At 72.6% G+C, this 53694-nt stretch carries 59 protein-coding genes and 1 tRNA gene (1 of these 60 cut by a window edge); 22 read left to right on the top strand and 38 right to left on the bottom strand.

The window, feature by feature from the left end:
* Positions 1-75 carry the end of an ArsA family ATPase gene (locus tag AB0469_RS04250; protein ID WP_366449774.1) on the top strand. The gene continues 1212 nt to the left of window position 1, outside the view, so only the last 75 of its 1287 coding nucleotides appear in the window; the start codon falls outside the window, past its left edge; its stop codon occupies positions 73-75.
* 38 nt (positions 76-113) lie between these two features.
* On the opposite strand, the gene AB0469_RS04255 is transcribed toward AB0469_RS04250, so the two are convergent.
* Positions 114-464 carry a WhiB family transcriptional regulator gene (locus AB0469_RS04255; RefSeq protein WP_052291094.1) on the bottom strand — a complete coding sequence of 117 codons (351 nt, stop codon included), beginning with the start codon at positions 462-464 and terminating at the stop codon, positions 114-116.
* Positions 465-861: 397 nt separating this feature from the next.
* Between AB0469_RS04255 and AB0469_RS04260 the strand changes: the two genes are divergently transcribed.
* Positions 862-3192, top strand: coding sequence for a transglycosylase domain-containing protein (locus tag AB0469_RS04260; protein WP_366449775.1), 2331 nt, complete (start codon positions 862-864; stop codon positions 3190-3192).
* A gap of 69 nt (positions 3193-3261) precedes the next feature.
* Here AB0469_RS04260 and AB0469_RS04265 read toward each other — a convergent pair whose 3' ends face one another.
* On the bottom strand, positions 3262-3723 hold the full coding sequence (locus AB0469_RS04265; RefSeq protein WP_366449776.1) for a GatB/YqeY domain-containing protein: 462 nt from the start codon (positions 3721-3723) through the stop codon (positions 3262-3264).
* Between the two features lie 68 nt (positions 3724-3791).
* Here AB0469_RS04265 and AB0469_RS04270 point away from each other — a divergent pair, with 68 nt between their 5' ends.
* Positions 3792-4730: a metallophosphoesterase gene (locus AB0469_RS04270; RefSeq protein ID WP_366449777.1), complete on the top strand. Its 939-nt coding sequence runs from the start codon at positions 3792-3794 to the stop codon at positions 4728-4730.
* A 97-nt stretch (positions 4731-4827) separates the two neighbouring features.
* A tRNA-Pro gene (locus AB0469_RS04275) sits at positions 4828-4901 on the top strand.
* A 77-nt stretch (positions 4902-4978) separates the two neighbouring features.
* Here the strand turns inward: AB0469_RS04275 and AB0469_RS04280 are convergent.
* The 17 genes from AB0469_RS04280 to AB0469_RS04360 form a co-directional block, all read right to left on the bottom strand.
* On the bottom strand, positions 4979-6145 hold the full coding sequence (locus AB0469_RS04280) for a site-specific integrase (protein ID WP_366449778.1): 1167 nt from the start codon (positions 6143-6145) through the stop codon (positions 4979-4981).
* Complete coding sequence (locus AB0469_RS04285) at positions 6142-6354, bottom strand: helix-turn-helix domain-containing protein (RefSeq protein ID WP_366449779.1); 213 nt, start codon at positions 6352-6354, stop codon at positions 6142-6144. Before AB0469_RS04285 ends, AB0469_RS04280 begins: the two co-directional genes overlap by 4 nt.
* Positions 6355-6861: 507 nt before the next feature.
* The gene (locus AB0469_RS04290) at positions 6862-8328 is read right to left on the bottom strand and encodes an ATP-binding protein (RefSeq protein ID WP_366449780.1); all 1467 of its coding nucleotides are present in this window, start codon (positions 8326-8328) and stop codon (positions 6862-6864) included.
* 2 nt (positions 8329-8330) lie between these two features.
* Positions 8331-9179, bottom strand: a complete 849-nt coding sequence (locus AB0469_RS04295) for a bifunctional DNA primase/polymerase (RefSeq protein WP_366449781.1) — start codon at positions 9177-9179, stop codon at positions 8331-8333.
* 83 nt (positions 9180-9262) lie between these two features.
* On the bottom strand, positions 9263-9607 hold the full coding sequence (locus AB0469_RS04300; protein WP_366449782.1) for a hypothetical protein: 345 nt from the start codon (positions 9605-9607) through the stop codon (positions 9263-9265).
* Positions 9607-9795 (bottom strand): hypothetical protein, encoded by a 189-nt coding sequence (locus AB0469_RS04305; protein WP_366449783.1) that lies wholly within the window; start codon positions 9793-9795, stop codon positions 9607-9609. The genes AB0469_RS04300 and AB0469_RS04305 overlap by 1 nt, the downstream gene beginning before the upstream one ends.
* A 160-nt stretch (positions 9796-9955) precedes the next feature.
* Positions 9956-10198, bottom strand: a complete 243-nt coding sequence (locus AB0469_RS04310) for a hypothetical protein (protein ID WP_366449784.1) — start codon at positions 10196-10198, stop codon at positions 9956-9958.
* A 151-nt stretch (positions 10199-10349) separates the two neighbouring features.
* Positions 10350-12416: a cell division protein FtsK gene (locus AB0469_RS04315; RefSeq protein ID WP_366449785.1), complete on the bottom strand. Its 2067-nt coding sequence runs from the start codon at positions 12414-12416 to the stop codon at positions 10350-10352.
* A 91-nt stretch (positions 12417-12507) separates the two neighbouring features.
* Positions 12508-12729: a DUF6257 family protein gene (locus AB0469_RS04320; protein ID WP_366449786.1), complete on the bottom strand. Its 222-nt coding sequence runs from the start codon at positions 12727-12729 to the stop codon at positions 12508-12510.
* An 80-nt stretch (positions 12730-12809) separates the two neighbouring features.
* Positions 12810-13193 carry a DUF6251 family protein gene (locus AB0469_RS04325; RefSeq protein WP_366449787.1) on the bottom strand — a complete coding sequence of 128 codons (384 nt, stop codon included), beginning with the start codon at positions 13191-13193 and terminating at the stop codon, positions 12810-12812.
* Between the two features lie 21 nt (positions 13194-13214).
* The gene (locus AB0469_RS04330) at positions 13215-13607 is read right to left on the bottom strand and encodes a DUF3307 domain-containing protein (protein WP_366449788.1); all 393 of its coding nucleotides are present in this window, start codon (positions 13605-13607) and stop codon (positions 13215-13217) included.
* Positions 13608-13627: 20 nt separating this feature from the next.
* Positions 13628-13969 carry an RRQRL motif-containing zinc-binding protein gene (locus tag AB0469_RS04335; RefSeq protein ID WP_366449789.1) on the bottom strand — a complete coding sequence of 114 codons (342 nt, stop codon included), beginning with the start codon at positions 13967-13969 and terminating at the stop codon, positions 13628-13630.
* Positions 13966-15033 carry a conjugal transfer protein gene (locus AB0469_RS04340; RefSeq protein ID WP_366449790.1) on the bottom strand — a complete coding sequence of 356 codons (1068 nt, stop codon included), beginning with the start codon at positions 15031-15033 and terminating at the stop codon, positions 13966-13968. The genes AB0469_RS04335 and AB0469_RS04340 overlap by 4 nt, the downstream gene beginning before the upstream one ends.
* A gap of 62 nt (positions 15034-15095) precedes the next feature.
* Positions 15096-15377, bottom strand: coding sequence for a DUF6303 family protein (locus AB0469_RS04345; protein ID WP_366449791.1), 282 nt, complete (start codon positions 15375-15377; stop codon positions 15096-15098).
* Entirely contained in the window at positions 15374-15643 is a 270-nt protein-coding gene (locus tag AB0469_RS04350; protein ID WP_366449792.1) for a DUF6284 family protein, read from the bottom strand. Before AB0469_RS04350 ends, AB0469_RS04345 begins: the two co-directional genes overlap by 4 nt.
* Before the next feature lie 107 nt (positions 15644-15750).
* The gene (locus AB0469_RS04355) at positions 15751-15999 is read right to left on the bottom strand and encodes a hypothetical protein (RefSeq protein ID WP_366449793.1); all 249 of its coding nucleotides are present in this window, start codon (positions 15997-15999) and stop codon (positions 15751-15753) included.
* A 419-nt stretch (positions 16000-16418) separates the two neighbouring features.
* Entirely contained in the window at positions 16419-17216 is a 798-nt protein-coding gene (locus tag AB0469_RS04360) for a GntR family transcriptional regulator (protein ID WP_366449794.1), read from the bottom strand.
* Between the two features lie 29 nt (positions 17217-17245).
* On the opposite strand from AB0469_RS04360, the gene AB0469_RS04365 reads away from it, so the two are divergent.
* Both AB0469_RS04365 and AB0469_RS04370 read left to right on the top strand, forming a co-directional pair.
* The gene (locus tag AB0469_RS04365; protein ID WP_366449795.1) at positions 17246-17689 is read left to right on the top strand and encodes an NUDIX domain-containing protein; all 444 of its coding nucleotides are present in this window, start codon (positions 17246-17248) and stop codon (positions 17687-17689) included.
* 718 nt (positions 17690-18407) lie between these two features.
* The gene (locus AB0469_RS04370; protein ID WP_366449796.1) at positions 18408-19730 is read left to right on the top strand and encodes a chloride channel protein; all 1323 of its coding nucleotides are present in this window, start codon (positions 18408-18410) and stop codon (positions 19728-19730) included.
* A 52-nt stretch (positions 19731-19782) separates the two neighbouring features.
* On the opposite strand, the gene AB0469_RS04375 is transcribed toward AB0469_RS04370, so the two are convergent.
* From AB0469_RS04375 to AB0469_RS04385, 3 genes are all read right to left on the bottom strand, one after another.
* The gene (locus tag AB0469_RS04375; protein WP_366449797.1) at positions 19783-20376 is read right to left on the bottom strand and encodes an HD domain-containing protein; all 594 of its coding nucleotides are present in this window, start codon (positions 20374-20376) and stop codon (positions 19783-19785) included.
* 10 nt (positions 20377-20386) lie between these two features.
* On the bottom strand, positions 20387-21688 hold the full coding sequence (codA, locus tag AB0469_RS04380) for a cytosine deaminase (protein ID WP_366449799.1): 1302 nt from the start codon (positions 21686-21688) through the stop codon (positions 20387-20389).
* Between the two features lie 67 nt (positions 21689-21755).
* On the bottom strand, positions 21756-21923 hold the full coding sequence (locus AB0469_RS04385) for a hypothetical protein (RefSeq protein ID WP_366449800.1): 168 nt from the start codon (positions 21921-21923) through the stop codon (positions 21756-21758).
* A 99-nt stretch (positions 21924-22022) separates the two neighbouring features.
* Between AB0469_RS04385 and AB0469_RS04390 the strand changes: the two genes are divergently transcribed.
* Together AB0469_RS04390 and AB0469_RS04395 are read left to right on the top strand one after the other, a co-directional pair.
* Positions 22023-23870 carry a prolyl oligopeptidase family serine peptidase gene (locus AB0469_RS04390; RefSeq protein ID WP_366449801.1) on the top strand — a complete coding sequence of 616 codons (1848 nt, stop codon included), beginning with the start codon at positions 22023-22025 and terminating at the stop codon, positions 23868-23870.
* Between the two features lie 43 nt (positions 23871-23913).
* Entirely contained in the window at positions 23914-24738 is an 825-nt protein-coding gene (locus tag AB0469_RS04395) for an SURF1 family protein (RefSeq protein WP_366449802.1), read from the top strand.
* Here the strand turns inward: AB0469_RS04395 and AB0469_RS04400 are convergent.
* From AB0469_RS04400 to AB0469_RS04430, 7 genes are all read right to left on the bottom strand, one after another.
* Positions 24716-25882, bottom strand: coding sequence for a hypothetical protein (locus AB0469_RS04400; protein WP_366449803.1), 1167 nt, complete (start codon positions 25880-25882; stop codon positions 24716-24718). The two genes, AB0469_RS04395 and AB0469_RS04400, sit on opposite strands and share 23 nt — an antisense overlap.
* Positions 25879-26622 (bottom strand): SigE family RNA polymerase sigma factor, encoded by a 744-nt coding sequence (locus AB0469_RS04405; protein WP_366449804.1) that lies wholly within the window; start codon positions 26620-26622, stop codon positions 25879-25881. Before AB0469_RS04405 ends, AB0469_RS04400 begins: the two co-directional genes overlap by 4 nt.
* Before the next feature lie 169 nt (positions 26623-26791).
* Positions 26792-27868, bottom strand: coding sequence for an aspartate-semialdehyde dehydrogenase (locus AB0469_RS04410; protein WP_366449805.1), 1077 nt, complete (start codon positions 27866-27868; stop codon positions 26792-26794).
* Positions 27865-29145, bottom strand: a complete 1281-nt coding sequence (locus AB0469_RS04415) for an aspartate kinase (RefSeq protein WP_007264986.1) — start codon at positions 29143-29145, stop codon at positions 27865-27867. Before AB0469_RS04415 ends, AB0469_RS04410 begins: the two co-directional genes overlap by 4 nt.
* A gap of 89 nt (positions 29146-29234) precedes the next feature.
* The gene (locus AB0469_RS04420) at positions 29235-29882 is read right to left on the bottom strand and encodes a DUF5063 domain-containing protein (protein WP_366449806.1); all 648 of its coding nucleotides are present in this window, start codon (positions 29880-29882) and stop codon (positions 29235-29237) included.
* Positions 29875-30474: a recombination mediator RecR gene (gene recR, locus AB0469_RS04425; protein WP_042816380.1), complete on the bottom strand. Its 600-nt coding sequence runs from the start codon at positions 30472-30474 to the stop codon at positions 29875-29877. Before recR ends, AB0469_RS04420 begins: the two co-directional genes overlap by 8 nt.
* Before the next feature lie 68 nt (positions 30475-30542).
* Entirely contained in the window at positions 30543-30887 is a 345-nt protein-coding gene (locus AB0469_RS04430; RefSeq protein WP_042816379.1) for a YbaB/EbfC family nucleoid-associated protein, read from the bottom strand.
* A gap of 277 nt (positions 30888-31164) precedes the next feature.
* Between AB0469_RS04430 and AB0469_RS04435 the strand changes: the two genes are divergently transcribed.
* Complete coding sequence (locus AB0469_RS04435) at positions 31165-31890, top strand: SLATT domain-containing protein (protein WP_366449807.1); 726 nt, start codon at positions 31165-31167, stop codon at positions 31888-31890.
* Positions 31891-31964: 74 nt separating this feature from the next.
* Here the strand turns inward: AB0469_RS04435 and AB0469_RS04440 are convergent, their stop codons facing one another.
* The 3 genes from AB0469_RS04440 to AB0469_RS04450 all read right to left on the bottom strand — a co-directional run bounded on the left by AB0469_RS04440 (position 31965) and on the right by AB0469_RS04450 (position 34856).
* Positions 31965-32615 carry a hypothetical protein gene (locus AB0469_RS04440; protein WP_366449808.1) on the bottom strand — a complete coding sequence of 217 codons (651 nt, stop codon included), beginning with the start codon at positions 32613-32615 and terminating at the stop codon, positions 31965-31967.
* Between the two features lie 110 nt (positions 32616-32725).
* A complete protein-coding gene (locus AB0469_RS04445; RefSeq protein ID WP_366449809.1) occupies positions 32726-33394 on the bottom strand; it encodes a GntR family transcriptional regulator in 669 nt (222 codons plus the stop codon).
* A gap of 109 nt (positions 33395-33503) precedes the next feature.
* Positions 33504-34856 (bottom strand): aspartate aminotransferase family protein, encoded by a 1353-nt coding sequence (locus AB0469_RS04450; protein WP_366449810.1) that lies wholly within the window; start codon positions 34854-34856, stop codon positions 33504-33506.
* Between the two features lie 191 nt (positions 34857-35047).
* On the opposite strand from AB0469_RS04450, the gene AB0469_RS04455 reads away from it, so the two are divergent.
* From AB0469_RS04455 to AB0469_RS04465, 3 genes are all read left to right on the top strand, one after another.
* Positions 35048-35686, top strand: coding sequence for a DJ-1/PfpI family protein (locus AB0469_RS04455; RefSeq protein WP_366449811.1), 639 nt, complete (start codon positions 35048-35050; stop codon positions 35684-35686).
* Entirely contained in the window at positions 35679-36170 is a 492-nt protein-coding gene (locus AB0469_RS04460; protein WP_366449812.1) for a MarR family transcriptional regulator, read from the top strand. Before AB0469_RS04455 ends, AB0469_RS04460 begins: the two co-directional genes overlap by 8 nt.
* 153 nt (positions 36171-36323) lie before the next feature.
* The gene (locus AB0469_RS04465) at positions 36324-36992 is read left to right on the top strand and encodes a LysE family translocator (protein WP_366449813.1); all 669 of its coding nucleotides are present in this window, start codon (positions 36324-36326) and stop codon (positions 36990-36992) included.
* A gap of 51 nt (positions 36993-37043) precedes the next feature.
* Here the strand turns inward: AB0469_RS04465 and AB0469_RS04470 are convergent, their stop codons facing one another.
* Positions 37044-37523 (bottom strand): diadenosine tetraphosphate hydrolase, encoded by a 480-nt coding sequence (locus tag AB0469_RS04470; RefSeq protein WP_366449814.1) that lies wholly within the window; start codon positions 37521-37523, stop codon positions 37044-37046.
* Between the two features lie 205 nt (positions 37524-37728).
* On the opposite strand from AB0469_RS04470, the gene AB0469_RS04475 reads away from it, so the two are divergent.
* The 7 genes from AB0469_RS04475 (at position 37729) to AB0469_RS04505 (ending at position 45216) form a co-directional block, all read left to right on the top strand.
* Complete coding sequence (locus AB0469_RS04475; RefSeq protein ID WP_366449815.1) at positions 37729-38721, top strand: alpha/beta hydrolase; 993 nt, start codon at positions 37729-37731, stop codon at positions 38719-38721.
* The gene (locus tag AB0469_RS04480) at positions 38714-39919 is read left to right on the top strand and encodes an acyltransferase (RefSeq protein ID WP_366449816.1); all 1206 of its coding nucleotides are present in this window, start codon (positions 38714-38716) and stop codon (positions 39917-39919) included. Before AB0469_RS04475 ends, AB0469_RS04480 begins: the two co-directional genes overlap by 8 nt.
* Positions 39920-39929: 10 nt before the next feature.
* Positions 39930-41252, top strand: a complete 1323-nt coding sequence (locus AB0469_RS04485; protein ID WP_366449817.1) for a sensor histidine kinase — start codon at positions 39930-39932, stop codon at positions 41250-41252.
* Positions 41249-41920: a response regulator transcription factor gene (locus AB0469_RS04490; RefSeq protein ID WP_366449818.1), complete on the top strand. Its 672-nt coding sequence runs from the start codon at positions 41249-41251 to the stop codon at positions 41918-41920. Before AB0469_RS04485 ends, AB0469_RS04490 begins: the two co-directional genes overlap by 4 nt.
* Before the next feature lie 87 nt (positions 41921-42007).
* Positions 42008-43333: a histidine kinase gene (locus AB0469_RS04495; RefSeq protein WP_366449819.1), complete on the top strand. Its 1326-nt coding sequence runs from the start codon at positions 42008-42010 to the stop codon at positions 43331-43333.
* A complete protein-coding gene (locus AB0469_RS04500; protein WP_366449820.1) occupies positions 43330-43989 on the top strand; it encodes a response regulator transcription factor in 660 nt (219 codons plus the stop codon). The genes AB0469_RS04495 and AB0469_RS04500 overlap by 4 nt, the downstream gene beginning before the upstream one ends.
* Before the next feature lie 9 nt (positions 43990-43998).
* Positions 43999-45216: a cytochrome P450 gene (locus tag AB0469_RS04505; RefSeq protein WP_366449821.1), complete on the top strand. Its 1218-nt coding sequence runs from the start codon at positions 43999-44001 to the stop codon at positions 45214-45216.
* A 4-nt stretch (positions 45217-45220) separates the two neighbouring features.
* Here AB0469_RS04505 and AB0469_RS04510 read toward each other — a convergent pair whose 3' ends face one another.
* Positions 45221-46804: an ABC transporter permease gene (locus tag AB0469_RS04510; RefSeq protein WP_366449822.1), complete on the bottom strand. Its 1584-nt coding sequence runs from the start codon at positions 46802-46804 to the stop codon at positions 45221-45223.
* Positions 46801-47700 (bottom strand): ABC transporter ATP-binding protein, encoded by a 900-nt coding sequence (locus AB0469_RS04515; RefSeq protein ID WP_366449823.1) that lies wholly within the window; start codon positions 47698-47700, stop codon positions 46801-46803. The genes AB0469_RS04510 and AB0469_RS04515 overlap by 4 nt, the downstream gene beginning before the upstream one ends.
* Positions 47701-47763: 63 nt before the next feature.
* Between AB0469_RS04515 and AB0469_RS04520 the strand changes: the two genes are divergently transcribed.
* On the top strand, positions 47764-48279 hold the full coding sequence (locus AB0469_RS04520) for a MarR family transcriptional regulator (protein ID WP_366449824.1): 516 nt from the start codon (positions 47764-47766) through the stop codon (positions 48277-48279).
* 118 nt (positions 48280-48397) lie between these two features.
* Here the strand turns inward: AB0469_RS04520 and AB0469_RS04525 are convergent, their stop codons facing one another.
* On the bottom strand, positions 48398-49252 hold the full coding sequence (locus AB0469_RS04525; protein WP_366449825.1) for a diacylglycerol kinase: 855 nt from the start codon (positions 49250-49252) through the stop codon (positions 48398-48400).
* Between the two features lie 163 nt (positions 49253-49415).
* Between AB0469_RS04525 and AB0469_RS04530 the strand changes: the two genes are divergently transcribed.
* Positions 49416-50699, top strand: a complete 1284-nt coding sequence (locus tag AB0469_RS04530; protein WP_045945791.1) for an adenylosuccinate synthase — start codon at positions 49416-49418, stop codon at positions 50697-50699.
* Between the two features lie 75 nt (positions 50700-50774).
* Here the strand turns inward: AB0469_RS04530 and AB0469_RS04535 are convergent, their stop codons facing one another.
* Both AB0469_RS04535 and AB0469_RS04540 read right to left on the bottom strand, forming a co-directional pair.
* Positions 50775-51851, bottom strand: coding sequence for a serine hydrolase domain-containing protein (locus tag AB0469_RS04535; RefSeq protein ID WP_366449827.1), 1077 nt, complete (start codon positions 51849-51851; stop codon positions 50775-50777).
* Positions 51852-51937: 86 nt separating this feature from the next.
* Positions 51938-52609: a DUF4097 family beta strand repeat-containing protein gene (locus AB0469_RS04540; RefSeq protein WP_366449828.1), complete on the bottom strand. Its 672-nt coding sequence runs from the start codon at positions 52607-52609 to the stop codon at positions 51938-51940.
* A gap of 248 nt (positions 52610-52857) precedes the next feature.
* On the opposite strand from AB0469_RS04540, the gene AB0469_RS04545 reads away from it, so the two are divergent.
* Positions 52858-53595 carry a helix-turn-helix domain-containing protein gene (locus AB0469_RS04545; protein WP_366449829.1) on the top strand — a complete coding sequence of 246 codons (738 nt, stop codon included), beginning with the start codon at positions 52858-52860 and terminating at the stop codon, positions 53593-53595.
* The last annotated feature ends 99 nt before the right edge of the window (positions 53596-53694 follow it).

The following is a 53694-nucleotide window of genomic DNA, read 5'->3' on the forward strand; positions in this document are numbered from 1 at the left end:
GGCGATGTGCACGACCTCGCCGGGCTGCGGGCCATCGGAGAGCGACTCGCGGCCGGGGCTCCGGCCGGAGCCTGACCGCGGGTGGGAGTGGTGCCGGCGCGGCGCCCGGGTGGTTACCCGGCTGCCGCGTAGGTCTCGTACTCCACGTCGATCTCCGCCGCGACATCCACGGTGAGGATGCCGGTACTGCGCTCGTACTCCGTGCGGGCGGTTTCGAGCAGCCGTCGCCACGAGGTGACGGTGGGACGCCTGCGCAACAGGGCGCGCCGTTCCCGCTCGGTCATTCCGCCCCACACTCCGAACTCGACACGATTGTCGAGCGCGTCGGCCAGGCACTCGGTCCGCACCGGACATCCGGTGCACACCGCCTTGGCCCTGTTCTGTGCCGCTCCTTGAACGAACAGTTCATCCGGATCGGTAGTGCGGCAGGCTGCCTGCGCACTCCAGTCGGTTACCCAGCCCATCCCGGTGCCGTCCTCTCCCGAATCGAGGCTCCCCCACGGCGGTAGCGGCATATTCACCGCTGCCAGTTGAGGACGTTACGGAAGGCGGGGACGGTGCAACACCCCCGACGGGCCCAATCTTGAATGGTCCGAACGGACTATGGGTAAGCGGCAGATCACCCGACGGAGTGATCCGGCGACATGCCCGGCCATTCCGGCGATTCGGGTGAAATCGGGGAAGCGCCGGTGAGCCGCCGTCAGAGCGAAGGGCGAGATTCGGACATGCGTCCACCCCATTCGGGAAGGGTGAAAATCAAGCCGAGGGGTTGATGTCGCACCACACTGCTGTGACAGTTGGGGACAGCTTAGGCCAAGGCATTCGCACGTGTCCGGCGAATGAGAACGTAGGCTTCCCTCCATGGGAAAGAAGCGCTCGGGCGCAGGGCTCACGGGGCCGCAGCAGGCCACCAGGTTCCTCGGTTTGTCGGTTCTCTCCGGAGTCGTTCTCGCCGGCATCGCGATCCCGGGCGCCGGTGCGCTGGGCCTCGCCGCCAAGGGCACCGTCGAGGGCTTCGATGAGATCCCGGCCAATCTCAAAACGCCTCCGCTGAGCCAGCGGACCACCATTCTGGACGCCGAGGGTGGCCTGATCGCCACGGTGTACTCGCGGGACCGGCAGGTGGTCCCGCTCACGGCCATCTCGCCGTACATGCAGAAGGCGATCGTCGCGATCGAGGACTCCCGGTTCTACGAGCACGGCGCCGTCGACCTCAAGGGCATCCTGCGCGCGGTCAACCGCAACGCGCAGGAGGGCGGCGCCGCGCAGGGCGCCTCCACGCTGACGCAGCAGTACGTGAAGAACGTCTTCGTCGAGGAGGCCGGCGACGACCCGACCAAGGTCGCCGAGGCACAGCAGAAGAGCCTGGGCCGCAAGATCCGCGAGCTGAAGTACTCGATCCAGGTCGAGGAGGAGCTCGGGAAGAAGAAGATCCTCGAGAACTACCTCAACATCACCTACTTCGGGCAGGCGGCGTACGGGATCGAGTCCGCGGCCCAGCGCTACTTCAGCAAGCCGGCCAAGGACCTGACCCTGGAGGAGTCGGCCCTGCTGGCCGGCGTCGTCCAGTCGCCGAGCCGGTTCGACCCGGTGAACGACGCGCAGGAGGCGATGAAGCGCCGCAACGTCGTCCTCCAGCGGATGGCCGACATGAAGGACATCTCGCAGGCGCAGGCGGACGAGGCGAAGAAGCTGCCGGTCACCCTGAAGGTGACCCGCCCGAAGAACGGCTGCATCACCGCGGTCAAGGGCGCCGGCTTCTTCTGCGACTACGTGCGCAACACCTTCCTGTCCGACACCGTCTTCGGCAAGACCCGCGAGGAGCGGGCGAAGATCTGGAACCAGGGCGGCCTGACCATCCGCACCACCCTGGACCCGCAGTCGCAGGACGCCGCGAACAACTCGATCCGGGACCACGTCAACCAGGACGACTCGATCGCCACGGCCGTGACCATGGTCCAGCCGGGCACGGGCCGGGTCCTGGCGATGGGCCAGTCCAAGCCCTACGGCTTCGGGAAGAACGAGACGCAGATCAACTACTCCGTCGACAAGCGGATGGGCGGCTCCAACTTCGGCTTCCAGGTGGGCTCGACGTTCAAGCCCTTCATCGCGGCCGCGGCCATAGAGAAGGGCATGGAGCCGACGAAGGTCTACTCGGCGCCGAACAAGATGGAGTACCCGAGCCCGGTGGCCCGCTGCGAGGGCTCGCCGCCCTGGCAGAACCTGCCGCTGGCCGGCGGGAAGATGCAGACCGCCGAGAACGAGACGGCGGACGAGGTCGGCCCGTACGCGCTGAAGACGGCGATGGAGAAGTCCATCAACACCTACTTCGTGCAGATGATCTCCGACATCGGCCTGTGCCCGGTGACGGAGATGACGCAGAAGCTCGGCGTGGTCCCGGCCAGCGGCGTGAAGCTGCCCGAGGAGCCGTCCATCGCGCTCGGCTCCGCCGAGATGTCCCCGCTGACGATGGCCAACGCCTACGCCACCTTCGCCAACCGGGGCGTGTACTGCACCCCGATCGCACTGGAGTCGATCACCGACGCCCACGGCAAGGCGCTCGCGGTGCCGAAGAGCAAGTGCGACCGGGCCATGTCCCAGGACACGGCCGACACGATCAACAACCTGCTGCGCGGTGTGGTCGACTCCGGTACCGGCGAGAAGGCCGGACTGAGCGACCGCGACAACGCGGGCAAGACCGGTACCACCGACGGCCGCTACAACGCCTGGTTCGTCGGCTACACCCCGAACATGTCCGGCGCGGTGTGGGTCGGCTCGGGCGGTGCGAAGAAGATCACGATGGAGGACATCACCATCGGCGGTCAGTACTACCCGAAGGTCTTCGGCGGCGGCCTGCCCGGCCCGATCTGGAAGGACGCGGTCTCGGGCGCGCTGGCCGGCCGCGAGGCACCGCCGTTCGCGAACGTCCACATCCCCGACCCCTCGGTCGCGGGCGGCGGCGGCAACGGGAACGGCAACGGCAACAACGGCGGCGGCCGGGGCACGACCCCGAACCCGCCGGCGACCCCGCGCAAGCCCGGGAAGCCCGGCAAGCCCGGCGGCGACAACAAGCCCGGTGACAACCGCGCCGGCGCCGGCGGCGCGGGCGACACCCCGGCCAACCCGCCGACCATCCCGATCCCCGGGCTCCCCGCGGACCCGGGCCTGCCCGGCGGCGACAAGACCCCGTAGCGGGGCGACGAGAACGGGGAGGGCCCCGGCCGGATCATCCGGCCGGGGCCCTCCCCGTTCTTCCCCTGCTTACGAGAGCTGCTTCTTGACGGCGGCGGCGACGCGGCCGCCGTCCGCCAGACCCGCCACCTTCGGGTTGACGATCTTCATGACGGCGCCCATGGCCCGCGGACCCTCGGCGCCCGCCGCCCGGGCCTCCTCGACCGCCTGCGCCACGATCGCGGCGAGCTCGTCGTCGCCGAGCTGCTTGGGCAGGTAGGCGTCGAGGAACTCGCCCTCCGCCGTCTCCCGCGCGGCCTGCTCGTCGCGGCCGCCCTGGGCGAAGGCCTCCGCGGCCTCGCGGCGCTTCTTCGCCTCCTTCGCGATCACCTTGAGGACCTCGTCGTCGGAGAGCACGCGCGCCTCCTTGCCCGCGACCTCCTCCTTGGTGATGGCGGCGAGGGTCAGGCGCAGGGTGGACGAACCGAGTTCGTCGCGCGCCTTGATGGCGGTGGTGAGGTCTTCCTGGAGCTTGGCCTTGAGCGTGGTCATGCCCTTGAGTCTGCCAGGTGCGGGGGCTGCGGCGCCCATCGGTTTTCCGCGTCTGCGACCATGGGGCCATGCGCGCGCGTTACGGAGTACCCCTGAAGGTCACCGCCGGAATCGCTGCGGTGGGGGCCGCGGGAGTGGCCTACGCCGCAGGATTCGAGGCCCGTTCCTTCCGGCTGCGCCGGGTCACCGTCCCCGTGCTCCCCGCCGGGGCGCGTCCGCTGCGCGTGCTCCAGGTGTCGGACATCCACATGGTCGGCGGGCAGCGCAAGAAGCGCGCCTGGCTCCAGTCCCTGGCGGGGCTGCGCCCCGACTTCGTCGTCAACACGGGTGACAACCTCTCGGACACCGAGGGCGTGCCGGAGCTCCTCGACGCGCTCGGCCCGCTGATGGAGTTCCCCGGCGTGTACGTCTTCGGCTCGAACGACTACTACGGGCCGCGGCTGCGCAACCCCGGGCGCTACCTGATCGAGAAGGCCCAGGGCCGGCACGGCCTGAACGGCAACAAGCCGGTCGTCGGAGCCGTCCACAACCCGTGGGAGGGCATGCGGGACGCCTTCGACGCGGCGGGCTGGCTCAACCTGGCCAACACCCGGGCGCGGCTGAAGCTGAACGGCATGGAGCTGGCGTTCACCGGCCTCGACGACCCGCACATCAAGCGCGACCGCTACGAGCGGGTCGCGGGCGGCCCGGAGGCGGACGCGGACTTCTCGATCGCCGTCGTGCACGCCCCGTACCTGCGGGTACTGGAGTCCTTCACCGCCGACCGCTACCCGCTGATCCTCGCCGGGCACACGCACGGCGGGCAGCTGTGCGTCCCCTTCTACGGGGCCCTGGTGACCAACTGCGACCTCGACACGAAGCGGGTGAAGGGCCTGTCCACGTACGAGACCGGCGGCGAGCGCTCCTACCTGCACGTCTCGGCGGGCTGCGGCACCAACCGCTTCACCCCGGTCCGCTTCGCCTGCCCCCCGGAGGCCACCCTCCTGACCCTGGCCCCCAAGGCCTAGGACCCCGGCGGGGCCTCCGCGAGAACCGGATTTCGTCTCCGGCGCCGGGTCCGCTAAAGTAATCGATGTCGCCAGGCAGAAACGCCAGGGCGGCGATCGGGGTGTAGCGCAGCTTGGCAGCGCGCTTCGTTCGGGACGAAGAGGTCGTGGGTTCAAATCCCGCCACCCCGACAGAGTAAGACCAGGTCAGCCACCTACCGAATTCGGTAGGTGGCTGACCTGCTTCTGTTGAGTGACTAACTGAGTGACTACGGGTTCTGAACGGCCTTGAAGATCTCATCCATGGCCGTCGCCCCGGTCTGGATCACGGGCCGGATCTGCTTCCGGTAGACCGCCTCCGTGACGGCCGTTCCGGAGTGCCCGACGAGTCGGGAGATCTCTTCGAGCGGGACCCCCTTGTCAGAGAGCAGCGACACAAAGCTGTGCCGCAGCTCCCGGGGCGTCCAATCCTTCGCGTCGATCCCCTCGGCCCCGGTGATCGCCTGCCGGAAGGCCCGACGGACGTTGGTCGAGTCCAGCTCCGTCCCCGTCGCGGAGGAGAAGACGAGCCCCTTCTCCGTCCACTGATCACCGGCGGCCAGCCGGTCCCAACCCTGCTCCTCGAACTGCCGCCACAGCGCGTCCACGCACCGCGCCGGCAGGGCGATCGTCCGGCGGGACTTCCTGGTCTTGGTGTCCCCCGTGGAGCGGACCGATCGCCACACCGCGATGTGCGGCGGGACGGGCGGCACCGCGTCAAGGTCCCCCTTCAGGAAGACGTGATCCCAGGTGAGGGCCCGCATCTCCTCCGTCCGGGCCCCCGTGAGCAGCGCCACCACGATGTACGCGTGCGCCGACGTTCCCTCGGCGGCCCGGAGCACCGCCTCAGCCTGGGCGAGCTTGAGTGCCTTCGACGGCCGTCCGGGCTGGCCGGTGGGGATCGCGCACAGCTCCACGATGTTCCGCTTCACCTTGTCCCGGACCATGGCCCTCTTCACGGCTCGGTTCAGGCACGAGTGCATCGCCTGAAGGGTGCGGGTGCTGTGGGTCTTGGCCTTCGCGGCGAGCCACTTGTCGACGTCCTCGCCGCTCAGCTCCCGGAGCTTCCGGGCGCCGAGCGCGGGGATGACGTGGGTCCTGCTGAGGGACGTGCACGTGGCCACAGTGTTGGCGTCGCGGCCGGCCAGCCCGTACATGAGCCAGTCGTTCACGGCGTTCTCCACCGTGTAGTTGGTCGGCGCGATGGCAAGACCGTCCTCGTGATCGCGCAAGACCTCCTTGAGCTTGGCCTTGGCCTCGGTCTTGGTCTTGCCACTCCCCTTCCGCACAACGCGCTTCCCGCTCGCGTCGAACCCGAGGGTCACGGTGGCGATCCACCGCTGCCGGGACTCGTCCCAGTGGAGACCGCCGTCTCCCCTGCTGCGGCGCTTGGTCACTTGTTCTCTCCTGCCTCGCGCTCCAGCAGCGCGACGTACTCATTGATGGCGGATCGGGTGATGAGCCGGGCCCGGCCCTCGTTGACGGTGCGGAGGCGCCCCGAGCGGATCAGCTCGTAGACGACGGAGCGGCTCAAGCTCAGAACGCGTGTGGCGTCGGCGACCTTGAACAGGACGGGTTCCAGGGGCGGCGTGGTCGTGGCGCTCACTGAGACTCCTCCGAGGCGTGAGGGCGGCGGGCGTTGATGGCGGGGGGCTACGAGCCGAGCCAGCAGCGCGCTGGGGCTCGCATGTGTCCGAGGCTGGGATTTCTGCGTCACCGCGTCATTCGCGTCATTCAGGTGCCTGACCTGCGGATTTCGGTGACGCTGTGTGTGGTCGTGTGTCACCGGTCTGCGTCACCGCGTCATCGGGTGACGCGCCCCGGTGACGCAGGTGACGCAAGATGACGCAGCCGTGGGCCATCTGCGTCACCCGTGTATGCGCAGGTCACGCGCCGTTTGTGGGGCCGTGGTGACGCGGGTGACGCAGCGTCTCTTCTCTTAGGAAAAAAAAGGGGGGTGTCTGTTGTTGTGCGCGGCTCAAAGCGCGAAAGGCGGAGCCGCTGCGCGGCACGTCCTTTGGGCCGGCGTTCCGCCGGAACTGCAAGAGGAGCACGCCTCGGCGGGGCCGCGTGCTCCTCTTGCTTGTGCCGTTCCCGCCGTGGCGCCGCAGGGTCAGAACATCGGGTCCGGCGGCCTGGCGGCGGGGCGGGTCAGTTCGATGTAGCGGGCGGTCTTGGTCCGGCCCCAGTCGATGAGCACCCCGCGTGCGGCGAGGGTGGGCTGAAGCCGCTTGAGGCGGTCGGAGAGGACCTTGCCGGTGGTGGGCCAGCCCTTGGGCAAGGGACGGCAGTCCTCGCCCGTGTAGAGCTGGGTGAGGGCGTGCAGCCACTCGGCGGACGTCATCCGAATCTCCGCGCCGGGGTCGATGCCGGCGGCGTGCTTGAGGACGGTCTGGGCCAGCAGGTCTCCTTCGATGACGTCATCGTTGAGGTCGTCGAGGCTGGCCCGGTAGGCGGTCAGCGAGGCGAGACCCGTGGCCGCGTCGAGCTGGGCACAGAGGTGAGCGAAGTCGGCCATGCGCAGGTCGGTGGGGATGTCGGCTCCGGTGGCCCGCACCTTGACGGCGAGGTCCAGCAGCGAGCCGAGGATGGCAGGCAGGGCCTGCGCGTACTCCGTCCACAGCTCCGCCTCGGTCCGCCGCACATTGGGGCGCTCCAGCCGCAGGGGCAGGAGGCGTTCGGCGAGGTCGGGGCGGATGACGCCCACGTCGATGCCGGTCAGCAGGAGGGGGCGGCGGTAGCGGGAGCGGTAGACGTCGCCGTCGCTGAACAGGGCGCGCTTGATGCTCTCGGCGCCGGTGACGATGCAGCACATCAGGTCGGACAGGTCAGGGGGCAGGTGGGAGAGGTTGTCCAGGGCGGTGACCCATCCGGCGGCCACGGCGGTGATCAGGTTCTCCTCGTCCTTCGGCGCCCGGCGCAGGTCACCGGTCATGCCCTCGATGATCCGCACCAGCATCCGGCCGCCGGTGGACTTGCCGGCGCCCTGGGGGCCGGTGAGGAACGGCGCCGGTACGGGGACGGAGGGCTCCAGGCAGCCGACGAGCCACGCGATGGCCAGGCACTCGCTCTCGGCGTTGGCGAAGTTGCACAGCCTCAGCAGAGAGTCGATGCCCTTGCCCTCGGTGTCCTTCTCGGGAAGCGGGAGTTCCCCGGTGAGCTGGGTACGCCGCCAGCACACCTCACGCGGGTCGGGGATGCGAATGTCCCAGCCAGTGGGGTGGATGCGGACCGATCGGCCGTCGTCGCGGCCCAGGTCCAGCCACGTCGCCCCGTCGAACCCCGGCGCCACCCGGATATTGGTGGGCTGCACTTCCTGGCTGAGCGCGAGTGCCTCGATCAAGTCAAGCGCTTCCTTCAGGGCGGTGCCGTTGAACACGCCGAGCCCGTCGTTGAACAGGCCCACCATGAGCTCCTGCCGGTGGCTGCCGGTGGTGCCCTGTGAGCGGATCGGCCGGGCCACGGGGTGACCGTTGCGCTGCGCGTACACGGTGCCCTCGGTGGTGCGGAAGTACCGGAAGTGCTGTTGGGCATAGTCGGTGATGATCTCGCGGGCCGGGGTCTTCTCATCCTCGGGCACGGCTACACCCCCAATGCGCTGCGTGCGTTCGTCCAGGCCGTGGTGCAGTGCCGCAGGGACTCCCCTTTGGTCTGCGCGGCGATGAACAGCCGCTCGACGTGCGCCTCGGTCAGGCAGCCGCACCGGCCGTGCGCGGAGAGGACCGCGAGGAACGTCCGGTAGACCGTGTGGTGGATGGCGCTGCTGGCGGTGGTGATGCGCTGCTCGGCCATGGTGATGCCGCGTTCCAGGTAGGCAGGCGAGCGGTGGCGGCATTCCCCGCCCCCGGCCGGCGCGGGCACGGCGGCGCACAGCGCGGGCCGGGCCGGAGCAGGGTCCTTGACGGCCAGCGCGCGCACGGTCTCCGGCAGGGGGCTCATGGGGCCGCTGCCGGGGCCGCGCCACCGGGCGTAGGACATCGCGGACTTCAGGTCGACGCCCTCGCGGACGCCGTTCACGGACCGCATGGTGCCCTGGTAGATCCAGTGCTCGCCCCGCGTGGTGGCCACGGTCGTGGTCGCGGGGAGGGCCTGACGGGCCCAGGCGACGGCGCCCGGGGTGTCGAGGTCCACGACGGTGAGCCCGGCACCGCCGGGGTGGTAGGCGACGCCACCGGCGCGCTGCCAGGCACGAGCCCAGGCCGGGGAGGTGAGGACGGCCGGATCGGTCGTGGCGGCGGCCCAGCCGTGGCAGGGCGCGGGGCACTGGCACGGACCGGCAGCCTTCATGTGGGGCCGGTCCCCGCACGCCGAGCCCGCACACGCCGGGCAGTTGCCAACGGGGGTCTTGTCCTGACGCAGGGGCAGGACGGGGAGCCCGAGCCCGGCCAGCCGCAGCGCGGTCTGTAGCGGGGCGGGGGTGGCTTGGGTCATGCTGGATGCCTCCAGTCGTTTGAGCGTGCTGGATGAGGGCGGCCCCGGACTTTGGCGAGACGGGGGCCGCCCTTTCGCGCTGATCAGGCGGCGAACAGGCCGTCCTGCTCTCCAGCCCTGACGGGTGCGGGGCGTCGGGGAGCATCGCGGGTGATGGCGGCCGGTCGCCGCAAGGTCTCGACGGTGGGACCGTCGTTGTGGAAGCGCCAGGTGCCGACGTCGTGCTGGGGTCGGCCGGGGGCGGGCGGGGTGTAGCGGCGGGGCTCGTCGGGGTGGGTGGCGTTCCACTCCTCCGCGCACACCTTGTGGATGGCCTCTCCGGCGTGGGAGCGCATCGGGGTCGGCTTGCCGCACAGGCAACAGGGCCGGGTGCTGCGGGCGTCGAAGTGGCTGCTCTCGCCCCAGTCCAGGAGCGGGACCGCGTCCATCAGAGTTTGGGGATGGCGTGGACGATGGCGGCGGCCATCTCGTTGATGGGGCCGGCGGCGCCGGTGGAGGCGAGGAAGAATCCGAATCCGGCGGCGACGAACGCGCTGCCGGGGCCGAGGCTGCGGGAGCGCAGGAGGAAGAACAGGACGAGTCCGAAGAGCGCGACGAGCGAGACCGTGATGACCATGCCGGGATCTCCTTTGACGGCGCGTGGGGTGGCGGGGAGACTGCTCGGGCCTGGGGTGCTGACAAGCTCGGGGTGTTGCCGGTGGCCGCGTCCGCCTAGCTCCTCCACTGGAGCGGGGTCCGTCTCATGGCGGGCGGCCACCGGCGTCGTGCTGCCGGGGTCAGCGGGTGCCGGCGCGGTGGATTTGGCGGCTGTGGTTGTGGAGGCGGCGCCCGACGCGCAGGCGCTTGCCGTGGCCCTTGCAGCGGCGGCAGGGCTTGACCTTCTTGAGCTTCCCGGCGTGGTTGAGGGTGAGCTTGGCGCCGGCGCCGTCGCACTTGCGGCAGGTCCCGAAGGGGCTGGCCATGCACAACAGCGTGTAGGCGGCGAGGGTGGCCAGGATGAGGGTGCTAGCGATGAGCATGCGGGTGTCCTCCCATGGCTGGGGCGGTTTCCGGGCCTTTTCGCGGGCAGGCCGCTAGACGCTAGTTCCCAGTTCAGAGGCCTGTTGGGATGCTAGCGGGGGTGCTAGACCTAGCAGGAGCGGCTGCTAGGTCTAGCAGGCGTTCTAGGGGTCAGGCGGCGGCCCGGTCGGCGTTACGGCGAGTGATGGCGGCGGTGACGTCGGCGCGCTTGACGCCGCGCCGGTTCTTGCCCTCCCCGTTCTCGTCCTGGCCCCAGACCTGTCCGGGCTTGATGCCCCAGGGCTTGAGGGCGGCGGTGACGTTCTCGCCCTTCCAGCCCGCGTACGCGTCGGGGCGCAGGGCGGTGAGGCGGGTGGCGATCCGCTCGCACCACAGGGCGTCCTCGTCGGCGCCCATGACCGCGAGGGCGTCGGCGAGGATGTCGAGGCCGGCCGTGGTCTCGGGGCCCTTGCCGATGGCGTGGCCGGTGACGTTGCCGTACTCGTCGCGCATCTTGCGGGCGCGGGCCACGACCTGTTCGGCGCCCACCGCGTCCACGAACGCCGAGGCGACGATCCGCGGCTCATCTCCTTCACCGGCCATCCAGCAGATGCCCCGGTCGGAGCGGGAGAACATCGTCGCCCGGTACCCGGCCCTGTACATCGAGGTGCCCAGGATCATGTCGTTGGCAGGCTGGGCCATGACCTTCAGCGCGAACCGCAGGACCGCGTTCGCGCTGATGCCGGTGGGCAGGGACTTGGCGTCGGGGCGCTGGGTGCCGAACATGCCGACCATGCCCAGGGCGGGTCCGCGCTTGGTGATGTCGGTGCAGATCTCTTCGATCTCCGCCCCGTACTTCTCGTGCTCGAACGCCACCTGGCACTCGTCCAGGGCGACGACGATCGGGTGCAGGCCCAGCGTGCTGTCGCTGGCCAGCTCCGGGGTGACCTTCGACTCCGGGCACCGCGAACGGGGCAGGGACTTGATGACCTTCGCCCGGCGCCGCAGTTCGTCTTTCAGCTCCCGGAGGGCCTGGACGACGTACTCGACGTCCTCGTCCTCCTCGCCGGCCCGGTAGCGGTGGGAGACCGGCTCCAGGGCGGAGAAGTCGCCGGTGCCCTTGAAGTCGAACGCGTGCAGTTCGGCACGCCGGTCAAGGGAGGCGATCAGCAGGAACAGCCGCATCAGGAACGTCTTGCCCATGCGGGGGATGGAGCCGACGACCACGGAGGCGAACATGAGCGTGACGGTCACGTCGCGCATGCGCTGGTCGTTGCCGAACACGACGGGCTTGAACAGGTCGACCTGCCCGGACTTCAGGAGCGGCCAGGCCGGTTTGGTGGTCTCGTTCATCGGCTTGTCCCCGACCCACAGGATCAGCCGTCCCTCGTGCTCGGAGGGGTCCGGGGACGGCCAGACGCAGCCGACCTTGCGGCGGAGGCCCGAGGCGAGGGGCTTGCGGGCCTCCATGATGTCCTCGGGGGTCACGCCGTACGGGAGGTCGAGGTCGGCGCGGTAGCCGGGCCCGTCCCTCACGATCTCCGAGGTGAACCGCAGGCCGTTCATGTCCCCGCCCTTCTTGATGGCGGCGGAGATCTTCGCGTTGCCGATGCTGTCCAGCCCCCGCAGGACGATCGAGCCGGTCATCTTCTGCAGCTCGGTTTTCAGCACGGCCGGGCCGATCACCGGGGCGTCGGGCTGCTGCCCGGCCAGCCCCAGCAGGAGGACCCCGCCGGCGGCGAACGCGTACAGGTAGGCGGGCGCCAGGACGTACAGCCACAGGGCGAACCCGAGCCCGAACACGGCGGTGACCAGGGTGACCATCCCGCGCAGCGCGACGCGGCTCTGGCGGAGCTTGGCCAGGCGCATGTACTCGTCGACGTCCTCGGTGCGGACGGCGAAGTCCCGCAGCGGGGCCGCTTCGCGGTCCCACACCCACCGGTTGGTGGAGGCAATGAACCGGCACGCTCCCCGCGGCGACATCAGCGCCAGACGGCCCGCGTAGACGGGCAGGCGCACCCCGTGGAAGAGGGCGGCGTAGCCGAGGTTCGCGGCGGCGTGCTTGGCGGTGGCGGCGAAGTCACGCCGGTTGGTCAGCCATCCGGCGAGGACGGGCTTGCGCTTCTCGTTGCGGACCTTGGGGTCGGGCAGGTTCGGGTTGTCGACCATCTTCGGGATCACCGGCTCGCCGTCGTCGTCCGGGACGGCCCGCAGGTGCGGGGTCGGGGAATCGGTCATGCTGGGGACTCCTGCTCTCGCTGAATGGCGGATGAGTGGGGCCCCGGAGCGGCGCGGTTTCCTTGGCCGGGACGGCCGCTCCGGGGCACCGCTACTTGCGGTACTTGGCCTTGCGGGCGGCCTTCTCGGCCTCCGCCGCTTCGGCGGCCTCGCGGGCCTCGCGCTCGCGGGCGCCGTCGATGATCCGGTCGACCTTGCGGGTCAGGTCGCCGATGTGGACGTTCTCTCCGGCGATACCGCGCTTGGCCATCCGGGCCGTGTACCAGCCGATCTGGGCGATCTCACGCGCGGTGAAGTTCGGGTCCTTCGCCATCGTGGGGCTCCGTTCTGGAGGCCGGGCTGTCCGGCTCCCCTCACCACCCGGCCGTCGGGGCCGGGTGGATCGGGCAGCCGTCAGCCGCGCCAGCGGCGGCCGACGGTCTTGCGGACGTTCTTCGCGGCCTGCGTGCCCTCCGGGCCGCCCACGGACTTCACGACCGTGTGGACGCCCCAGCCCAGGACCAGGGCGAGGAAGGCCAGGAACGCCAGATTGGCGGCGATGGCGGTCAGAGCGCCGATCAGGAGCGGGCCGAAGTAGACCCCGGCCGCGACCGCGCCGGCACCAACGCCGGAGCCAAGCGCGATCCGCTGCACGGTCCGGTCGGGCGGGGCCTGGTGGATGTGCTGATGCACGACCTGCGGCCCACTCAAGGCGGCAGGAAGCTGATCGGCGTAGACGGGGGTGCCGTCCGGGAGGCGGACAACACCGCCGGGCCGGTGTTCGGGCAGGTGGTTCACGGGTTCTCCCAGGTCGAAGCGTCAGGCGGCGAGGAAGAGGGCGGCGAGGGTCAGGGCGAGGACGTGGGCGGTCTGGTCGACGTGGGCGGCTCCGCCGTGTGCGGCCCAGCCCTGCTGGCGGGCGATCCGCATCCACGCGGCGATGGGCCAGCGGCGGTCGATGAACCCGTGGCTGGCGCCGATCCACAGCAGGGCGCCGACGGCGGGCAGGAGCGTGAGGTTCCAGCCCAGCAGCAGCGTGCCGAGGGCGAGCATGGCGCCGCAGGTCAGGAGGTGGGTGGCGGCGTGGGTGATGTTGGCGGTCCAGCCCTGCCGGCCGCACTGGGCCTTGTGGGCGGCCTGGTGGTCGGTCTGGAACGGGTAGTCGGCCAGCAGGTGCCCGACGTAGAGGAGGAACGCGATCTCGGCGAACACGGGAGCCCCTTTCGGGCAGGTCAGGCGGCGAGTTCGTTCGTGTCGGGGTAGGTGCAGGGCACGCACATGCCGAGCTGGACGGGGATGACGTATCCGGCATCCCGGTGGCAGGCGGGGCAGGTGCGGCGGGCGGTGTTCGCCCGGTCCAGGGCCCGGCGTTTCGCGGGCGTCATGGGGCGGACCGGTACGGCCAGGTCGACGCGGTAGAGGTAGGCGACCAGCGGCCCGTGCCGGAAGCGGGGCCGCTGGAGTTCACCAACGACGGGCTGGCCGCCCGGCCGCAGCCCCGCCGCGCGCAGCTGCCGGCGGGTGGCCAGCCCCTCAGGGGCCAGCCGCCAGAGGTAGACGGGTATGGCGCTCACGTGATGTCCACCGCAGCCGCCTCGGCGGCGGCGGACGCTTCCCGCTCACCGCGCAGGGTGTCGCGGAGCATCCGGCCGTTGGCCGGGGAGGTCCGCAGCGTCTTGCGGAGCCGATCGGCGGTCAGGTCCTTCATCGACCACGACTCGGTCAGCGACCTTGCCTCGGCGAGGAGTTCGTCACGCGATCGAGTCGGGGCGGTCGATCGGGCCGACTGCGGGACCCGACCGGTCGCCCGACGCGCACGCGGTCGATCGGCCGCCACCACCAGGGTGGGGCGGATTGAGTCGACCGCCGCATCGACGTCCGCCGGAACCGGATCGGGAGTTGCGCCCACGACCGGGGAGGGTTCCTCAGCGGCCGGCAGGGTGGGGACAGCGGGCTCGGGGTCGTCCGACTTCTCCCGGTCAGAGGTAGACCGGTATATGTCGGTCTGCCCCGATTCAATCGCGCCCGGAGGAGTCGATCCGGTGGTGAGGGCCGGTGTGGCCGGGGTGCCGAACATGGCGACCAGGGCCGAGTCGGCTCCGGCGGTGATCCGATCGCGCTGGACGTCCAGGAGTCGATCGCCCAGGGCGAGGTCGCCGGTGCCGACCTTGCGGGCCAGCTTCCACGCCTTCAGTTCCGACTTCCGCCGGACTTTCTCCTCCGGGTGGTGCGCGGATCGGGCGCGGTGGTAGGCCAGCGCCTGGACGATCTCGGCCGCCCGGCGCTCCGCCTCCCCATCGCGTCCGTCGCGGTGGACCACGATCCGCCGGGCCAGGAACGCGGCTCCCTCGGCGGACGCGGTCATGCCCATTGGGGTCAGTGTGTAGATGACGATCTCGCCCGGCGACTTCGCGGCCATGGAGGACATGGCCGACGCGGTGGCGGGAAGCGCCCACAGCCCGGAGCGGATCACCAGCGGCGAGGACTGCCCCAGCATGGTCAGGCCGAGGAGCACCAGGGCCAGGACCGCCGTGGCGCCCTCGCCTGCCGCGACCGCACCCACCGCCGTACCCGACCCGTAGGCGGTCGAGATGTTGGTGAAGGTGCCGTACCCCCCGGCCCCACCGGTGGCGACCATCGGCACGAACGCCGCCCCAAGAACCACCCTCTGGGCCGTCGTGAGCGGCTTGCCGGCCGCACTCACTGGGCGGCCCTGTCAGCGGCGAGGGTGCGGACCGTGAGGGAGGCGGTCAGCTCAACGCGGCCCGCGAAGCTGTTCTCACTCTCCGTCCACACCCACTCACCGCCCTCGGCCGGCTCGTAGCCCAGAGCGGTCAGGGCCGCCGTCCGTTCGGCGAGCGTGGGGACCGGGCCGGTCCGGCCGAACTCGTGGAACGGCCAGTCCCGGATGGGGGCGTCGGTGACGACGAACAGCTCCCACTCGCCCATGAACGAGTTGGTCAGGCGTGCGATGTGGGTCATGCCGCACCGCCCGGCATGTTCACCGCGAGGGCCTGGTTGGTCAGCGCCCGCCGGACGGCGAGCATCTTGCGGCGGGCCCGGCGGATCCGCCTCTCGTCCAGCTCGGACGGCGTCCGGTCCAGGACGCTGATCTCGACGTCGAGGAGGTCGCGCTCCGCCAGGATCAGCGGCAGCTCCCACTCGATGGCCTTCAGCTCCGAGTCCGTCGGCTCCAGGTCGACGGGAAGCGGGGTAACGGGGGTGTGACGTGCAACGATGGGCTTCATTGGGTCGTGCTCCTCTCAGACAGGAACGGGGCCCGAACCGAAGCCCCCGGTGTTCGAGCACCGGGGGCTTCACTTCTTCAGGGCAGAGACGCCGGCAGGCCGGGCTGTCAGTCGTCGTCGCCGAACTCGTCGGGGTTGACCTGGCGGTCCAGGTCGTAGTGCAGGCTGTCTGCCGCCTTGGTGATCCACTCACCGAGGTTGGCCACCCGCCGGTACTGCGCGAGCCGCAGCTCCTCGGTCAGCACCGGGGCGGCCAGTTCGTCCGCGATGGCGGCCAGGTCCCGCAGGATCCGGCCCAGCACGCCGGCGGACACGGTGCTCGGGTCGGGGAGGTCCTCCCCGTCACGGATGCTCATGGGTTCTCCCAGATCGGAAGGGGTGGAGCGGAAATCCGGCTCCCCTCAGCCCCGCCCGTACGACGCCAAAGGGTGCCGGACGGGCGGAGGAGGCAACCGGCCGCAGCAGAAAGCGCTGCGGATGGGTTGATCACTTGCATGGGATGTCTCGTTTACGGGAGCGCGCTCCCGTTGGTAGGCAGAGACCCGCCGTCCGGCTGCCAAGGGGCCGGCACCCTCCCCCCGTCCAGTGCGGGGCTCCTGTGCGACTGAGCGCCGTGTAAGGCGTTGGAGAGCAGCCCAAGTCAGGGCTTGTACAGCTCCTTCAGTCATGTACTCCTGTGCAGGAGTTACGAGTAAGAGAGTGCTGTACTCCTGTAGAGGAGTCAAGCGCCACGGAGGGAGGTCGCCTTGCCACATGGCTCAAATCTGGCGAGTTGTCAGTCTCCGGCGGGGATGCGGTACTCCAGAACGAACTGGTCAGCACTCATGAGCGTGTCGCAGACCTCAACGACTCGACCTGACTTGATTTGAGCGTCGCGCATCAGGTGAATGACGGGCGCGCCCGGGCTCAGGCTCAGCGAGCCCTGCTCTTCTTTGGTGGCGAGACGAACCCGCACCGTCTCCCGAAACTCCGCCAGCAGGTCTCCGCGCTCCTCGATGCGCGCGTAGATCCCACCCGGCCCAGGGTTCTCCTCCCTGAGCTGGGGGATGTCCTCGGCAAGGTCCCACGGGAGGTAGGACGTCGCCTCCTCCGTGGGAACGCCGTCGCTGTAGTACAGCCGACGCCGCGCGAGCACCTTCGCCCCCGGCTCCAGCCCAAGCCGTGCGGCCACCTCGGCCGGGGCCTCGGTTTGGCCCACGAAGAGGACACGGACGCTGGGCTTCGAACCCGACTGCTCGGCCTCGGCCAGATACGCGGCCTTGCCAGCCTGCCTGTGCGAGCGGCGAAACCGGTCGCTGGACTTCCTCTGAACCGGCGGAGCCTTCCGAACGAACGACCCGCGTCCGTGGTGCGTGTCGACCAGGCCGCGAACCCGCAGCTCGGTCATCGCCTTGCGGACGGTCCCCTGCGCGACCGAATACCGCTCCATGAGCTCGGACTCACTCGGCACCTTCTCCCCGGGGCGGAGCCTGGCCTGGGGGTCCCCAAGCGCTTCCTGAATCTGCTGGCTGAGGTCGTCCGCGATCTGGAGGTAGCGCGGGCGCCCTGCGTCACGTGCTGGCGAGAGAGGCATACTCTGCTGATTCTCCTAGACTCATGTATATGACTAACGCTACCGCCGAGAGGCCGCTGCACTCCGTCTCGGTCGCTGGAATCGTCATCCGGGATGACGGGCGCGTGCTCGTGATCCGGCGCGCTGATAACGGGGCTTGGGAGCCGCCGGGCGGCATCCTCGAACGGGATGAGCGACCTGAGGAGGGCGTACGGCGGGAGGTGGCCGAAGAGACTGGGATCGCCGTCGAGGTCGAGCGGCTCACCGGGGTCTACAAGAACCTCACGCTCGGCGTGATCGCTCTGGTCTTCAGGTGCCGGCCTGTCGGCGGGGTGGAGCAGCTGTCCGACGAATCGACGGCGGTCCGCTGGCTCACGCCCGACGAGGTGGAGCAATCCATGAAGGAAGTCTTCGCTGTACGTGTCGCTGACGCCCTGGACGGCACGGCCCCCCACGTCCGGTCGCACGATGGGGTTCGACTGCTTGCGGCCTGATGGCAGCATGTGAGGGCCCCCCGACATCGCAGGTCAGGGCGGGGAGAGCTCCTTAAAGCGGGTGTCGCAGGTTCGCGCCCCTGCTGTGCCCCCACAGCGACCCACCGTGCGCCTGCCACCACGCATGCCGTTGCAACACCCTGTGCTCAGGCCCCACCCGGGGCGGTGAGGAGGCAGGATGGCGAGGCGTCGACGACCGCAGCCCAGGGATAGCCGAGGTCGGTACACGAAAACCGGCATACCTCTCTGGTTCGGCGTTCTGGTGGTGGCGGTACTGATTGTCTCCTTCGTCCGGTAGTGGACGGCGTCGCAACCATGGAGGGACACGGCCAGGGTGGGTGTCTAACTGGGTGACAACCGGGGCGCACATCGGCGGACGATGACGGACTCCACCGGACTGTTGCCGCTGATCAACGGCACACCGACTCCTGCTCAGCCGCCTACCTGCACTGCTTCGGGACGAAGAGGTCGTGGGTTCAAATCCCGCCACCCCGACAGTGTTTGACAGCGAAGGGCCTGATCCACATCAGTGGATCAGGCCCTTCGCTGTTGTGCGTGCCCGTACGTGCCCGGGCGACCGGGGTGGCCGCGCATGAGGTGCGGGTGGGGTCCGGGGGTGCTGCAATGCCCGGAGGGGCCGACGGCCGGTGCAGAGGTGCGGGTGGGGCGCGGCGGCTCCGGCGGAGCGGGCCGTCCCGGCGGCCCGGAAGGAGTGGCCATGGCGACCCAGACGGGGGAGGCGGAGCTGCTGCGGGGGCTGCTGACGACGCCCGAGTACCGCAAGACGCTCGCGCTGTGCGCGCTGATCGGCATCCCGGTGTCGCTGGTGTGCTTCTGGTTCCTGGCGGGGTTGCACGAGCTGCAGCACCTGCTGTGGGACAGCCTGCCGCAGGGACTGGGGTGGGCCGGCGCTCCGTGGTGGTGGCCGCTGCCGCTGCTGCTGGTCGCGGGCGTCGTCGTGGGCTGGGTGGCCGGCCGGCTGCCCGGTGCGGGCGGGCACGTCCCGGCGGCCGGGCTGGCCATGGGCGGAACGTCGACCAAGGCACTGCCCGGGGTGGTGCTCGCCGCGGCAGCGAGCCTGCCGTTCGGTGCGGTACTGGGTCCCGAGGCGCCGCTGATCGCTCTGGGCGGCGGGCTCGCGCTGCTGCTGCGGGACCTGGCGCGCGGGCCGGGGACCCCGCAGGCCAGTGTGCTGATGGGGGTGGCGGGCGCGGCCGCGGCCATCTCCGCGATCTTCGGGAGCCCGCTGATCGCGGCCGTGCTGCTGATCGAGGTGGTGGGGGTGGGCGGCCCGCAGCTGGTCGCCGTCATGCTGCCCGCGCTGCTCTCCAGCGGGCTGGGGGCGCTGGTGTTCACCGGGTTCGGCCGGTGGACCGGGCTGAAGACCGGCGGCCTGACCGTCAGGTTCCCCGGGACGGTTCCCCGGCTGGACGCGGCGGACGTGGGCTGGGGGCTGCTGCTGGCGGTGGCCCTGGCGGTGGTGCTGCGCCTGACGGTGGGCGCGGGGAAGCGCGTCGCGGTCTACGTCACCCGGCGGACCGTCGCCCGTACGGCGCTGTGCGCGCTCGGCGCCGGGGCGTGCGCGGCCGTCTACGCCCTGGTCACCGGCCGGTCCCCGGCGGAGGTGGCCTCCTCCGGGCAGGCCATGATGGCCCCGCTGGTGGAGAGCCCGCAGTCCTGGGCGGTGGGGGTGCTCGTGGCCGTCCTGCTCTGCAAGACGGTCGCGTACGCCCTGTGTCTCGGCAGCCTGCGCGGCGGCCCGGTCTTCCCGGCCCTCTTCCTGGGCTGCGCGGCGGGGGTGCTGGCGGCTCCGCTGCCGGGCCTGGGGGTGCTGCCGGCCGTGACCGCGGGGCTGGCCGCGGGGGCGGCCAGCGTGCTGCGGCTGCCGGTCAGCAGTGCGGTGATGGCGCTGGTGCTGGTCGACAGCCCGGGGATGACGCCGGTGGCGATCCTGGCGACGGTCGCCGCGCTGATCACCGCCGAGCTGCCGGTGGGGCACCGGCGCCGGAAGCCGGCGCAGACCGCCGCCCGGCCGGCCTGATCCCGCGGCCCCGGACCGGGCCGCGGGCCCGGCCTGGTCCGAAGGACACGGCCTACGCGTCGAGCGGGTTCGCCGCGATCCGCTTCGCCGCGCCGCTCGCGACGTAGGCGGCCGCCGCGCAGGAGGGCTTGCGGGCCGCCTGGTCCTCGACCAGGGCCAGGAAGGAGGGGCCGAATCCGAGGCGGGGGTGGGCCGCCAGCAGGGCGGTGCGGAAGGCGGGGTCGAAGTCGGGGACGCGCAGGCCCGAGACGTCCGCGCTCGTGCCCACCTGGAGGAGGTGGCTCTCGACGTCCTCGGCGGCGGTGACGTCGTCGCGCATGTGCAGCACGATCACCTCCTCCGCCCGGGCCCGGCGGGCCGGGTCCCAGCCGAGGCCCGCCGTGAAGAGGCGGGCCACGTGGCCGCCGGCCTCCTCGAAGGGGAGGGTGTGGCTGTCGAACGGCGCGGTCAGGCCCAGGTCGTGGAGCAGGGCGCTGACGTAGAAGAGCTCGGCGTCGTACACGAGGCCGTGCTGCCGTGCGTACTCGGCGCCGAAGGCGTAGGAGCGGACGGAGTGGTTGAGCAGGGCGGGGTCCGCGTACTCCGAGGCGATCTCGAAGGCGCGGCGGGCCGTGCCGGAGTCAAGGTTGTGAAGGGTCCACGTCATGCACCGCACCTTAGAGGGGCAGGGTGAAGTCCACCTCCGACGGCCCGGCTTGCCCCGGCCACCACAGCCGGGTCGGTGCCGGCGGGGTTTCGGCGAGGACGGTGCCGCGCGCGACCACGTACCGCGGGCGGACCTGGCGGCGGACCGCCTCCGCGGGGGTCGGCGCGGGGAGGAGGACGAAGGAGGCGGGCGCGCCCTCGGTCACGCCGTACTCGTCCGGGCCCAGCCCGAGCACGCGGGCCGCGTGCTCCGTCACCATCGAGAAGGCGAGCGGGACTTCCTCGGCCCCGGTGAGCTGGGCGGCGTACAGGCCGACGAGGGCGGTCTGGAGGGGGTTGGCGGTGCCGAGCGCGTTCCAGGGGTCCATCACGTCGTCGTGCCCGAAGGCCACGTTGACCCCGGCGGCAAGCATCTCCTTGACCTGGGTGAGGCCGCGCCGCTTGGGGTAGGCGTCGAAGCGGCCCTGGAGGTTGAGGTTGGCGAAGGGGTTGGAGACCAGGTTGATGCCCGAACGCGCCAGGAGCCGCTGGAGTTTGAGGCTGTAGGCGCCGTTGTAGGAGCCCATGGCCGTCGTGTGGGAGGCGGTGGCCCGCTCGCGCAGGCCCGTGCGCAGGGCGAGGGTGGCGAGCACCTCCACGAAGCGGGACTGTTCGTCGTCGATCTCGTCGCAGTGGGCATCGACCCGCAGCCCGTGCTCCTCGGCCAGCGCGAAGGCGGTCCGCAGGGAGGCGATCCCGTCCTCGCGGGTGTCCTCGAAGTGGGGGATCGCGCCGACGACGTCCGCTCCGCGCACCACGGCCTCGCGCAGCAGTGCCGCGCCGTCGGGGAAGGAGACGATGCCCTCCTGCGGGAAGGCCGTGATCTGGAGGGTCATCACGTCCCGGACCCGGTCGCGGACCTCCAGCAGGGCGTCGAGGGCGGTCAGGGACGGGTCGGTGACGTCGCAGTGCGTGCGCACGTGCAGGACGCCCTGGGCCGCCTGCCAGCGCAGCACCTCGGTGGCCCGCGCGATCACGTCCTCGCGGGTCAGGGTCCGCTTGCGCTCGCTCCAGCGGGCGATGCCCTCCCAGAGGGTGCCGGAGGCGTTCGGGCGCGGCTGCCCGGCGGTCAGGGCGGTGTCGAGGTGGATGTGGGGCTCGACGAAGGGTGCGCTGAGCAGCCCGCCGTGGGCCTCGATGAGCACGCCCGTGGCGGGCGGCTCCTTCTGGTCGTCGTACGGCAGGACGCGCGCGATGCGTCCGTCCTCGGCGACCTCCACGTCGTGGAGGCCCTCCTCGTGCAGCAGCCGGGCGCCCCGGACGATCATCCGCATCCCGCCAGGCTAGGGCGGCGCGGTCCGTGTTTCACGTGAAACACGGACCGTGACCGGATGTCGGGGTTCAGCCGCGCTTGGCCTGCGCCTTCTGCTGCATGCCGCGCGTCTTCGCGGAGAGGGACTGGGCCTCGCGGCCCGCAGCCTTCGCCCGCGCCTCGGCCGCCGTGTTCTTGGCCATCGCGCGCTCGGAGTCCTGATGGCCGTGATGACCGGTACGGGCCTGCTTGGTCATGATCAACACCCTCTCGGGAAACGCTCGGCGTACGCCCTCCACCATGCGCTCGTTCGGAGCAGTCGGCATCCCGGCGGCCCGTCGGCCGGTCAGGCAAGAATGGAGGGCATGACCAGCAGCGACAGCGATCTGACCCCCGGCGGGACCCCCGCTTCCGAGATGCCCGACTGGGAGAAGCGGTTCCGGGCCCCGCGCGTGGGGCTGCCGGACTGGGCCGAGGACGCCCCGGACCGCTCGCTCTTCGTGTCGAACGCCACCGGCACCTACGAGCTCTACGCGTGGGACCGCGCCACCGGCGCGCAGCGCCAGGCCACCGACCGCCCCAACGGCACCACCGACGGCACCCTCTCCCCCGACGGGGAGTGGATCTGGTGGTTCTCCGACACCGACGGCGACGAGTTCGGCACCTGGGTCCGCCAGCCCTTCGCGGGCGGACCCGACGAGCCCGCCACGCCCGGCCTGGAACCCTCCTACCCCGCCGGGCTGGCCATCGGCCGCGACGGGACCGCGGTGGTCGGCCGGTCCACCGACGAGGACGGCTCCACGATCCACGTCGTCCGGCCCGACGGCAGCGCCCCGGCCGTGATCTACCGGCACCGCGAGTCGGCCGGGGTCGGCGACCTCTCCCGCGACGGGACCCTGATCGCGATCGAGCACACCGAGCACGGCGACGCGATGCACTCGGCGCTGCGCGTGGTCACCCTCGACGGGGCCACCGTCGCGGAGCTGGACGACTCGCGCGGCGGCACCGAAGAGCTGGGCCTGGAGGTGCTGGGCTTCGCTCCGGTCCCGGGGGACACCCGGCTGCTGGTCGGCCACCAGCGGCGCGGCCGCTGGGAGCCGATGGTGTGGGACGTGGCCACGGGCGCCCAGGAGGACCTCGCGATCGAACTCCCGGGCGATGTGAGCGCCGAGTGGTACCCGGACGGGGCCGCGCTGCTCATCGAGCACAGTTTCGAGGCGCGCGACGAGCTGTGGCGCTACGACCTGGCCGCGCGGGAGCTCGTCCGCGTGGACACTCCCCCGGGGTCGGTGTCGGGGGCCACCGCGCGCCCGGACGGGACCGTGGAGTACCAGTGGTCCTCGGCCGCCGAGCCGGCCTCCGTACGGTCCACCGCGGGCGGGGTGGTACTGGACCCGCCCGGGTTCCGGCCGCCCGGCTCGGTGCCGGTGGAGGACGTGTGGGTGGAGGGCCCGGGCGGGCGGATCCACGCGCTCGCGCAGCGCCCGGCCGGCCACGGCGAGGGCCCCTTCCCGACGGTCTTCGAGATCCACGGCGGGCCCACCTGGCACGACTCCGACTCCTTCGCGGCGGCCCCGGCGGCCTGGCTGGACCACGGCTTCGCGGTGGTCCGGGTCAACTACCGGGGCTCGACGGGATACGGCCGGGAGTGGACGGACGCCCTCAAGCACCGGGTCGGCCTGATCGAGCTGGAGGACATCTCGGCGGTCCGCGAGTGGGCCGTCTCCTCGGGCCTGGCGGACCCCGCGCGGCTGGTGCTGTCCGGCGGCTCCTGGGGCGGCTACCTGACCCTGCTGGGCATCGGGACGCGGCCCGACGACTGGGCGGTGGGGCTGGCCGCCGTACCGGTGGCGGACTACGTGACGGCGTACCACGACGAGATGGAGGCGCTGAAGTCCCTGGACCGCACCCTCTTCGGCGGCACGCCCGAGGAGGTCCCCGAGCGCTTCGAGGCCTCCTCGCCGCTGACGTACGTGGACGCGGTGAAGGCGCCCGTGTACATCGCGGCGGGCGTGAACGATCCGCGCTGCCCGATCCGGCAGATCGACCACTACGTCGACCGGCTCGTGGCCCGCGGCGCGGTCCACGAGGTGTACCGCTACGACGCGGGGCACGGCTCGCTGGTGGTGGAGGAGCGGATCAAGCAGGTCCGGATGGAGCTGGAATTCGCCCTGAAGCACCTGCCCCGGGGGCTGCCGCGCTGACCCGGCACCGGGACCCCGGTGCACCCCCCGTACCGTTGGTGGGGTGCACCGGTTTCTCCTGACCCCGCGCTGGTGGGGGATCAACGTCTTCGTCGCCCTCGCCATCCCCTTCTGCCTGTTCATGGGGACCTGGCAGCTGGGCCGGTTCGAGGACCGCGTCGGCAGCCACCGGGAGGCGGCCTCCGGGCGCCCCGACGCGGAGCCGGCCGCGCCGCTGGACTCGCTGCTGCCGGTGGACACCAGGACCTCCGGGCGGCTGGCCTCCGCGGCCGGCGAGTACGGGCGGCAGCTGCTGGTCCCCGAGCGGGACCTCGACGGCAGGCGGGGCTTCTACGTCCTGACCCTGCTGCGGACCGACTCCGGCAGGACCGTCCCCGTGGTCCGGGGCTGGATGCCGGGTACGGCGGACGCGGCGAAGGCCCCGGCCCCGCCGGCCGGCCGGGTCGAGGTGACGGGGGCCCTCCAGGCCTCGGAGAACTCCGGCACCAAGGGCGTGCACGCGCAGGGCGGGCTGCCGCCGGGCCAGCTCGGGGTGATCGGGGCGGCCACGCTGGTCAACCTGGTGCAGGACCCGCTCTACGACGCCTGGCTGACGGTGCAGACCGCGTCGGACGGGATGGTCCCCGTCCCGGCGGAGGCGCCGAGCAACACCGGGCTCGACCTGAAGGCCTTCCAGAACCTCGGCTACACCGGTGAGTGGTTCGTCTTCGTCGCCTTCGTGCTCTTCATGTGGTTCCGGTTCTACCGGCGCGAGGTGGAGACCCTGCGCGACGCCGAGGCGGGCCTGCTGCCGGCCGCGAGCCCGGCGGGTGCGCCCGGCACCGCCCCCGCGAAGGCGGCTCCCGCTACGGCGCCGGCTGCGGAATGAGTCCCGTCCGGTAGACCGTGCCCCCGCAGGCCTGCGGGATGGTGGTCTGGGTGACGGGGGCGCCCGTGGCGGTGGCCGGGGCGTGGGAGACCGCCACTCCGGCAGGGTCCGGGTCGACCGGTCCGCTCGGCCGCTGCGTCCCGCCCGCCGTGTCGCCGGCCCCCGCCGGGGTGTCCGCCGCCCCGCCGGCCGCGGTGTTCGCCGGAGCGCCGTCCGACCGGGCCGCCGGGCTCTGCGCCGTACCGTCCTGCTGCCGGGGCGTGGCCGAGGGGCCCGGGGCCGCCGGACAGGACTGCGGGGAGGGCACCCAGGCGAAGAGGACCTCGTACGCCTGCTTCGGCTGGAGCAGCAGCGCCGGGGCCTCCGCCGAGGGGTCGGGCAGCCCGCTCGCCGGGTCCCCGGCCTTGTGGCCCGTGACCGTCACCCCGGGAGGCTGTGCGGGCGGCGGGCCGTGGGCCACCGAGGCGGCCGTCACGGTGTCGGGGCCGGTGACCGTACAGCCCTTGGCGGAGACGTTGGTGACCTTGAAGCTGCCGTAGACCTTGCCGTCGGCCTCGGGGGCGCGTGCGCTGCCCGCCACCCCGAGCTGGTCGGCGGTGCACCCGGGGGCCGCGGCGGCCGCCCCGGCCGGGGGCTGCGGGCCGTTGCCGGCGGCGGCCGCGGGGGCTCCGCTGCCGGAGGGGCCCGCCGTCACGCCGCCGGACGGGGATCCGCCGGGCTGCGGGGAGGGCCGTTCGCCCGTGCCGCCGGCCGTCGGGTCCTGGCCCTTGCCGGCGGGCTGGGCGGGATGCGGCCGGGCCGCGCCGCCGGAGTCGTCGGCGTGCGCACCGCCGGGGCGGGGGCCCTGCGCCTCGCCGTGGCCCGCCATCGCCGAGTGCCCGGCGGCGCTGCCGCCCTCGTCCTCGTCGCCCAGGTGCAGCGCCGCCGGGACGGCGGTGCCGGCCAGGAGTACCGCCACGGCCGCCCCGAGCAGGGCCTGCCGTTTGCGGGCCCGGCGTGCGGGCACGGCGTGGCGCAGCCGCTCCAGGGCCCCTTCGGAGGGTTCGAGGCCCTGCACGGCCCCGGCGAAGAGGCTGCGGAGCACCTGCTCGTCGGCCGCGGCCGGACCGGCGGAGTGCGACGGGTTCCCGTGGTCGTCCCTCATGACTGCGCAGCCTCCATCGCCACCCTCAGCGCGGCAATGCCCCGCGATCCGTACGCCTTGACCGAGCCGAGCGATATCCCGAGCGTCTCGGCGACCTGGGCTTCCGTCATGTCCGCGAAATAGCGCAGCACCAGCACCTCGCGCTGGCGGCGCTGGAGTCCGCGCATGGCCCTGATCAGGTCGTCGCGCTCGAGCTGGTCGTACGCCCCCTCCTCCGCGCTGGCCATGTCCGGCATCGGCTTCGACAGCAGCTTGAGGCCGAGGATGCGGCGGCGCAGCGCCGAGCGCGAGAGGTTCACGACGGTCTGGCGGAGATAGGCCAGGGTCTTGTCGCGATCGCGCACCCGGTTGCGGGCGGAGTGGACGCGGATGAAGGCCTCCTGGACCACGTCCTCGCAGGAGGCGGTGTCGTCGAGGAGGAGGGCGGCCAGCCCGAGGAGCGAGCGGTAGTGGGCCCGGTAGGTCTCGGTGAGGTGGTCGACGGTGGTCCCGGCCACGACCGGCGGCGCGGCGGCCTCCCCCGCGGCGGGCGCCGGGGCCTCGTCGGCGGCGCCGGCGGGCGCCGCGCTATCGCGGGGCGAGGGCACGCGGCCGCCCGGGACCGCCCCGGCGGGCAGCGCGCCGGCCTGCGGGACGGGCACGATCACAGGAAAGCCGCCGTAAGCGCCGGTGCGCCGGCGCGGGGGAGCGATCCCCGAGCGCGCCGGTACGACGGCGAAGTCCAAGAGTGCCTCTGCCACGCCCGTTGGACACGCGTCCCCCCGTCAGGGTTGTACGCGTGAGGCAGAGTATTCAGCAATTTCCCCATTGCCTTCATGCGTACCCGCTCTTCCCGATTGCCCCATTTATCCAGGCGGCAGTCGGGCCATCACCTTGATCAAGGGATCGAAGCCGATCCTACAAAGCGGATTACGCGAATTCACCCGCGATCAGTTCCGAGATCTGAGCGGCATTCAGCGCGGCGCCCTTGCGGAGATTGTCGGCGCAGACGAAGAACTCCAGCGCCCGGGCGTCGTCGAGCGAGCCCCGCAGGCGGCCCACCCAGGCCGGGTCCGTGCCGGCCGCGTCCGCCGGCGTCGGCCACTCCCCCGCCGCGGGATCGTCCACGAGGACCACCCCGGGCGCCGCCTCCAGGATCTCCCGGGCGTGCGCCGCGGCCACCTCCCGCTCGAAGCGCGCCCGCACGGTCAGGGAATGCCCGGTCACCACGGGGACCTGGACGCAGGTCACGGAGACCGGCAGGGACTCCAGGCCGAGGATCCGCCGGGTCTCCGCCCGCACGGCCAGCTCGTGCGAGGACCAGCCGTCCGCGCGCAGCTCACCGGACCAGGGCACCACGTTCAGCGCGAGCGGAGCCGCGAACGGCCCGGTGTCCTCGCCCACGGCCCGGCGCACGTCCCCGGGCTGCTCCCCCAGCGGGCTCCCGGCGACCAGCGACAGCTGGCGCCGCAGCGCCTCGGAACCGGCCCGGCCCGCCCGGCTCGCGGCCTGGTACGAGGAGACGGCCAGCTCGGCCAGCCCGTACTCGGCGTGCAGCGCGCCCAGGGCGGCGATCATCGCGGCGGTCACGCAGTCCGGGCCCGCGACGATGCCGCGCGGGCGGCTCCGTACGGCGCGGGCGTTGACCTCGGGCACCACCAGCGGCACCTCGGGGTCCTCCCGGAAGGCGGCGGACTGGTCCACCACCACGGCCCCGCGCGCGGTGACCACGGGCGCCCAGCGCGCCGAGACCTCGGCCGGGGTCAGGAAGAGGACGACGTCGCCCGCGCCGAGGCCCTCGAAGGCGTCCTCGGTGAGGGCGAGCACCTCGGTCTCCTCGCCGCGGACGGCCAGCACGCGGCCGGCCGAGCGCGGTGAGGCGATCAGGCGTATGGCGCCCCAGACGTCCGCCCGCTGGGACAGGATCTGGAGCAGGATCGATCCGACCGCCCCGGTCGCCCCGACCACGGCGAGCGCCGGGGCCGGGGCCGACCGGTGCGGACTCATCGTCCGGTGCCTCCGTAGACGACCGCCTCGTCGCTGTCGGAGTCGAGGCCGAAGGCCGTGTGGACCGCGATGACGGCCGCGTTCACGTCGTCCTGGCGGGTCACCACCGAGATGCGGATCTCCGAGGTGGAGATCAGCTCGATGTTGACGCCCGCGTCGGACAGCGCCTGGAAGAAGGAGGCGGTGACGCCCGGGTTGGTCTTCATGCCCGCGCCGACCAGGGAGATCTTGCCGATCTGGTCGTCGTAGCGCAGGGAGTCGAAGCCGATCTGCGCCTTCGCCTTCTCCAGGGCGTCGATGGCCTTGTGGCCCTCGGTCTTGGGAAGGGTGAAGGAGATGTCCGTCAGGCCCGTGGAGGCCGCCGAGACGTTCTGGACGATCATGTCGATGTTGATCTCGGCGTCCGCGATGGCGCGGAAGATCGCCGCGGCCTCGCCCGGCTTGTCCGGAACGCCGACGACGGTGATCTTGGCTTCGGAGACGTCGTGGGCGACTCCGGAGATGATGGCGTGCTCCACCTGCTCGTCCCCTTGCGACTCGGGCTTCTCGTTGCTGACCCAGGTACCCGGCAGTCCGGAGAAGGACGAACGGACGTGGATCGGAATGTTGTAGCGGCGCGCGTACTCGACGCAGCGGTGCAGCAGCACCTTGGAGCCGGAGGCCGCGAGCTCCAGCATGTCCTCGGAGGAGATCCAGTCGATCTTCCGGGCCTTCTTCACGACGCGGGGGTCCGCGGTGAAGACGCCGTCGACGTCGGTGTAGATCTCGCAGACCTCGGCGTCCAGCGCCGCGGCCAGCGCCACGGCGGTGGTGTCCGAGCCGCCGCGGCCGAGGGTGGTGATGTCCTTGGAGTCCGCGGACACGCCCTGGAAGCCGGCGACGATGGCGATGTTGCCCTCGTCCAGCGCGGTGCGGATCCGGCCCGGCGTCACATCGATGATGCGCGCTTTGTTGTGGACCGAGTCGGTGATCACGCCTGCCTGGCTGCCGGTGAACGACTGGGCCTCGTGGCCCAGGTTTTTGATCGCCATGGCCAGCAGGGCCATGGAGATCCGCTCTCCGGCGGTCAGCAGCATGTCGAATTCGCGCCCGGCAGGCATCGGCGATACCTGCTCGGCGAGATCGATCAGCTCGTCCGTCGTGTCGCCCATCGCGGAAACCACGACGACCACCTGGTGGCCGTTCTTCTTGGCGTCCACGATCCGCTTGGCGACGCGCTTGATGCCCTCGGCATCGGCTACGGAGGAGCCTCCGTACTTCTGCACGACAAGGCCCACGTGCGCTCCTCGCTCGGTCCGTCTCATTGCGGGTGCAGTCTAACGAGCGGCCGCGATCCGACCGCCTCGTACCACATCATGAGATGGGATTATTTACGGCCGAGCCTACCGAGTTCCTGCTCCATGACCCGCCCCGCCTGCTCCACGAGGTCCTCCTCGGTGAGGTCCTCGTCGGTGTCCAGCCCGTCGAGGGCCGCGAGCGGCTGGTTGAGGCGGACGTGCGAGATCAGCGACTGGAGGGCGCGCAGGGTGGCCGAGGCCGTCGGCCCCCAGTTGGTGAAGTACGAGAACTGCCACCACCACAGCGCCTCGGTGACCCGGCCCGCCTGGTGGTGGATGAGCCCGTGCCGCAGGTCGGCGACCACGTCGGCCAGGTCGTCGGAGATCCGGTGCGCGACCGGGGCCTTGCGCGGCTCGTACGGGTCGAACACCTCGGAGTAGACGTCGACCGGCTCCAGCATCACGGCGAAGCGCTCGCGCAGGTCGTCCACGTCCGGCTCCGGGCCCAGGTCGGGCTCGTAGCGCTCGTCGGGCAGGACGTCCTGGTACGCGCCCAGCCGGCCGCCCGCCAGCAGCAGCTGGGACACCTCCAGGAGGAGGAAGGGAACGGCGCTGTCCGGGTCCTCGCCCTTGGCCACCTCGGTGACCGCGACGATGAAGGACTCGATCTGGTCCGCGATCGAGGCGGCGAAGTCGTCCGGATCCTGTCCCAGGGCGTGCAGCGTTGCGTCAGACATCAAGAAGTCGCCTTCCTTCAAAGGCCCGCCCGAGCGTGACCTCGTCCGCGTACTCAAGGTCTCCCCCGACGGGGAGCCCGCTGGCCAGGCGGGTGACCTTCAGGCCCATGGGCTTGATCATGCGGGCGAGATAGGTGGCGGTCGCCTCGCCCTCCAGGTTCGGGTCGGTCGCGAGGATCAGCTCGGTCACCGTCCCGTCCGCGAGCCGCGCCAGCAGCTCGCGGATGCGCAGGTCGTCGGGGCCGACGCCCTCGATCGGGCTGATCGCCCCGCCGAGGACGTGGTACTTGCCCCGGAACTCGCGGGTCCGCTCGATCGCGACGACGTCCTTCGGCTCCTCCACCACACAGATCACCGTCGCGTCGCGGCGCGGGTCGCGGCAGATGCCGCACCGCTCCTCCTGCGCCACGTTCCCGCAGACCGCGCAGAACCGGACCTTCTCCTTGACCTCCAGCAGCGCGTGCGCGAGGCGGCGGACGTCGGTGGGCTCGGCCTGCAGGATGTGGAAGGCGATCCGCTGCGCGCTCTTGGGCCCGACGCCGGGCAGCCTGCCCAGCTCGTCGATCAGGTCCTGGACCACGCCTTCGTACAACGGACTGCCTTCTTTCGGTTCTGGTGCTGTGTTCTACAGGGAACGGGGGCGGGACGGGAAGGGGAGGGCTAGAAGGGGAGGCCGGGGATGCCGCTGCCGCCGCCCAGGCCCTGGGCCAGCGGGCCCAGCTTCTGCTGCTGGAGCGCCTGGGCGTTCTCGTTGGCCGCCTGGACCGCCGCGACGACCAGGTCGGCGAGGGTCTCGGTGTCCTCCGGGTCCACGGCCTTCGGGTCGATGACCAGGGCCCGCAGGTCACCGGAACCGGTGACGGTCGCCTTCACCAGGCCGCCGCCGGCCTGGCCTTCGACCTCGGTCCGGGCCAGTTCCTCCTGGGCCGTGGCGAGGTCGCGCTGCATCTTCTGGGCCTGCTGGAGCAGCTGCTGCATGTTGGGCTGGCCACCACCGGGAATCACGGGTACTCACTCCATCTGCGCATCGGCCTGGCTGCGGCCGTCGGGAACGCTCGGTCAATCCGAGCCTACGTGCTCCCCGGGCGGCGCGCCCTACGCCGGGAGGACCAACTCTTTCGGGTGAGAGACGGGGCGTGCGCGTCCCTGATGGAGACCTCCTTGCGGGCGGAAAACCGGGGATTCGTTGTCCATCGCGTGTCATTCGAAGGTAGGAAGAGCATGCGCACCATTGCGCACACGCGCACCACGACACGTCAGTGCAGGCAGAGGGAGTGCCCGGGTGAGTCAGCCGGAGATGCAGCCCGAGGGGCCACCCCGGGATCCCGCAGAGGACGGCGACCTCACCGGGCGGCCGTTCCCCCTCGGCGACTGGGGCGAGCCCGCGGAACGGCTCGACGAGCTCTACCGGCGGGTGGAGGCCGACGCCCTGCGCACCGCCGAGTGGTACCTGTCGGACCGGGCCTGGAAGCGCCGGGGCGCGCGGACCCTGCGGGCCGGCGCGGCCCTGGGCGCCGTCACGGGCGCCGCGATGCCGCTGCTGGAGCTGACCGGGTCGACCCCGGGCGCGGCCCCGTACGGCTACCTCTCGCTGCTGCTGGCCGCCGCCTGCCTGGCCTGCGACCGGTTCTTCGGCCTGACGTCGGGGTGGATGCGGGACGTGGCCACGGCGCAGGCCGTGCAGCGCAGGCTCCAGACGCTCCAGTTCGACTGGGCCTCGGAGAACGTGCGCGAGGTGCTGGGGCCGACGGAGGGCACGGCGAGCGAGGCCGCCGAGCGCTGTCTGACGGTGCTGCGGAGGTTCTCCGAGGACGTGGCGGAGCTGGTGCGCTCCGAGACGGCGGACTGGATGGTGGAGTTCCGGGCGGGACCGACGCCGCTGGCCATGCAGTCCCTGGCCGCCGCCCCGGCCCGCCCGGACCCGGGTGTGCCGCCGGCCCGCTTCCCCCTCCCCCCGGGCACCCGCCCGAACATGCCCCGCCAGCGTCCTCCGGAGCAGCCCCGCTGAGGTTCCCGGGGCCGCGGGCGGGTGCCCGGGCGGGTCCGGGCGGGTCCGGGCGGGTCCGGGCGGGTCCGGGCGGGTCAGCTGAAGATGATCATGGAGCCTTGGCCCAGGCTCCGGGTGGCCGCCGCGTGCAGGCCCAGCCAGACGTGCCGCTCCCGCGCGAAGGGGCTCGCGTCGTACGGGATCGGCCCCGCGGGCTCCTCCAGCGCCGTCGGGCCGCCCGGCGGCGCCGGCGCCGCGGGAGGGTTGGCCGGGTCTATCCCGATCGCCGGGGCGACGAAGGCCAGCTCCCGCAGCAGCCCCTGCGCCGACCCCAGCGGACCGCCGCCGGCCAGCAGCTCCTCGTTGGCCAGCGGCGCCGGGAAGTCCACCGGGACGTACGCCCCGGCGTGGTCGTAGTGCCACACCAGGTGCGACTGCTGCGCGGTGGACTCGAACATCTCCAGCAGCTGCTCGTAGTCCCCGCCCAGCTCGTCCACCGGGGTCACCGGCAGCCCGCAGATCTGGAGCAGGTACGCCCGCCGCAGGAAGTGCAGGGCGTCGTAGTCGAAACCGGCCACCGGGGCCACGTCCCCGCTCAGGCCCGGCATGTAGGCGAACACGGGCACCGACGGCAGACCCGCCTCGCCCAGCGCCTTGTCGTACGCGGCGATCTCCTCCGCGAAGGGGTTGTCGGGGCTGTGGCACAGCACGTCGACAAGGGGGACCAGCCACAGGTCACAGGCCACGCGGGCTCCGATCAGTCGTTGCCGCCGCTCCGGCCAGCGTAGTGCGCCGGACACGCTCCGCGAAGGGGTGCGCAGAACCCGGCGCGACGGTACGGCGGCGGACGGGCCCCTCAGAGGGTCGCGGCCCAGTCCAGCCCGTGCTGGTTGTACCCGCGCACGATGCGGCGCACGGCCTCGGCATCGGCCAGCGTCACCGCGTCGACCAGCTCCCCGTGCTTGTCCCAGAGCGCGTTCCCGAGCTCGGGGGCCTCCTGGAGGTGGGGCACGGAGAAGACCCAGCACTGCACGCGGATCCGGTGCAGGAACTCGGTGATGTAGGTGTTGCCGACCAGCCCGCTGAGCTCCCGCCAGAACCGCAGGTCGTAGCCGATCAGCACTTCGAGCGAACCGCTGCGCGCCGCCCGCCGCGCCTCCTCCGCGCGGCGGCGCACCGACACCAGCCGTTCGGCGGAGCCGGGCGCCGTCCCGCACTCGACGAGCCGCCGGAAGACCCCGTCGAGTATCAGCATCCGGGCCTCGATCATGCCGCGGAAGTCGTCGACCGTGTAGATCCGGACCCGGAAGCCCCGGTGCTGCACCGACTCCAGCAGGCCCTGCGCGGCGAGGTCGACCAGCGCCTCGCGCACGGGGGTCGCGGAGACCTCGTACTGCTCGGCGATCTGCTTGACCGTGAACTCGGTGCCCGGGGGCAGACGGCCCGCGAGCACCTCGTCGCGCAGCGCGTCCGCGATCTGCTGTCGCAGGGTGCTGCGGGTGACACCTCCGCCGCTGCCTGACATAGGGGGTCCGTCTCCTCGGTAGAACTTCGGACACCTTAGGCCAGGCAGCGCGGCCGAAACCGATCGGTTCCCCGCCGTTGTCCGGAGGAACCGAGCGCCATGCGGACGATCAGGCCCCCGCGGTGTGCCGGTCGGCGACCGTCAGTGCCTCGTCGAGGAGGGCCAGGCCTTCCTTGGCCTCGGCTTCGGTGACGGTGCACGGCGGGACGACATGCGTCCGGTTCATGTTGACGAACGGCCACAGCCCGGACGCCTTGCAGGCCGCCGCGAACTCGGCCATGGGCGCGTTGTCGGCGCCGGAGGCGTTGTACGGGACGAGCGGCTCGCGCGTCTCCTCGTCCCGTACGAGCTCCACCGCCCAGAAGGTGCCGAGCCCGCGGACCTCCCCGACCGACGGGTGCCGCTCGGCGATCTCGGCCAGCCCGGGGCCGATCACCTCGGCGCCGATGCGGGCGGCGTTCTCGACGATGCCCTCCTCGGCCATCACGTTGATCGTGGCGACGGCGGCGGCGCAGGCCAGGGGGTGGCCGGAGTAGGTCAGTCCGCCCGGGTAGGGGCGGGTGGCGAAGGTCTCGGCGATGGCGCCGGAGATGGCGACGCCGCCGAGGGGCACGTAACCGCTGTTCACGCCCTTGGCGAAGGTGATCAGGTCCGGGGTGACGTCCCAGTGCTCGGCGGCGAACCAGGCGCCGGTGCGGCCGAAGCCGGACATGACCTCGTCGAGGACGAAGACGATGCCGTGGCGGTCGCAGAGCTCGCGCACGCCGGCCAGGTAGCCGGGCGGCGGGGTCATGATCCCGGCGGTGCCGGGCACCGACTCCAGGATGATCGCCGCGACGGACTGCGGGCCCTCGAAGGCGAGGGTGTCGGCGAGGTGCGCGAGGGCGCGCTCGCACTCCTCGGCCTCGGTGGTGGCGTGGAAGGGCGAGCGGTAGAGGAACGGGCTCCAGAAGTGCACGACGCCGGCGGAGGCGGTGTCCGACGGCCAGCGGCGCGGGTCGCCGGTCAGGTTGATCGCGGCGGCGGTGGCGCCGTGGTACGAGCGGTAGGCGGACAGCACCTTGTGGCGGCCGGTGTGCAGCCGGGCCATGCGGACGGCGTTCTCCACGGCCTCGGCGCCGCCGTTGGTGAAGAAGATCTTGTCGAGGTCCCCGGGGGTGCGCTCGGCGATGAGGCGTGCGGCCTCGGAGCGGACGTCCACGGCGAACCCGGGCGCCAGGGTGCAGAGCCGGCCGGCCTGCTCCTGGATGGCCGCGACCACCTTGGGGTGCTGGTGGCCGATGTTGGTGTTGACCAGCTGGGAGGAGAAGTCGAGGAAGCGGTTGCCGTCGTAGTCCCAGAAGTACGAGCCCTCGGCCCCGGCGACGGCCAGCGGGTCGATCAGGGCCTGGGCGGACCACGAGTGGAAGACGTGAGCGCGGTCGGCGGCCTTGACGGCCGCGCCGGTGACATGAGGGGTCATGGCGCCACGCTAGAAGTGCGCAGGTGGGAAGGGATATCGGCGGACTGTATGGGGGTGGGGGGCCGCCCTCGGCAGTCTGTCTGCCCGAAGCTCCGTTGACAGCATGCTGTCAACGTGGGAGCGTGGTGTCGTCCCCTCCACCCCGTTGCATCGCCTTTCGTCCCCAGACCTCTTGCCCCCGGAGGCGTCCCATGAGCGGTACTGCCGGCAACACGGCCGCCAAGCCCGTCCACCTCGCGGTCTACGACACGTACGCGGACTGGGAGACCGGCCACACCACCGCGCACCTCACCCAGCGCGGCTTCCGGATCCGCACGGTGGGCCCGGTGGCCGGGGTGCCGGTCACCACCATGGGCGGCGTCCGCATCCAGCCCGACCTGTCCCTCGCCGACCTGCGCCCCGAGGACTCCTCGCTGCTGATCCTGACCGGTGCGCAGCTGTGGGACACCGGTGACGAGCTGGCCCCCTTCGCCGCCACGGCCCGCGCGTTCCTCGCGGCCGGGGTGCCCGTCGCGGCCATCTGCGGGGCCACGGCGGGCCTCGCCCGCGAAGGCCTGCTGGACGACCGCCCGCACACCAGCGCGGCCGCCGCCTACCTCGGCGCGCAACCGGGGTACGGGGGAGCCGACCGGTACCTGGAGGCCGACGCGGTCACCGCGGGGGACCTGATCACGGCGGGCCCGACCGAGCCGGTGGCCTTCGCCCGGGAGGTCTTCGCCCGGCTGGGGGTGTACGAGCCGGAGGTGCTGGACGCGTGGTACCGGCTGTTCCACCACTCCGACGCGAGCGCCTTCCCGGTCCTGATGGCGGCGGAGGCCGGCGGTGCCTGACCCGCTGCCGGCGCAGCCCCTGTCCGGTCGGGAGCGGCAGGACCTGCTCAGCCGGACCGCGCTCGGTGTCTTCCGGCTGAACGGGCAGTTCCTGACCGTCTCCGAGGAGCTGGCCCGCCCGGCGGGGCTGACGGCCGCGTGGTGGCAGGTGCTGGGCGCGGTGCTGACGGAGCCGCTGCCCGTCGCGGGGATCGCCCGGCGGATGGGGATCACCCGGCAGAGCGTGCAGCGCGTGGCGGACCTGCTGGCCGCCGAGGGGCTCGCCGAGTACGTCCCGAACCCCGCGCACCGCCGCGCGAAACTGCTCCGCCCGACGCAGGAGGGCCGGGCCGCGATCGCCCGCATCGACCCGGGCCACGCGGAGCTGGCGGCCCGTCTGGCCTCCCTGTTGGGCGAGACGGCCTTCGCGGAGACGGCCGCGGTGCTGGAACGCCTGTCGGAGGCCCTGGCGTCGCTCTCCGCGCCCGGCCCCGGCGACGACTGAGGGCCCGACGCCGGCGCGCGGTCCCTCGGTGCGCGACGGGGGGGCCGTCGCCGCCCGGGAGTACTGGACCAGCCCTGGACAGGACCCCGCGCCCCGCTGGAGGGCGGGCTGCGTCGGGCCCCTGGCGGCGGGCCGGGTGGCACACTGAGCCGCGTGCTCACGCAACTCGCGGCGGCGACCGGCGTCCTGGCCCTGCTGACCCTCGTACCCGGGCCCGACATGGCCCTCGTCACCCGTCGGGCCGTCACCCGGGGGCGGGCCGACGGGCTGCGCACCGTCGGCGGGGTCGCCGCCGGGCTGCTGCTCTGGGGCGCCCTCACCGTGGCCGGGCTCGCTGCACTGCTCGCCGCCTCGGCGGAGGTGTACCTGGTGGTCAAGCTGGCGGGTGCGGCGTACCTGTGCTTCCTCGGCATCCAGTCGCTGCGCCGGCCCGGGGCGGGCGCGCAGGCCCCGGAGGAGGGGGGCGCGGGCGGTGCGGGCCGCTCCGACCGGGGTGGCGCTGACGGGCAGGGCGGCCGGCGCGACCGGGGCGGCGCGTGGCGGACCGGGCTGGTCGGCAACGCCCTCAACCCGAAGATCGCCGTGTTCTACACGGGACTGCTGCCCACCCTGGCGCCGCCGGGCGTGGGCCCGGCGGCGGGGATGGCGCTGCTGGTGCTGGTCCACGTGCTGCTGACCCTGGCCTGGCTGGGCACGTACGTCTACGTGCTCTCGCGCGCCCGGCGCTTCTTCGCCCGGCCGCGGGTCCGCCGGACGATGGACCGGGTGACGGGCGTGGTCCTGATCGGCTTCGGGGTGCGGGTGGCGGCCTCGGCGCCGTAGCCGCGGCGGAGGGCCTGCCGGCGGCAGGAGCCGCTGTGCGCGGCCCCGTTGTCAGGCGATGAGGCGGTCCAGTTCCTCCGTGATGGCGGCCCGCATCGCGTCGTGGCGGGGCGCCAGGGCGTGGCGCTCGCCGCGCCAGTACTCCTCGTCCGTGTAGCGCCAGACCGGCATCCGGACGAGGTCGGCGGGCTCCCAGTCGTAGCGGGGCCAGATGTGCGCGTGCAGGTACGGGTCGGTGTTGCCGAGGATCTCGATGTTCACGCGGCGGAAGGCCGGGTCGAGGCGGGCGCAGGCGCGTTCGACGGCCTCGGCGAAGCGCTCGAGGTCGGTGAGGTACGCGGTCCGGCGGGCCGACGGGAGGTCGGAGAGCCGCGTCACCGCCGGGTCGTCGGCCAGCAGGACCGAGTAGCCGGGGAGGAACTGCCGGTCCCCGATCGCGGCGAATCCTGCGTCGAGGCGGCGCAGGACGGTGGGGTTCTGCCCCCGGTGCGCGCTGCCGATGCGGTCGTGCCGCCAGTCGTCGTTGCTCATTCCCGGACCCTAGCCGAGCGGCCGTCCCTGCCGGCCTGTCCCTGTTTGCCAGGAGGCAACTGGCTCTGAGGTAGGGCATGTCATACCTGAGAGCCATCCCCGAAGCCCGCTCCGCAGCGGGACGCCGACCAGGGGTGCCGGTTCCTAACTTCGATACCGGAACGGGCGAGTGCCCGATCGGGAGCGAAGCACGGGGGGCACCGCCATGAACAGCAGTCTCGGCAGGGAGAGCGGCAACGGCGTTCGCGGGGGCGCGCGTCGGGGACGCGGCGGCCGGATCGGGCGCACGCTGCTGGCCGCGCTGGTCGCGGCGGCCGTGGTCGTCCCCGTGTCCGCCGCGGCCTCCCCCCGGGTGCCGGCGCCCGCGCCGGCGGTGCTCGCCGCGTCCGCCTCCCTGCAGGAGCGCTACGCCGCCCACCTCGCCGACCTCGCCGCGGCGGCCCGGATGGCCGAGGAGGCGGGTCGCGGCGGGCGGGCGGCGAAGCTGCGGGAGATGGCGTCGGCGGGGGCGGAAGAAGCCCGGTTCCTCGACTTCGACGGGCGGGGCAGGGGCCGGGCCGTGGAGGTGTTCGGCGATCTGGGCACCGCCGACCGCATAGCGGTGCTGGTGCCCGGCTCCGACACGACCCTGGACACCTACCGGCGCTTCCGGGACGGCGCGCTCGGCCTCCAACGGCGGCTGGCGCAGGAGCATCCGCGCTCCGCGGTGGTCGCCTGGCTCGGGTACGACACCCCGGGCACGGTCAGCACCACGGTGCTGACCGTCGACCGCGCCGACCGGGCCGCTGCCGAACTGGGGCCGTTCCTCGGCCGGTTGCGTGGACTCGCCCCGGCCGGCGCCCGGATGTCACTGCTGTGCCACTCCTACGGCTCGGTGGTCTGCGCCCGTACGGCGACCGGATCCGACGTGGCGGACATGGCCCTGTTCGGCAGCCCGGGCACAGGGGCGTCCTCCGCCGCCGAACTGCCGACCCGCGCCCGGGTCTGGGCCGGCCGGGGCAGCGGTGACTGGATCGGGAACGTTCCCCATGCCCGGCTCGGCGGAGTCGGGTTCGGCACCGACCCGGTGGACCCCGCCTTCGGCGCCCGGATCTTCGCCGCGGGCGCCGCCGGGCACAGTGACTACCTCAAGCCCGGTACCGCCTCCCTCGACAGCCTGGCCCGTATCGTCCTCGGTTCGCAGGCCCCTCATGCGTGAGGTGCGCGACCGCTGGGCGGCGCTCGCGGAGCGCGTCGACCGTGCGACCCCGGCCGGGCGGGACCGGTCCGTGGACGCCCTGCGGGCCCTCGCGATCCTCGGTGTGGTGCTCGGGCACTGGCTGGTCACGGCCCTGACGGCCGACGACGGCACCCTGCGCGGCGCGAGCCCGCTGGCGTACATGCCCTGGCTGGCCCCGGTGTCCTGGGTGTTCCAGACCCTGGCCGTGTTCTTCCTGGTCGGCGGCCATGTCGCCGTCCGGGGGTACGCCTCGGCGCGGACGCGCGGGGTCGCGTACGGGGCGTGGGTCGGGCAGCGCCTGGGCCGGCTGTTCCGTCCCGTGGCGGCGGTGATCGCCCTGTGGGCGGTGGTGGCGGCCGGACTGCTGCTGGGCGGGGCCGAGTGGGACACCGTGCGGACCCTGCTCACGCTCGTGTGGTCGCCGCTGTGGTTCCTGCTGGTGTTCGCGGCGCTCACCGCCGCGACTCCGCTGGTGGCCCGGCTCAGCCCGGTGTGGCCGCTGGCCGTGGTGGCGGGGGTCGACGCCTGGCGGTTCGGCTTCGGCGGGCCGCAGTGGATCGGCTGGGTCAATGTCGCCGCCGGATGGCTCGTCCCCTACACCCTGGGGGCCGCCTGGGCGCGGGGCGCTTTTGCCCGGCGGCGTCCGGCCCTGCTCCTGCTGGGCGGTGGTGCCGCCGTCACCGCCGCCCTGGTCCTGTGGGGCGGGTACCCGGCGTCCATGGTGGGGGTGCCCGGGGCGGCGATATCGAACCTCAACCCGCCGACGCTGGCCGCCGCCTCCTTCGGTCTGGCCCAGTGCGGACTGGCCCTGCTGGTGCGCGGGCCGCTGGCCCGGGCGATGCGCCGGCCCCGGACCTGGGCGAAGGTGGCCCTGCTGAACCTGTCGGCGATGACCGTGTTCCTCTGGCACCAGACCTCGATGATGGCCGTCACCGCCCTCGGGCTGCTGGTCTCCACGGACCTGCCCGGGCTGCACACGGTGCCCGGCTCGGCGGGCTGGATCGCCGCCCGGCTGCTGTGGCTGCCGGTGTTCGCGGCCGCCCTGGCCGTCTGCTGGGCCGCGTTCCGGGTCCACGAGCGGCCCCGGCCCCGGGCCGCCGGCCGCGCCCCCGCGGCGGAAGCCCCCCGCCCCTCCGGCCACCGCCCGGCACCGGACCCGGTGATCACCCGTGCCTAGGCTGGACTCCGTGAAGGAGCAGAGCGGTCCCCCGGCCCCGGTCCCCTCCCCCGTCCGGGACGGAAGCACCCCGCGCGGGGTGGGCCGGCAGTTGTTCACCCTCGGGCGGGACCCGCTGCCCCCGATGAAGCGGCCCCGCTGGCTGGCCCGGCTGCCGCACGCCCTGGTCTGCTACGTGGCGGTGTTCTTCGGGTCCATGACGTCCGTGCAGATCCAGGACGACTACGACGTGCACGATCCGAGTGTCGTGGTGCTGTCGCTCTTCACCGGCTTCTCCATCGTCGCCGCGATGTTCCGGCCGGTCGCCGCCTGGTGGCTCGGTCTGGTGACCGCCGGGTTCATCGCCTGGACCGTCCACGGCAGCACCGGGCCGGAGCAGACCTGGCCCTGGACCCCGATCGGGCCCTTCGCCTTCGCGCCGCTGGTGCTGCTGGTGGCCCTGCGGGTGCCGCCGAGGGTGACGGCCGCGGTGATCGGCGTCTCCGTCGCGTACACCGGCGCGGCCGAGGCGCTCTTCAAGCCGCAGCACAGCCAGACCACCGTGATCAGCACGCTCCTCGTCCTCGGCTTCGCCGGGCTCCTCGGGTACGCCCTGCGGGCCACCCGGCTGGCCCGCAGCCAGCTCGTCGCACAGGAGACCCTGACCGAGGAGGAGCGGGCCCGGCGGACCCTCCTGGAGGAGCGCAGCCGCATCGCCCGCGAACTGCACGACGTGGTCGCCCACCACATGTCGGTGATCTCCATCCAGGCGCAGGTCGCCCCGTACCTGGTGGAGAACCCGTCCGAGGAGCTGAAGGAGAACCTGGCGGGCATCCGGGAGAACGCCCTGGAGGCCCTGACGGAGCTGCGCCGGGTGCTGGGCGTGCTGCGGTCCGAGCAGCCGGACGAGCCGGCCGGCCCGCACCACCCCCAGCCCACCCTCGCCGAGCTGGACGGGCTCGTGGACAACGTCCGCGGTGCCGGGCTGGAGGTCACCACCGCGGTCGCCGGCGTACGGCGGGCGCTGACCCCGGGCGTCGAGCTGACGGCGTACCGCATCGTGCAGGAGGCGCTGAGCAACTGCCTGCGGCACGCACCCGGTTCCCGGGTGGAGGTCGGGATCGCGTACGGGCCGCGCGAACTGCACCTGTGCGTCGCGAACTCGGCCCCGACGCGGCAGGCCCCGCCCTCGCCGGGAGCAGGGCACGGGCTGCTCGGGATGCGGGAGCGGGCGGGCATGCTGGGGGGCGAACTGGCCGCCGGGCCGCGCCCCGACGGCGGGTACGAGGTGAGCGCCGTCCTTCCCATGGACCCGCCCGGCGGGTCCTCCTACGAGACGAAGAAGGACGTATGAGCACTCCGATCAGGGTGATGATCGCCGACGACCAGATGATGGTCCGGCAGGGCTTCACCGTGCTCCTGAACGCCCAGCCGGACATCGAGGTGGTGGGCCAGGCCGTCGACGGCGCGGACGCCGTGGCGAAGGCCGCCGAACTCGGGCCGGACGTGGTCCTGATGGACATCCGCATGCCGGGGATGGGCGGCATCGAGGCCACCTCGATCATCACGGGCGCGCCGGACTGCGCCGTGAAGGTGCTCGTGCTGACCACCTTCGACCTGGACGAGTACGTGTACGAGGCGCTGCGTGCGGGTGCCTCCGGGTTCCTCCTCAAGGACGCGTCGGCCGAGCAGCTCGCCGAGGCGGTACGGGTGGTCGCGGCCGGCGAGGCCCTGCTGTCGCCGAACATCACGAAGCGGCTGATCACCGAGTTCTCGCGGCTGGGCGCCCCGCGGGCGCCGTCCAGGGCGCGGATCCAGGACCTGACGGAGCGGGAGACGGAGGTGCTGTCGCTGATCGCCCAGGGGCTGTCCAACGCGGAGATCGCGGGGCACCTGGTGCTCGCCGAGCAGACGGTGAAGACGCATGTGGGCCGGATCCTGGTGAAGCTGGGGCTGAGGGACCGCACGCAGGCGGCGGTGTTCGCGTACGAGACGGGTCTGGTCCGTCCGGCGGGCTACTGACGGGCCCGCGTAGTACTTGAGGGGGACCCCGGGAAATCCCCTTCGGCGGCGACGCGGACGAGCCGGGCCCCGGCCTACGGTGAGGACATGACCCAGACGACCACCGGGGCGACCCCCCGGCCTCCCGAACTGCGGCTGGCTTCGGGTTTGATCCGGAGCCTGCGGGAAGACCTCCTCACGGACCCCTTCGCCTACCGGCCCCTCGCCCCGATGCGGACGGACGGCCGGCTGCCCCGGCTGCTGCCGCGGCGGATACGTCCGAGGGCGGCCCACCTGCCGCATGCGGCGGTGGGGGCGGCGGCGTTCTTCGTGTTCCTGCTGGGGAACACCGACAACTTCGGGATGCCTCCGGTCCAGGCCCTGGTGATCGGGGTGCTGGCGGCGGCGCCGGTGCTGATGACCCTGGTGCGGCCCGTGGGGGCGTTCTGGGCGGCCCTGGCCGTGGCCGCGGTGCTCTCCGTCCTCCAGGACCGGATCATGGTCTGGCCGTGGTCGCCGGCCACGTTCACCGGCCATCTCGCCGTGATGACCTTCGTGGCGCTGCGGTCCCGGCCCCGGGTCGCCGGGTGGATGTGGGTCGTCACGCTGCTGTTCGGGACGGCCCTGCCGGTCCTCGTCGGCTCGGCGGACTCGGTGCAGCCGGCGCCCATGGCGGTCATCTCGGCGGTGGCGCTCCTGGCGGTCACGGTCCGCAACACCCGGCGGGAGGCGAGGCAGGAGGTCACCGCGCAGCAGGAGGTGACGGCCGTCGAGCGGGACCGGCGGACCCTGCTGGAGGAGCGGACGACCATCGCCCGCGAGCTGCACGACGTGGTCGCCCACCACATGTCGGTGGTGGCGATCCAGGCGGAGGCGGCCCCGTACCGGGTGAAGAACCCGCCGCCGGAGCTGGAGGCGGCCTTCGCGACCATCCGGGAGAACGCGGTGGCGGCGCTGACGGAGCTGCGCCGGGTGCTGGGTGTGGTCCGGTCCGCGGACTACGAGGCCCCCGAGGCGCCGCAGCCGACGCTGGCCTCCCTGGACGGGCTGCTGGCCAATGTGCGGGAGGCCGGGCTGAGCGTGGAGAAGACGGTGACGGGTGCGGTGCGGGAGCTGCCGCAGGGGGTGGAGCTGTCGGCGTACCGGATCGTCCAGGAGGCCCTGAGCAACAGCCTGCGGCACGCCCCGGGTGCGGTGGCCGGCGTGGAGATCTCGTACGTGCTGGGCGGGTTGGGCATACGGGTCGTCAACGGTCCGGGGGTCGGGGACGTCCGCCCCTCGCCGGGCGCCGGGCACGGGATCACGGGGATGCGGGAGCGGGTGGCGATGCTGGAGGGGGAGATGACGGCCGGGGAGAGCTCCGGCGGCGGGTACGAGGTGGCGGTGTTCCTGCCGGTGCGCAGCCGACCGCGGCCCGAGGAGGCTCCGGTATGACGATCCGGGTGCTGATCGTCGACGACCAGATGATGGTCCGCGAGGGATTCTCCGTCCTGCTGAACGCGATGGAGGGCATCGAGGTCGTCGGCGAGGCGGTCGACGGCCGGCAGGCCATCGCCCAGGTGGCGGCGCTGCGGCCGGACGTGGTGCTGATGGACATCCGGATGCCGGAGATGAACGGGCTGGAGGCGACACGGCACATCGTGGCGGCCGACACGGACGCGAAGGTGCTGGTCCTGACGACCTTCGACCTCGACGAGTACGTGTACCAGGCGCTGCGGGCGGGGGCGTCGGGGTTCCTGCTGAAGGACGCGTCCGCCCGGCAGCTGGCGGAGGGGGTGCGGGTTGTGGCGGCCGGGGAGGCGCTGCTGGCCCCTTCGGTGACGAAGCGGCTGATCGTGGAGTTCTCGAAGCTCTCGGACGTGCAGCGGGCCCCGGATCCCGCGGGCGTGGGGGAGTTGACGGAGCGGGAGACGGAGGTGCTGGTGCTGATCGCGCAGGGGCTGTCCAACGCGGAGATCGCCGACCGGCTGCTGGTCGCGGAGTCCACGATCAAGACGCATGTGAGCCGGATCCTGGTGAAGCTGGGGCTGCGGGACCGCACGCAGGCGGCGGTGTTCGCCTACGAGACACGGCTGGTGACACCGGCTTAGGCTGCGGGGATGGGTTTTGATCCGTGGGACGCCGCCTTCGTCGCCGATCCGTACCCCGCCTACCGGGAGTTGCGCGAGCGGGGGCGGGCCGAGTGGTCGGAGGCTACCGGGCAGTGGCTGGTGTCGCACCACGCCGATGTGAGCGCGCTGCTGCGGGACCGGCGGCTGGGGCGGACGTACCTGCACCGGTTCGGTCACGAGGAGTTCGGGCGCGAGGCGCCGCCGCCGGAGCACGAGCCCTTCCACGTGCTCAACGGCAACGGCCTGCTGGACCTGGAGGATCCCGCGCACGGGCGGGTGCGGCGGCTGGTGTCGAAGGCGTTCACCCCGCGCACCGTCGAGCGGCTCGCGCCCGCCGTGGACCGGATGGCGCGGGAGCTGGCGGCCGGGCTGCTGGCCGAGGGGGGCGGGGACCTGCTCACGGCCGTCGCCGAGCCGCTGCCGGTGGCGGTGATCGCGGAGCTGCTCGGGATCCCCGGGTCGGACCGGGGGCTGCTGCGGCCCTGGTCGTCGGCCATCTGCGGGATGTTCGAGCTCCGGCCGGACGCGGAGACCGCCCGGCGGGCGGTGGCGGCCAGCGTGGAGTTCAGCGCCTATCTGCGGGAGCTGATCGCCGAGCGCCGCCGGAGCCCCGGCACGGATTTGATCTCCGCGCTGATCGCCGCCCACGATGAGGGGGGCCGGCTCAGCGAGCAGGAGATGATCTCCACCTGCGTCCTCCTGCTGAACGCCGGGCACGAGGCGACGGTCAACACCACCGTCAACGGCTGGTGGGCCCTCTTCCGCAACCCCGAGCAGCTCGCCGGGCTCCGCGCGCTCCCCGGGTCCCCCGCTCCGGAAAAGTTGTCCACAGCTGTGGATGAACTCCTCCGCTACGACACGCCCCTCCAGATGTTCGAGCGCTGGGTGCTCGACGACATCGAGGTCGGGGACACCGTCATCCCGCGCGGAGCCGAGGTCGCCCTGCTCTTCGGGTCCGCCAACCGGGACCCCTCGCGCTTCGAGGACCCGGACGTGCTGGACCTCGGGCGGGCCGACAACCCGCACCTGGCCTTCGGGGCCGGGATCCACTACTGCCTGGGCGCCCCGCTGGCCCGCCTGGAGCTGACCTCCTCCTTCGGGGCCCTGCTGGACGAGAAGGTCCCGCCGATGCGGCTCGTCCGGGAGCCGCAGTGGCAGGACGGCTACGTCATCCGGGGGCTGCGGGAGCTGCTGGTCGAGTTCTGAGCGGCTACGCCGCCAGGTCCCGGCGGCGCAGGGCCGCGAGACCGGCCGCCGTCAGGGCCGCCGCCAGGGCGGTGAGCACCAGCGACGGAACCGGGTCCCAGGCACCGGGGCCGGGCAGCTTCGGCAGGTGGGCGAAGGGCGAGAGGTCCATGACCGCCTGTGGCAGCCCGAGGGCCGGCCCGAGCCAGCCGAGGGCCAGCGCGGCCCCGGCCACCGCCCAGGCGGCGACGGCGTACCGGGGGGCCGCCCCGTACAGCAGGACCGCGAGCGCACCGACCGCCCACACCGCCGGCAGCTGCGCCAGACAGGCGCCGACGCTCGCGGCCAGGCCCCCGCCGCCCCCGTCGTGCCCGAGCCCCAGGCCGAGCCCCGCCAGCAGCAGGATCAGCGCCGAGCCCCCGAAGGCGACGGTGAGGTGCCCGCCGGCCCAGCGGAGCCGGCCGACGGCGTTCGCGAGCAGCGGCTCGGCGCGCTGCGAGGTCTCCTCGCCGTGCAGCCGCAGCACGCAGGAGACGGCGAACAGCGCGGCGGCCATGCCCAGCAGCCCGGCCATCGCCGCCAGGAAGGCGTCGGTCAGCCCGCTCTGCCCGCCCATCCGCTCGATGATCCGGCGGGTCCGTTCGTTGTCGCCGACCACCTCGGCGGCGCCGTCCGCCATCCCGCCGAAGACCAGACCGGCGGTCAGGAACCCCGCGCTCCAGCCGAGTACGGTGCCCCGCTGGAGCCGCCGGGCCAGCGCCCCCACCGATCCGAGCCGGCCCTCGGCCGGGCCCGGCCGGTCGGGCAGGAGGCCCGCGCCCAGGTCGCGGCGGGCCGCCAGCGCGTAGGCCCCGACCGTCAGCGCCGCCGCACCGGCGGCGAACAGGCCGAGCACCCACCAGCGTTCGCCCGCGAAGGCCCGTACGTTCTCCAGCCAGCCCAGCGGCGATGCCCAGGTCAGGGCCGATCCTCCGCCCGGGGTCCCGGCGTCGCCCGCCGCCCTCGACACGAACGCGGCCCCCAGCAGGCCCGCCGTCAGCCCCTTCGCGGCCCGGGCGCTCCCGGTCACCTGGGCGGCGACGGCCGCCGCGCCCGCGAAGAGCATCCCCGTCCCGGCGATGCCCAGCCCGAGGGCGAGGGCTCCGGACGCCCCCTGCCCCGCGAGTCCGCCCGCGACGAGCACGGCCACGGCCGCGTCGGCGGCGAACGCGGCGAGCAGGGCCGCCGTCAGCGGGGCCCGCCGCCCCACCGCCCCTGCTCCCAGCAACTCCTGACGGCCCGTCTCCTCCTCCTCGCGGGTGTGCCGGACGACGATGACCAGGCTCATCACGGCGGCGAGCACCGCCCCGAAGACCCCCGCCCGCCAGGCGGTGAGGGCGCCGAGGGACTCGCCGGACACGGGTCCGTACAGGGCCCGCATCGAGCCGTTGGCGTTCATCGAGGCGGCGACGGAGGCCCGTTCGGCGGCGGTGGCGTACACGCTGCCGAGCGAGCGCGGCATGCTCACCACCAGCAGCCCGGTGACCAGCACCCAGACCGGCACCGTCACCCGGTCCCGGCGCGCCGCCAGCCGCAGCAGGGTCCCGGTGCCGGCGAAGCGCCCGCTCATCGCCCCTCCACCGCCTCCGGCGCGTAGTGGCGCAGGAAGAGCTCCTCCAGGGTGGGTGGGGTCGCGGTCAGCGACCGCACGCCCGAGGCGGTGAGGGCGCGCAGCACGGCGTCCAGACGGTCGGTGTCGACCTGGAGGCTGACGCGCGCACCGCGCACCTCCACGTCGTGGACGCCGGGCAGGTGCGCGACGCCGTTCGGCGGGCCGGCCAGCTCGGCGGTGATCGACGTACGGGTGAGGTGGCGCAGCTCGGCGAGGGTGCCGCTCTCCACGGTGCGGCCGGCGCGGACGATGCTGACCCGGTCGCAGAGCGCCTCGACCTCGCTGAGCAGGTGCGAGCTGAGCAGCACGGTGCGGCCCGCGTCGCGCGCCTCGGCGACGCAGCCCTGGAAGACCTCCTCCATCAGCGGGTCGAGGCCGGAGGTGGGCTCGTCCAGGACGAGGAGCTCCGCGTCGGAGGCGAACGCGGCGACCAGGGCGACCTTCTGGCGGTTCCCCTTGGAGTAGGTACGGCCCTTGCGGGTCGGGTCGAGTTCGAACCGGTCCACCAGCTCGGCCCGCCGCGCCCGGTCGAGGCCGCCGCGCAGGCGCCCGCAGAGGTCGATGACCTCGCCGCCGGTGAGCTCCCGCCAGAGGGTCACGTCTCCGGGGACGTACGCGATGCGGCGGTGGAGGGCGACGGCGTCGGCCCAGGGGTCGCCGCCGAGCAGGGTGACGGTCCCGGCGTCGGCGCGCAGCAGGCCGAGCAGGATCCGGAGGGTGGTGGACTTGCCGGCGCCGTTGGGGCCGAGGAAGCCGTGGACCTCGCCGGTGGCGACGTCCAGGTCGAGCCCGTCCAGGGCGCGGGTGCGGCCGAACGCCTTGTGGAGTCCGGCGACGCCGATGGCCTTCGTCATGACTCCGAACGTACGCTTCTTTCACAAAATTGTGAAGATAGCGAATCGCGTAAAGTACGGAGGGTGACGAGGGACGACGCGCAGGACAGCACACGCGACGACGGGACGCGGGACGGGGAAGCGGTCTCCCGCTTCGTCGAGCGGTTCGCCGCGCAGCTCACGGAGGCGGGCATGCAGCGCATGGCCGCCCGGGTCTTCTCCTGCCTGCTCGCGAGCGACGGCGGCGCGATGACCTCGGCGGAGCTGGGCGCCGCCCTGCGGATCAGCCCCGCGGCGGTATCGGGCGCCGTCGCCTACCTGGCGCAGATCAACATGGTCAGCCGGGAACGCGAGCCGGGCTCCCGCCGGGACCGCTACGTGCTGCACAACGAGCTCTGGTACGAGACCTTCACCCGCCGGGACCAGGCCCTCACGCGCTTCGAGCAGACCCTGCGCGAGGGCGCGGCCGGCCTGGGCACGGACACCCCGGCGGGCGCGCGGGTCGCGGAGACGGCGGCGTTCTTCGAGTTCCTCCAGCACGAGATGCACGGCCTGATGGACCGCTGGCGCACCCACCGGGCCGGCCTCGGCCTGCCGTAGGCCGCATCCGGCCGTCCGGCGGGGTCCGGCCGTCCGGCGGGGTCCGGGGGCGGAGCCGCGGTGAACGGGCGAAGGGCGGGTGGGGAACCGGTTCCGCACGGCGGCGGCCCCGGGGGCCTCAGCCCCGCGGCAGGGTCAGGGACCAGGCCCCCGGGCGGCGGGTCCAGGTGCGGCGGCGGACCGGGGGGCCCGGCGGGGCGTGGTCGGCGCGGTAGCGGAACGCCGAGCCGGGGCCCGTGACGGACACCGTCACCGCCTCCCCGGCCCCCGCCAGCGGCGCGCCCCCCGGGAAGCGGACCACCACCCGCGCGGGCCCGCCGTCCTCCCGCGTCCGCACCGCCACCTCCTCCACCGGGCGGTCCTCGTCCACCAGCACCGCCCCGTCGAGCTCCACCCGCAGCGACTGCACCGGCCGGCCAGCGCCGCGCGCCGCCGCCGGAGCCGGCAGCAGCGTCCGCAGCAGCGACCGGTATCCCCCGGCCCTCCGTACGGACGGCGCCGGCGCCGGCTGCGCGGCGATCCTCAGCCCGCCCAGCACCACCCCGCCGCAGTCGTCCACCAGCAGGTCCCGCGGCCGCGTCACCCCGTCCAGGGCAGCCCGCGCCGCGAACACCGCCGACAGCGGCACCCCCAGCGAACGGGCCAGCGCCAGCGACCCGGCCGGCCCCACGGGCACCAGGGAGACCGCGCCGTCCCCCGGCTCCGGCTCCCGGTGCAGCAGCCCCACGGCCCGCACCAGGGCCCCGTCGTCACCCACCACCACGGGCCGCCGATGACCGCGGCGGGCGAGCGCCCGCGCAAATTCCTCCTGCGATTCCGGGAGACAGATTTTCGCCGCGGCCCCCGCCGACAGCACATCCTTCGCGATGCGCACGGACTCGCCGTCAAGACGGCGGGCGACCGGGTCGACGAGCACGAGCAGACCGCCTACCGGCGCGCCCGCATGGCTCATGGTGGGCTCTGGAGCCGACACCTCGGTCCTTCCTCGGGTAGCATCTTTGTGCAAGAGGCCCTTGCGCTATTGCGCCAGGGCCTTCGTCTATTCCGGGGCACCGGTCCGACGGCTCAGCCTGCGGTGTACATCGTCGTACGCCCCCTGACCTTGGACATGCCCCATCCGGAAGAGGTGTACGCCTGTGCCCGCTCTTGTGCTGCTCGGAGCTCAGTGGGGTGACGAGGGCAAGGGAAAGGCCACCGACCTGCTCGGTGGTTCCGTTGACTATGTGGTGCGCTACCAGGGCGGCAACAACGCCGGCCACACGGTCGTCGTAGGCGACCAGAAGTACGCGCTGCACCTCCTCCCCTCCGGCATCCTCTCCCCCGGATGCACGCCGGTCATCGGCAACGGTGTCGTCGTCGACCCCGCCGTCCTGCTCTCCGAGCTGCGCGGCCTGAACGAGCGCGGCATCGACACCTCCAAGCTGCTCATCAGCGGCAACGCGCACCTCATCACGCCGTACAACGTCACCCTCGACAAGGTCGGCGAGCGCTTCCTCGGCAAGCGCAAGATCGGTACGACCGGCCGCGGCATCGGCCCGACCTACGCGGACAAGATCAACCGCGTCGGCATCCGCGTCCAGGACCTGTACGACGAGTCGATCCTCAGCCAGAAGGTCGAGGCGGCGCTGGAGAACAAGAACCAGCTCCTCGCCAAGCTCTACAACCGGCGCGCCATCGAGGTCGACGCGATCGTCGAGGAGATGCTCCAGTACGCGGAGCAGATCAAGCCGTACGTCGCCGACACCACCCTGATCCTCAACAACGCGCTGGACGAGGACAAGGTCGTGCTCTTCGAGGGCGGCCAGGGCACCCTGCTCGACGTCGACCACGGCACGTACCCCTTCGTCACCTCCTCGAACCCGACCGCCGGCGGTGCCTGCACCGGCACCGGCGTGGGCCCGACGAAGATCAGCCGCGTCATCGGCATCCTCAAGGCCTACACCACGCGCGTCGGCGCCGGTCCGTTCCCGACCGAGCTCTTCGACGAGGACGGCGAGGCGCTGCGCCGCATCGGCGGCGAGCGCGGCGTGACGACCGGCCGCGACCGCCGCTGCGGCTGGTTCGACGCCCCGATCGCCCGCTACGCGACCCGCGTGAACGGCCTGACGGACTTCTTCCTCACCAAGCTCGACGTGCTCACCGGCTGGGAGGAGATCCCGGTCTGCGTCGCGTACGAGATCGACGGCAAGCGCGTCGAGGAGCTGCCCTACTCGCAGACCGACTTCCACCACGCGAAGCCGATCTACGAAACCCTGCCGGGCTGGTCCGAGGACATCACCAAGGCCAAGACCTTCGCCGACCTGCCGAAGAACGCGCAGAACTACGTGAAGGCGCTGGAGGAGATGTCGGGCGCCCCGATCTCCGCGATCGGCGTCGGCCCCGGCCGTACCGAGACCATCGAGATCAACTCCTTCCTGTAGTCCGCGGAGCGGTACACGGCGCCGAGGGGCGGGACACGCGATGCGTGCCCCGCCCCTCCGTCGTCCGGGAGCCCCCTACGCCCCGAAGACCTCCGCGAGCAGCCGCTTCTGGGCCCCGGCGAACAGCCCGCCCACGGCCACCATGTCGAGCCTGGCTTCGCCGCAGGTCAGCGAGGCGGTGAAGGTCGTGCTGCCGTCGGGCGAGCCGAACATCAGGGCGCCCCAGCCCCACATGCCGCCGTTGTGGGTGTAGACGGTGCGGCCGTCCTCCGTCTCCTGCACGAACAGACCGAGGCCGTAGCCCATCTTGGGGTGCGGGGTGCGCATCGCGTCCAGCAGTCCGGCGGGCAGGATCCTGCCGCCCATCAGGGCGGAGAAGAAGACGTGCAGGTCGCGGGTGGTCGAGATCATGTCGCCGGCGGCGGAGATCCAGGAGGGGTTCGAGCGGGTGACGTCGAGCGACTTCCACTCGTCCCCGTCCTGGTAGGTGTACGTGGCGTGGGCGTGCGGCTCGGGGATCTCCGGCGAGGCGTCCGGCACCACGGTGCCCGTCAGGCCGAGCGGGGCCAGGATCCGCCGCCGCATCTCCTCGGCGTAGGGGCGGCCGGTGACCTTCTCGACGAGCAGCCGGGCCAGCACGTAGTTGGTGTTGGAGTAGCTCCAGTCCGTCCCCGGCTCGAACCGGGCCGGCTTGGACAGGGCCAGCCGCACCAGTTCCTCGGGGCGGTAGGTGCGGAAGAGGTTGTCCACCCATTCCCGGCCCTCCCAGGCGATCCCCGGGGCGGTCGTCCCGTCCTCGTAGTACTCGCCGGTGAAGTTGAACAGCCCGCTGGTGTGCTGGAGCACCATCCGCAGGGTGATCCGCGGGTCCAGGCCGTACTCGGGGAGGCGGTCGGCGACCGGGCCGTCGAGTTCGAGCAGGCCGTCGGCCACCAGGAGGAGGACGAGGGTCGCGGTGAAGGTCTTGGTGTTGCTGCCGATCCGGAAGTGGCCGTCGGTCGGCGGCTGGGCGCTGCCGCCCGGCTCGGCCACTCCGGCGCTGCCGACCCACTCGCCGTGCGGGTCGTTCACGCGCAGCTGTGCCCCGGCCCAGCCGGAGTCGACGATGTCCTGGAGGGCGGTCTGGAGGGCGGGGCGGTTCTGCTCGGACATGCTGGTGTGCTCCTCGGTAAGTGGGGTGGGAACGTCGTACGGGCGGTGCGGTCTCCGTCGCCGCTGCGTCTGTCCATGCGGGACGGTCAGATGCTGCGGGCGGTGATGTCGCCGTAGGAGGTGGTCGCGCGGATGGTCAGCGCGGCGGCGGAGCCGTCGGTGTTGTTCAGCGCGTTGTGGATCCGGCCGGAGTCGGTGCCGGCGTCGAGGGTGGCGCTGACTCCGCGGGCGGCGGCGACCGAGACGGAGCCGTGCCGGGTGGTCAGGGTGAGCGCGCCCCGGAAGGCCTCGGAGACGGTGATGTCGCCCTTCTGGGTGCTGATCTCCGCCGGGCCGTTCAGGCGGCCGAGCGCGATGTCGCCGTCCTGGACGGTGAGCCGGACGGACGCGGCCTCGTCCAGCTCGACCCGGGCCTGCGCGGCGTCGAGGACGACGTCGCCCAGTCGCCCGACGCCCCGGAACCCGGCGGCGGCCAGGGTCGCGGTGACGTGCGAGCCGGCGGGCAGCTCGACGGTCACGTCGACGTGGCCGGAGTGGCCCGTGATCCGGTTCTTGGCCGGTGCGGCCGCGATCCGCAGGACCCCGTCGCGGAACTCGACCCCGGTCTCCTCGGCCGCCTTCACGTCGCGGGCCTTCGAGGCGTCCGCCGGGCGGACCTCGACGGTGGCGTCAGAGCGGTCGGAGGCGATGAGCCGGATCCGTCCGGCCGGGATGTCGAGGACGGTCGGGACGGCGGTGGCGGTGGCGAACTTCTGCATGGCGGTCTCCTCTGCTCGGCGCGTGCCCGTCGGTGTTTCCGACAGGAGAAACGCTAAGTTGCGTTCGGGGATGCGGCAACGGAGTCGTTGCATGCCACTCTTGTTTATGCAGGCCAAAGCATTGAAATCGTTGCATCGGTTCGGAATCTAACGCAATGAAACCCACAGCAACGTTGCAATGGAATGAGGGTGAACGCTATGCTGGCGGCCCCGCCGACCACCGCTCGCGCACCGCCGAGGAGACCGCAATGCCCGGAGGCAGACTCACCCAGCCCGAACGCCAGCAGATCGCGCTGGGTCTGGCCGATGGACTCGCCTACGCCGAGATCGCCCGACGGCTCGACCGCCCGACCTCGACCGTCACCCGCGAGGTCATGCGCAACGGCGGCCCCGCCTCCTACCGCGCCGACCTGGCCCACCGCGCCACCGAGCACCGCGCCCACCGCCGCAAGCCGGCCGCGCCCCGCGGGCCCCAGGCCCCGCCGCTGGCCCACGGCCGCGACGCCGAGGCCGTGGCGGCGTACGAGGAGACCTTCACGACGGTCCTCATCGCGACGGGCACGCCCAAGATGATGGCCCGGGTGATGACCTGCCTCTACACCAGCGACTCCGGCAGCCTCACCGCGGCGGAACTCGTCCAGCGGCTCCAGGTGAGCCCGGCGTCCATCTCCAAGGCGATCGCGTTCCTGGAGACCCAGGGGCTCGTCCGACGGGAGCGCGACGAGCGCCGCCGCGAGCGGTACGTCGCCGACAACGACGTCTGGTACCAGTCGATGATCGCCAGCGCCCGGGGCACCGCCCACCTCGCCGAGACCGCGCGCCAGGGCGTCGGCGTCTTCGGCCCGCAGACCCCCGCCGGCGTCCGCCTGGAGAACATCGCGCGGTTCGTCGACTTCGTCTCCGAGAGCATCACCCGGGCTGCGGAGCAGGCCCGCGAGATCCTGCACACGAAGCCGGATCCGGCCCGGCCGGACGACGACGCCTGAGGAATTCCTCCGCGGGCCGTCACACCGGGGCGCTCCCGGGGGTCAGTGCGGTGAAGGCCGCCGCACGGGGCGGCGGCCGCAGCCCAGGGAGACAGCCGG

The sequence above is a fragment of the Streptomyces sp. NPDC093801 genome (assembly GCF_040701585.1).
GTDB lineage: Bacteria > Actinomycetota > Actinomycetes > Streptomycetales > Streptomycetaceae > Streptomyces.

What these genes read in the sequence shown, in the direction of transcription:
- AB0469_RS04320 (WP_366449786.1), bottom strand. Translation starts at nt 12,729, where the DNA reads ATGGCGAAGGACCCGAACTTCACCGCGCGTGAGATCGCCCAGATCGGC.
- AB0469_RS04300 (WP_366449782.1), bottom strand. Translation starts at nt 9,607, where the DNA reads ATGGACGCGGTCCCGCTCCTGGACTGGGGCGAGAGCAGCCACTTCGAC.
- AB0469_RS04455 (WP_366449811.1), top strand. Translation starts at nt 35,048, where the DNA reads ATGAGCGGTACTGCCGGCAACACGGCCGCCAAGCCCGTCCACCTCGCG.
- AB0469_RS04270 (WP_366449777.1), top strand. Translation starts at nt 3,792, where the DNA reads ATGCGCGCGCGTTACGGAGTACCCCTGAAGGTCACCGCCGGAATCGCT.
- AB0469_RS04390 (WP_366449801.1), top strand. Translation starts at nt 22,023, where the DNA reads ATGGAGGGCATGACCAGCAGCGACAGCGATCTGACCCCCGGCGGGACC.
- AB0469_RS04375 (WP_366449797.1), bottom strand. Translation starts at nt 20,376, where the DNA reads ATGACGTGGACCCTTCACAACCTTGACTCCGGCACGGCCCGCCGCGCC.
- AB0469_RS04255 (WP_052291094.1), bottom strand. Translation starts at nt 464, where the DNA reads ATGGGCTGGGTAACCGACTGGAGTGCGCAGGCAGCCTGCCGCACTACC.
- AB0469_RS04295 (WP_366449781.1), bottom strand. Translation starts at nt 9,179, where the DNA reads ATGACCCAAGCCACCCCCGCCCCGCTACAGACCGCGCTGCGGCTGGCC.
- AB0469_RS04495 (WP_366449819.1), top strand. Translation starts at nt 42,008, where the DNA reads ATGACCCAGACGACCACCGGGGCGACCCCCCGGCCTCCCGAACTGCGG.
- AB0469_RS04265 (WP_366449776.1), bottom strand. Translation starts at nt 3,723, where the DNA reads ATGACCACGCTCAAGGCCAAGCTCCAGGAAGACCTCACCACCGCCATC.
- AB0469_RS04450 (WP_366449810.1), bottom strand. Translation starts at nt 34,856, where the DNA reads ATGACCCCTCATGTCACCGGCGCGGCCGTCAAGGCCGCCGACCGCGCT.
- AB0469_RS04385 (WP_366449800.1), bottom strand. Translation starts at nt 21,923, where the DNA reads ATGACCAAGCAGGCCCGTACCGGTCATCACGGCCATCAGGACTCCGAG.
- AB0469_RS04470 (WP_366449814.1), bottom strand. Translation starts at nt 37,523, where the DNA reads ATGAGCAACGACGACTGGCGGCACGACCGCATCGGCAGCGCGCACCGG.
- AB0469_RS04420 (WP_366449806.1), bottom strand. Translation starts at nt 29,882, where the DNA reads ATGTCTGACGCAACGCTGCACGCCCTGGGACAGGATCCGGACGACTTC.
- AB0469_RS04445 (WP_366449809.1), bottom strand. Translation starts at nt 33,394, where the DNA reads ATGTCAGGCAGCGGCGGAGGTGTCACCCGCAGCACCCTGCGACAGCAG.
- AB0469_RS04500 (WP_366449820.1), top strand. Translation starts at nt 43,330, where the DNA reads ATGACGATCCGGGTGCTGATCGTCGACGACCAGATGATGGTCCGCGAG.
- AB0469_RS04410 (WP_366449805.1), bottom strand. Translation starts at nt 27,868, where the DNA reads ATGAGTCCGCACCGGTCGGCCCCGGCCCCGGCGCTCGCCGTGGTCGGG.
- AB0469_RS04355 (WP_366449793.1), bottom strand. Translation starts at nt 15,999, where the DNA reads ATGAGCATCCGTGACGGGGAGGACCTCCCCGACCCGAGCACCGTGTCC.
- AB0469_RS04260 (WP_366449775.1), top strand. Translation starts at nt 862, where the DNA reads ATGGGAAAGAAGCGCTCGGGCGCAGGGCTCACGGGGCCGCAGCAGGCC.
- AB0469_RS04480 (WP_366449816.1), top strand. Translation starts at nt 38,714, where the DNA reads ATGCGTGAGGTGCGCGACCGCTGGGCGGCGCTCGCGGAGCGCGTCGAC.
- AB0469_RS04545 (WP_366449829.1), top strand. Translation starts at nt 52,858, where the DNA reads ATGCCCGGAGGCAGACTCACCCAGCCCGAACGCCAGCAGATCGCGCTG.
- AB0469_RS04310 (WP_366449784.1), bottom strand. Translation starts at nt 10,198, where the DNA reads ATGCTCATCGCTAGCACCCTCATCCTGGCCACCCTCGCCGCCTACACG.
- AB0469_RS04360 (WP_366449794.1), bottom strand. Translation starts at nt 17,216, where the DNA reads ATGCCTCTCTCGCCAGCACGTGACGCAGGGCGCCCGCGCTACCTCCAG.
- AB0469_RS04340 (WP_366449790.1), bottom strand. Translation starts at nt 15,033, where the DNA reads ATGGTCGCCACCGGTGGGGCCGGGGGGTACGGCACCTTCACCAACATC.
- AB0469_RS04515 (WP_366449823.1), bottom strand. Translation starts at nt 47,700, where the DNA reads ATGACGAAGGCCATCGGCGTCGCCGGACTCCACAAGGCGTTCGGCCGC.
- AB0469_RS04350 (WP_366449792.1), bottom strand. Translation starts at nt 15,643, where the DNA reads ATGAAGCCCATCGTTGCACGTCACACCCCCGTTACCCCGCTTCCCGTC.
- AB0469_RS04510 (WP_366449822.1), bottom strand. Translation starts at nt 46,804, where the DNA reads ATGAGCGGGCGCTTCGCCGGCACCGGGACCCTGCTGCGGCTGGCGGCG.
- AB0469_RS04490 (WP_366449818.1), top strand. Translation starts at nt 41,249, where the DNA reads ATGAGCACTCCGATCAGGGTGATGATCGCCGACGACCAGATGATGGTC.
- codA (WP_366449799.1), bottom strand. Translation starts at nt 21,688, where the DNA reads ATGCGGATGATCGTCCGGGGCGCCCGGCTGCTGCACGAGGAGGGCCTC.
- AB0469_RS04535 (WP_366449827.1), bottom strand. Translation starts at nt 51,851, where the DNA reads ATGTCCGAGCAGAACCGCCCCGCCCTCCAGACCGCCCTCCAGGACATC.
- AB0469_RS04400 (WP_366449803.1), bottom strand. Translation starts at nt 25,882, where the DNA reads ATGAGGGACGACCACGGGAACCCGTCGCACTCCGCCGGTCCGGCCGCG.
- AB0469_RS04315 (WP_366449785.1), bottom strand. Translation starts at nt 12,416, where the DNA reads ATGACCGATTCCCCGACCCCGCACCTGCGGGCCGTCCCGGACGACGAC.
- AB0469_RS04365 (WP_366449795.1), top strand. Translation starts at nt 17,246, where the DNA reads ATGACTAACGCTACCGCCGAGAGGCCGCTGCACTCCGTCTCGGTCGCT.
- AB0469_RS04345 (WP_366449791.1), bottom strand. Translation starts at nt 15,377, where the DNA reads ATGACCCACATCGCACGCCTGACCAACTCGTTCATGGGCGAGTGGGAG.
- AB0469_RS04505 (WP_366449821.1), top strand. Translation starts at nt 43,999, where the DNA reads ATGGGTTTTGATCCGTGGGACGCCGCCTTCGTCGCCGATCCGTACCCC.
- AB0469_RS04475 (WP_366449815.1), top strand. Translation starts at nt 37,729, where the DNA reads ATGAACAGCAGTCTCGGCAGGGAGAGCGGCAACGGCGTTCGCGGGGGC.
- AB0469_RS04540 (WP_366449828.1), bottom strand. Translation starts at nt 52,609, where the DNA reads ATGCAGAAGTTCGCCACCGCCACCGCCGTCCCGACCGTCCTCGACATC.
- AB0469_RS04305 (WP_366449783.1), bottom strand. Translation starts at nt 9,795, where the DNA reads ATGGTCATCACGGTCTCGCTCGTCGCGCTCTTCGGACTCGTCCTGTTC.
- AB0469_RS04370 (WP_366449796.1), top strand. Translation starts at nt 18,408, where the DNA reads ATGGCGACCCAGACGGGGGAGGCGGAGCTGCTGCGGGGGCTGCTGACG.